Source organism: Pseudomonas sp. GW822-FHT02E03 (assembly GCF_058802325.1).
The window spans coordinates 338,890-387,170 of sequence record NZ_JBXAOA010000001.1 but is presented as its reverse complement, the minus strand read 5'-3'; the positions used below and the strand labels follow the sequence as shown (position 1 = coordinate 387,170).

At 58.6% G+C, this 48,281-nt stretch carries 44 protein-coding genes, 2 tRNA genes and 1 pseudogene (1 of these 47 running past the window's edge); 29 read left to right on the top strand and 18 right to left on the bottom strand.

What is annotated here, in order from left to right; genetic code table 11:
- Positions 1–93: 93 nt before the first annotated feature.
- Positions 94–531, bottom strand: coding sequence for a universal stress protein (locus AC1RQB_RS01850; RefSeq protein WP_007907790.1), 438 nt, complete (start codon positions 529–531; stop codon positions 94–96).
- A 104-nt stretch (positions 532–635) separates the two neighbouring features.
- Here AC1RQB_RS01850 and AC1RQB_RS01845 point away from each other — a divergent pair, with 104 nt between their 5' ends.
- From AC1RQB_RS01845 to AC1RQB_RS01815, 7 genes are all read left to right on the top strand, one after another.
- Positions 636–1,073 carry a hypothetical protein gene (locus AC1RQB_RS01845; RefSeq protein ID WP_063343045.1) on the top strand — a complete coding sequence of 146 codons (438 nt, stop codon included), beginning with the start codon at positions 636–638 and terminating at the stop codon, positions 1,071–1,073.
- A gap of 649 nt (positions 1,074–1,722) precedes the next feature.
- Positions 1,723–3,870, top strand: a complete 2,148-nt coding sequence (fadB, locus tag AC1RQB_RS01840) for a fatty acid oxidation complex subunit alpha FadB (RefSeq protein WP_008073062.1) — start codon at positions 1,723–1,725, stop codon at positions 3,868–3,870.
- Positions 3,871–3,900: 30 nt separating this feature from the next.
- The gene (fadA, locus tag AC1RQB_RS01835) at positions 3,901–5,076 is read left to right on the top strand and encodes an acetyl-CoA C-acyltransferase FadA (RefSeq protein WP_008007076.1); all 1,176 of its coding nucleotides are present in this window, start codon (positions 3,901–3,903) and stop codon (positions 5,074–5,076) included.
- Between the two features lie 98 nt (positions 5,077–5,174).
- Positions 5,175–5,411, top strand: a complete 237-nt coding sequence (locus AC1RQB_RS01830) for a DUF1653 domain-containing protein (RefSeq protein WP_007907781.1) — start codon at positions 5,175–5,177, stop codon at positions 5,409–5,411.
- Between the two features lie 114 nt (positions 5,412–5,525).
- Entirely contained in the window at positions 5,526–8,153 is a 2,628-nt protein-coding gene (gene topA, locus AC1RQB_RS01825) for a type I DNA topoisomerase (RefSeq protein WP_063343046.1), read from the top strand.
- 138 nt (positions 8,154–8,291) lie between these two features.
- Positions 8,292–8,816, top strand: coding sequence for a DUF6586 family protein (locus tag AC1RQB_RS01820; RefSeq protein WP_008073064.1), 525 nt, complete (start codon positions 8,292–8,294; stop codon positions 8,814–8,816).
- A gap of 141 nt (positions 8,817–8,957) precedes the next feature.
- Positions 8,958–9,191 (top strand): hypothetical protein, encoded by a 234-nt coding sequence (locus AC1RQB_RS01815; protein ID WP_007907774.1) that lies wholly within the window; start codon positions 8,958–8,960, stop codon positions 9,189–9,191.
- A 93-nt stretch (positions 9,192–9,284) separates the two neighbouring features.
- Here AC1RQB_RS01815 and sulA read toward each other — a convergent pair whose 3' ends face one another.
- Together sulA and lexA are read right to left on the bottom strand one after the other, a co-directional pair.
- A complete protein-coding gene (gene sulA, locus AC1RQB_RS01810; RefSeq protein ID WP_063343047.1) occupies positions 9,285–9,758 on the bottom strand; it encodes an SOS-induced cell division inhibitor SulA in 474 nt (157 codons plus the stop codon).
- A 10-nt stretch (positions 9,759–9,768) separates the two neighbouring features.
- Entirely contained in the window at positions 9,769–10,377 is a 609-nt protein-coding gene (gene lexA / locus AC1RQB_RS01805; protein ID WP_007907770.1) for a transcriptional repressor LexA, read from the bottom strand.
- Between the two features lie 229 nt (positions 10,378–10,606).
- Here lexA and AC1RQB_RS01800 point away from each other — a divergent pair, with 229 nt between their 5' ends.
- From AC1RQB_RS01800 to AC1RQB_RS01785, 4 genes and pseudogenes are all read left to right on the top strand, one after another.
- Entirely contained in the window at positions 10,607–11,314 is a 708-nt protein-coding gene (locus tag AC1RQB_RS01800; protein WP_007907768.1) for a TetR/AcrR family transcriptional regulator, read from the top strand.
- A gap of 170 nt (positions 11,315–11,484) precedes the next feature.
- Positions 11,485–12,483, top strand: coding sequence for a beta-N-acetylhexosaminidase (gene nagZ / locus AC1RQB_RS01795; RefSeq protein ID WP_198537247.1), 999 nt, complete (start codon positions 11,485–11,487; stop codon positions 12,481–12,483).
- 12 nt (positions 12,484–12,495) lie between these two features.
- Positions 12,496–12,621 (top strand): annotated as a pseudogene (locus AC1RQB_RS01790) (S-methyl-5'-thioinosine phosphorylase); the annotation flags it as partial.
- Positions 12,622–12,752: 131 nt separating this feature from the next.
- Positions 12,753–16,058: a DEAD/DEAH box helicase gene (locus AC1RQB_RS01785; protein WP_081235298.1), complete on the top strand. Its 3,306-nt coding sequence runs from the start codon at positions 12,753–12,755 to the stop codon at positions 16,056–16,058.
- 144 nt (positions 16,059–16,202) lie between these two features.
- Here AC1RQB_RS01785 and AC1RQB_RS01780 read toward each other — a convergent pair whose 3' ends face one another.
- The 3 genes from AC1RQB_RS01780 to mfd are packed head-to-tail and all read right to left on the bottom strand — an operon-like array spanning position 16,203 to position 22,934.
- Complete coding sequence (locus AC1RQB_RS01780; protein ID WP_063343050.1) at positions 16,203–18,893, bottom strand: DEAD/DEAH box helicase; 2,691 nt, start codon at positions 18,891–18,893, stop codon at positions 16,203–16,205.
- Positions 18,894–18,898: 5 nt separating this feature from the next.
- Entirely contained in the window at positions 18,899–19,474 is a 576-nt protein-coding gene (locus AC1RQB_RS01775; protein WP_063343051.1) for a CsiV family protein, read from the bottom strand.
- Between the two features lie 10 nt (positions 19,475–19,484).
- Positions 19,485–22,934: a transcription-repair coupling factor gene (gene mfd / locus AC1RQB_RS01770; RefSeq protein ID WP_008073071.1), complete on the bottom strand. Its 3,450-nt coding sequence runs from the start codon at positions 22,932–22,934 to the stop codon at positions 19,485–19,487.
- Positions 22,935–23,288: 354 nt separating this feature from the next.
- Here mfd and AC1RQB_RS01765 point away from each other — a divergent pair, with 354 nt between their 5' ends.
- The 3 genes from AC1RQB_RS01765 (at position 23,289) to sthA (ending at position 27,554) form a co-directional block, all read left to right on the top strand.
- Entirely contained in the window at positions 23,289–24,752 is a 1,464-nt protein-coding gene (locus tag AC1RQB_RS01765) for a glyceraldehyde-3-phosphate dehydrogenase (RefSeq protein WP_008073072.1), read from the top strand.
- A gap of 256 nt (positions 24,753–25,008) precedes the next feature.
- A complete protein-coding gene (locus AC1RQB_RS01760; protein ID WP_241824507.1) occupies positions 25,009–25,953 on the top strand; it encodes an FAD:protein FMN transferase in 945 nt (314 codons plus the stop codon).
- A 206-nt stretch (positions 25,954–26,159) separates the two neighbouring features.
- A complete protein-coding gene (sthA, locus tag AC1RQB_RS01755) occupies positions 26,160–27,554 on the top strand; it encodes a Si-specific NAD(P)(+) transhydrogenase (RefSeq protein ID WP_008073074.1) in 1,395 nt (464 codons plus the stop codon).
- A gap of 42 nt (positions 27,555–27,596) precedes the next feature.
- Here sthA and AC1RQB_RS01750 read toward each other — a convergent pair whose 3' ends face one another.
- Positions 27,597–28,319, bottom strand: coding sequence for a glycerophosphodiester phosphodiesterase (locus AC1RQB_RS01750; protein ID WP_008073075.1), 723 nt, complete (start codon positions 28,317–28,319; stop codon positions 27,597–27,599).
- Between the two features lie 14 nt (positions 28,320–28,333).
- Positions 28,334–28,915: a PilZ domain-containing protein gene (locus tag AC1RQB_RS01745; protein WP_008073076.1), complete on the bottom strand. Its 582-nt coding sequence runs from the start codon at positions 28,913–28,915 to the stop codon at positions 28,334–28,336.
- Positions 28,916–29,009: 94 nt separating this feature from the next.
- On the opposite strand from AC1RQB_RS01745, the gene AC1RQB_RS01740 reads away from it, so the two are divergent.
- The 3 genes from AC1RQB_RS01740 (at position 29,010) to AC1RQB_RS01730 (ending at position 32,260) form a co-directional block, all read left to right on the top strand.
- Positions 29,010–30,260: a lipoprotein-releasing ABC transporter permease subunit gene (locus AC1RQB_RS01740; RefSeq protein WP_063343053.1), complete on the top strand. Its 1,251-nt coding sequence runs from the start codon at positions 29,010–29,012 to the stop codon at positions 30,258–30,260.
- A 7-nt stretch (positions 30,261–30,267) separates the two neighbouring features.
- A complete protein-coding gene (gene lolD, locus AC1RQB_RS01735) occupies positions 30,268–30,951 on the top strand; it encodes a lipoprotein-releasing ABC transporter ATP-binding protein LolD (RefSeq protein WP_020700644.1) in 684 nt (227 codons plus the stop codon).
- Positions 30,952–31,015: 64 nt separating this feature from the next.
- Complete coding sequence (locus AC1RQB_RS01730) at positions 31,016–32,260, top strand: lipoprotein-releasing ABC transporter permease subunit (RefSeq protein WP_063343054.1); 1,245 nt, start codon at positions 31,016–31,018, stop codon at positions 32,258–32,260.
- Between the two features lie 61 nt (positions 32,261–32,321).
- On the opposite strand, the gene trhP is transcribed toward AC1RQB_RS01730, so the two are convergent.
- Positions 32,322–33,659 (bottom strand): prephenate-dependent tRNA uridine(34) hydroxylase TrhP, encoded by a 1,338-nt coding sequence (gene trhP / locus AC1RQB_RS01725; RefSeq protein WP_198537214.1) that lies wholly within the window; start codon positions 33,657–33,659, stop codon positions 32,322–32,324.
- A gap of 162 nt (positions 33,660–33,821) precedes the next feature.
- Between trhP and AC1RQB_RS01720 the strand changes: the two genes are divergently transcribed.
- Entirely contained in the window at positions 33,822–34,883 is a 1,062-nt protein-coding gene (locus tag AC1RQB_RS01720) for an AI-2E family transporter (protein ID WP_008073079.1), read from the top strand.
- Here AC1RQB_RS01720 and AC1RQB_RS01715 read toward each other — a convergent pair.
- The 3 genes from AC1RQB_RS01715 to AC1RQB_RS01705 all read right to left on the bottom strand — a co-directional run bounded on the left by AC1RQB_RS01715 (position 34,880) and on the right by AC1RQB_RS01705 (position 35,926).
- Positions 34,880–35,062, bottom strand: coding sequence for a hypothetical protein (locus AC1RQB_RS01715; RefSeq protein ID WP_007901757.1), 183 nt, complete (start codon positions 35,060–35,062; stop codon positions 34,880–34,882). The genes AC1RQB_RS01720 and AC1RQB_RS01715 overlap by 4 nt on opposite strands.
- 100 nt (positions 35,063–35,162) lie before the next feature.
- Complete coding sequence (locus AC1RQB_RS01710) at positions 35,163–35,357, bottom strand: hypothetical protein (protein WP_007901759.1); 195 nt, start codon at positions 35,355–35,357, stop codon at positions 35,163–35,165.
- Positions 35,358–35,551: 194 nt separating this feature from the next.
- A complete protein-coding gene (locus tag AC1RQB_RS01705) occupies positions 35,552–35,926 on the bottom strand; it encodes a hypothetical protein (protein ID WP_063343055.1) in 375 nt (124 codons plus the stop codon).
- A 239-nt stretch (positions 35,927–36,165) separates the two neighbouring features.
- Between AC1RQB_RS01705 and AC1RQB_RS01700 the strand changes: the two genes are divergently transcribed.
- Together AC1RQB_RS01700 and AC1RQB_RS01695 are read left to right on the top strand one after the other, a co-directional pair.
- Positions 36,166–36,984, top strand: coding sequence for a shikimate 5-dehydrogenase (locus AC1RQB_RS01700; RefSeq protein WP_007901770.1), 819 nt, complete (start codon positions 36,166–36,168; stop codon positions 36,982–36,984).
- Positions 36,985–37,178: 194 nt separating this feature from the next.
- Positions 37,179–37,697 carry a cupin domain-containing protein gene (locus AC1RQB_RS01695; RefSeq protein WP_007901772.1) on the top strand — a complete coding sequence of 173 codons (519 nt, stop codon included), beginning with the start codon at positions 37,179–37,181 and terminating at the stop codon, positions 37,695–37,697.
- A 169-nt stretch (positions 37,698–37,866) separates the two neighbouring features.
- On the opposite strand, the gene AC1RQB_RS01690 is transcribed toward AC1RQB_RS01695, so the two are convergent.
- Complete coding sequence (locus AC1RQB_RS01690) at positions 37,867–38,514, bottom strand: YceH family protein (protein ID WP_063343056.1); 648 nt, start codon at positions 38,512–38,514, stop codon at positions 37,867–37,869.
- A 140-nt stretch (positions 38,515–38,654) separates the two neighbouring features.
- Here AC1RQB_RS01690 and AC1RQB_RS01685 point away from each other — a divergent pair, with 140 nt between their 5' ends.
- Positions 38,655–39,164 carry a DUF1993 domain-containing protein gene (locus AC1RQB_RS01685; RefSeq protein WP_007901777.1) on the top strand — a complete coding sequence of 170 codons (510 nt, stop codon included), beginning with the start codon at positions 38,655–38,657 and terminating at the stop codon, positions 39,162–39,164.
- A gap of 103 nt (positions 39,165–39,267) precedes the next feature.
- On the opposite strand, the gene sstT is transcribed toward AC1RQB_RS01685, so the two are convergent.
- Positions 39,268–40,500, bottom strand: coding sequence for a serine/threonine transporter SstT (gene sstT, locus AC1RQB_RS01680; protein ID WP_007901778.1), 1,233 nt, complete (start codon positions 40,498–40,500; stop codon positions 39,268–39,270).
- Between the two features lie 335 nt (positions 40,501–40,835).
- Here sstT and AC1RQB_RS01675 point away from each other — a divergent pair, with 335 nt between their 5' ends.
- The gene (locus AC1RQB_RS01675) at positions 40,836–41,990 is read left to right on the top strand and encodes an MFS transporter (RefSeq protein ID WP_008073084.1); all 1,155 of its coding nucleotides are present in this window, start codon (positions 40,836–40,838) and stop codon (positions 41,988–41,990) included.
- A gap of 3 nt (positions 41,991–41,993) precedes the next feature.
- Here the strand turns inward: AC1RQB_RS01675 and nhaR are convergent, their stop codons facing one another.
- Positions 41,994–42,893: a transcriptional activator NhaR gene (gene nhaR, locus AC1RQB_RS01670; protein WP_008073085.1), complete on the bottom strand. Its 900-nt coding sequence runs from the start codon at positions 42,891–42,893 to the stop codon at positions 41,994–41,996.
- A 181-nt stretch (positions 42,894–43,074) separates the two neighbouring features.
- On the opposite strand from nhaR, the gene AC1RQB_RS01665 reads away from it, so the two are divergent.
- The gene (locus tag AC1RQB_RS01665; RefSeq protein WP_008073086.1) at positions 43,075–43,317 is read left to right on the top strand and encodes a hypothetical protein; all 243 of its coding nucleotides are present in this window, start codon (positions 43,075–43,077) and stop codon (positions 43,315–43,317) included.
- Between the two features lie 28 nt (positions 43,318–43,345).
- On the top strand, positions 43,346–44,095 hold the full coding sequence (locus tag AC1RQB_RS01660; RefSeq protein WP_008073087.1) for a TerC family protein: 750 nt from the start codon (positions 43,346–43,348) through the stop codon (positions 44,093–44,095).
- Positions 44,096–44,174: 79 nt separating this feature from the next.
- On the opposite strand, the gene AC1RQB_RS01655 is transcribed toward AC1RQB_RS01660, so the two are convergent.
- Complete coding sequence (locus AC1RQB_RS01655) at positions 44,175–44,345, bottom strand: hypothetical protein (protein WP_177319493.1); 171 nt, start codon at positions 44,343–44,345, stop codon at positions 44,175–44,177.
- Positions 44,346–44,516: 171 nt separating this feature from the next.
- Here AC1RQB_RS01655 and AC1RQB_RS01650 point away from each other — a divergent pair, with 171 nt between their 5' ends.
- From AC1RQB_RS01650 to AC1RQB_RS01640, 3 genes are all read left to right on the top strand, one after another.
- Positions 44,517–45,245, top strand: coding sequence for a cysteine peptidase family C39 domain-containing protein (locus AC1RQB_RS01650; protein WP_063343057.1), 729 nt, complete (start codon positions 44,517–44,519; stop codon positions 45,243–45,245).
- A gap of 94 nt (positions 45,246–45,339) precedes the next feature.
- Positions 45,340–45,558 (top strand): DUF6021 family protein, encoded by a 219-nt coding sequence (locus AC1RQB_RS01645; RefSeq protein WP_007901788.1) that lies wholly within the window; start codon positions 45,340–45,342, stop codon positions 45,556–45,558.
- Positions 45,559–45,565: 7 nt separating this feature from the next.
- Complete coding sequence (locus AC1RQB_RS01640; RefSeq protein WP_008073090.1) at positions 45,566–45,790, top strand: hypothetical protein; 225 nt, start codon at positions 45,566–45,568, stop codon at positions 45,788–45,790.
- Between the two features lie 53 nt (positions 45,791–45,843).
- On the opposite strand, the gene pbpG is transcribed toward AC1RQB_RS01640, so the two are convergent.
- Both pbpG and folD read right to left on the bottom strand, forming a co-directional pair.
- Positions 45,844–46,782 (bottom strand): D-alanyl-D-alanine endopeptidase, encoded by a 939-nt coding sequence (gene pbpG, locus AC1RQB_RS01635; RefSeq protein ID WP_008073091.1) that lies wholly within the window; start codon positions 46,780–46,782, stop codon positions 45,844–45,846.
- Between the two features lie 238 nt (positions 46,783–47,020).
- The gene (gene folD / locus AC1RQB_RS01630; protein ID WP_063343058.1) at positions 47,021–47,875 is read right to left on the bottom strand and encodes a bifunctional methylenetetrahydrofolate dehydrogenase/methenyltetrahydrofolate cyclohydrolase FolD; all 855 of its coding nucleotides are present in this window, start codon (positions 47,873–47,875) and stop codon (positions 47,021–47,023) included.
- Positions 47,876–48,150: 275 nt separating this feature from the next.
- Between folD and AC1RQB_RS01625 the strand changes: the two genes are divergently transcribed.
- Together AC1RQB_RS01625 and AC1RQB_RS01620 are read left to right on the top strand one after the other, a co-directional pair.
- Positions 48,151–48,227 (top strand) — tRNA-Arg (locus AC1RQB_RS01625).
- Positions 48,228–48,259: 32 nt separating this feature from the next.
- Positions 48,260–48,281, top strand: a tRNA-His gene (locus tag AC1RQB_RS01620); it runs 154 nt beyond the window's last position.

Sequence of the window (48,281 nt, the reverse complement as noted above, 5' to 3'; positions counted from 1 at the left end):
GGCTTGCTCGCGAAAGCTGCTTAACATTCAATAAAGATTTCGACTGTCACGCCGCTTTCGCGAGCAAGCCCGCTCCCACATTGTTCCGTGTTGTCAGCTTTTGATCAGGCGCACCGCCAGCACATCGCAAGGCGCGCCGTGCAGTACGTCATTGGCGGTGGAGCCGAGCAATAGCGCCAAGCCGTGTCGGCCATGACTGCCCACCACGATCAGGTCGCACGTTTGCTCCTTGGCGAGGTGGTGAATCTCCTGGCGCGGCTGGCCGTAGGTCAAGTGACTGTATTCCTTGGAGAGTTCCGGGTATTTCACGATCAATCGCTCAAGGCGCTCTTTGGCCTGATCGAATTGTTGCTGTTGCAACTGGGAAAGATCCATCGGCACGTCGCCGCCAAAGGCCATCGCCATCGGTTCGACAATATGCACCAGGGACAGCTTTGCGCCATTGCTCACCGAGAGCTCGCGAGCCCGGTGGATGACAGGATCGCACTCTTCCGTTAGGTCTACAGCGACCAGAATGTGGTTGTAGGGCATGAGGTGCTCCTCCTGAGGATTGCAATATTGGTAAGTATGGCTGGTTTCAAGCGCATTGGTTTCAAAGTGACTCAATGGGCTCATCAAGAATCGGGAGTACAGATATGACGGTCTGGATAGTGGTGTCAATCCTGCTGGTGGTCTTGAGCCCGCTGGCCTGGTTGCGACCCTCTCGTACTCAGAGCGGGCGCATGGCCCTGCGCATGGAGGCGCGGCGCATTGGCCTGGCCATGCAGCTGGCGCCCCAGGAATGGCCGCACTGGCTGAGCGAGGAGCCGCCGAGCCCTTGCGCGCAGTACCATCGGCCGCGCCGTGGCACGCGACCGGCGTGCTGGAGTTACTGGCAGAAGGCGCCGGGCATGTGGGTCAATCAGTGGCAGGAGGTCTGTGAGGATGGGATGCTGCTGAATCATTTCGAAAAATTGCCTGCCAACGTCTACAAGGTCGAAGCAGACAAGCAAATGATTGCCCTGTATTGGGGCGAGAAGGGCGAGGCCGAGGTTTTGCAGCAGATCGATGCCACGCTCAAAGCACTCGCCTGAAACCCGATCTGTAGCAGCTGCCGAGCCTGCGAGGCTGCGTTCGGCGACGAAGTCGTCGTAAACACTGAGGACGCAATCAGCCTGATGTACCGCGGTGTCTGATTTACGACTGCTTCGCAGCCGAACGCAGCCTCGCAGGCTCGGCAGCTGCTACAGCAGGCAATAAAAAGCCCGACATCATCATCGGGCTGAGGTTGGCCAGGCAGGCCGGTAATTCTGTGTGGCTGATCTTACGCTGGACATTCGTCAAAGCGTTCAAATTTTTTCTTCAGGGTCCCGCCAGCGTAGCTTGTTAAACACAGGCTGCCGGTAATTAGGGCGACTTTTCTAACTATTGATTCTATGAATGGCCTCACATGCATGAGCGTGTTGCAGGGCTTCGTGGTACGGAAGTGACCGGAAAGTCGCGTTTCAACCAGTATTTTGGGCGATTGACAATTGCCGGAAATTCCGTGAAGGTGACATACCCAAATCAAACGGGCGTATGAATTGAGCGTTTGTATTACAGATCGCTCCTACAGAATCCCGACTATCGCGTTGGCGGGTGTGCCGGGTGAATTGGCGTAGCATCGACGATAAACGTCCTTGCCGAGCCAGTCGCCTGCGTCCGACGTGTACTGTTCAGCTTCCATATCGTGGAGATCAGTTGATGATTTACGAAGGTAAAGCCATCACGGTTAAGGCTCTTGAAAGTGGCATCGTCGAATTGAAATTCGACCTCAAGGGTGAGTCCGTCAACAAGTTCAACCGTCTTACCCTGAACGAACTGCGTCAGGCCGTAGACACCATCAAGGCAGATGCTTCGATCAAGGGTGTGATCGTCAGCAGTGGCAAGGACGTATTCATCGTCGGCGCCGACATCACCGAATTCGTCGACAACTTCAAGCTGCCGGATGCAGAGCTTGTCGCTGGTAACCTCGAAGCCAACAAGATTTTCAGCGATTTCGAAGACCTCAACGTCCCGACTGTCGCCGCTATCAATGGCATCGCACTGGGTGGCGGTCTGGAGATGTGCCTGGCGGCAGATTTCCGCGTCATGGCCAATACCGCCAAAATCGGTCTGCCGGAAGTCAAGCTGGGCATCTACCCAGGCTTCGGCGGTACTGTGCGTTTGCCGCGCATCATTGGTGCCGACAACGCCATCGAGTGGATTGCCGCGGGTAAGGAAAACCGCGCTGAAGACGCATTGAAGGTCGGTGCCGTCGACGCCGTGGTCGCTCCGGAGAAATTGCAGGAAGCGGCTCTGAACCTGCTCAAGGGCGCCATCTCTGGCGAATTTGACTACAAGGCCAAGCGTCAGCCGAAGCTCGAAAAGCTCAAGCTCAACGCCATCGAACAAATGATGTCGTTCGAAACCGCCAAAGGTTTCGTGGCCGGTCAAGCAGGCCCGAACTATCCGGCACCGGTCGAAGCGATCAAGACCATCCAGAAAGCCGCGAACTTCGGTCGCGACAAGGCACTGGAAGTCGAAGCCGCCGGTTTCGTCAAACTGGCCAAGACCTCTGCCGCGCAGAGCTTGATCGGTCTGTTCCTGAACGATCAGGAGCTGAAGAAAAAGGCCAAGGCCTACGACGAAATCGCCAAAGACGTGAAGCAGGCCGCCGTATTGGGCGCCGGCATCATGGGTGGCGGTATCGCTTATCAGTCGGCCTCCAAAGGTACGCCGATCCTGATGAAAGACATCAACGAGCACGGCATCGAGCAAGGTCTGGCCGAAGCCGCCAAGCTGCTGGTGGGCCGCGTTGATAAAGGTCGCATGACGCCGGCGAAAATGGCCGAAGTGCTCAATGGCATTCGTCCGACCCTGTCCTACGGCGATTTCGGTCACGTCGACCTGGTCGTCGAAGCCGTTGTCGAGAACCCGAAGGTCAAGCAAGCCGTTCTGGCCGAAGTTGAAGACAAGGTCAAAGAGGACACTATCCTCGCGTCCAACACTTCGACCATTTCCATCACCTTGCTGGCCAAAGCCCTCAAGCGTCCGGAAAACTTCGTCGGCATGCATTTCTTCAACCCGGTACACATGATGCCGCTGGTTGAAGTGATCCGTGGCGAGAAGTCCAGCGAAGTGGCCGTTGCCACCACCGTTGCCTACGCCAAGAAAATGGGCAAGAACCCGATCGTCGTCAATGACTGCCCGGGCTTCCTGGTCAACCGCGTACTGTTCCCGTACTTCGGCGGTTTCGCCAAACTGGTCAGCGCCGGCGTGGACTTCGTCCGCATCGACAAGGTCATGGAAAAATTCGGCTGGCCGATGGGCCCGGCCTACCTGATGGACGTGGTCGGCATCGACACCGGTCACCACGGTCGTGACGTTATGGCTGAAGGCTTCCCGGATCGCATGAAAGACGATCGCCGTTCGGCCGTCGACGTGCTCTATGAAGCCAAGCGCCTGGGCCAGAAGAATGGCAAAGGCTTCTACGCCTATGAGACCGACAAGCGCGGCAAGCAGAAGAAAGTCGCCGATCCTTCGGTACTGGAAGTGCTCAAGCCAATCGTGTTCGAACAGCGCGAAGTCACTGACGAAGACATCATCAACTGGATGATGATCCCGCTGTGCCTGGAAACCGTGCGTTGCCTGGAAGACGGCATCGTCGAAACCGCCGCCGAAGCCGACATGGGCCTGGTCTACGGTATTGGTTTCCCTCCATTCCGTGGCGGTGCGCTGCGCTACATCGATTCGATCGGTGTTGCAGAGTTCGTTGCCCTGGCTGACCAGTACGCTGATTTGGGCGCGCTGTACCACCCGACCGCGAAGCTGCGTGCAATGGCCAAAAACGGTCAGAGCTTCTTCGGTTAAGCGCCCACACTAGAGCGAGAGTGAAAGTATATGAGCTTGAATCCTAGAGACGTCGTGATTGTCGACTTCGGTCGTACGCCGATGGGCCGCTCCAAGGGCGGCATGCACCGCAACACCCGTGCCGAAGACATGTCGGCGCACCTGATCAGCAAATTGCTGGAACGCAACGTCAAGGTCGACCCGAGCGAAGTTGAAGACGTGATCTGGGGCTGTGTGAACCAGACCCTGGAACAGGGCTGGAACATCGCCCGCATGGCGTCCCTGATGACGCAGATCCCGCACACCGCGGCCGGCCAGACCGTCAGCCGTCTGTGTGGCTCGTCGATGAGTGCTCTGCACACCGCTGCGCAAGCGATCATGACCGGTAACGGTGACGTGTTCGTGGTTGGTGGCGTCGAGCATATGGGGCACGTGAGCATGATGCACGGTGTCGATCCTAACCCGCACATGTCCCTGTATGCGGCGAAAGCCTCGGGCATGATGGGCCTGACCGCGGAAATGCTCGGCAAAATGCACGGCATTACTCGCGAACAACAGGACGCCTTTGGCGTGCGCTCCCACCAGCTCGCCCACAAGGCGACTCTGGAAGGCAAGTTCAAAGACGAAATCATCCCGATGCAGGGCTACGACGAGAACGGTTTCCTGAAACTGTTCGACTACGACGAAACCATTCGTCCGGAAACCACCCTGGAAAGCCTGGCAGCTCTGAAGCCAGCGTTTAACCCGAAGGGCGGCACCGTGACAGCCGGTACTTCGTCGCAGATCACCGACGGTGCTTCGTGCATGATCGTGATGTCGGCGCAGCGTGCCCAAGACCTGGGCATCCAGCCAATGGCGGTGATTCGTTCGATGGCAGTGGCAGGTGTGGACCCGGCGATCATGGGCTATGGTCCAGTACCGGCAACGCAGAAAGCACTGAAGCGCGCGGGTCTTGGTATCAACGATATCGACTTCTTCGAGCTCAACGAAGCTTTCGCCGCACAGGCGTTGCCAGTGCTGAAAGATTTGAAAGTGCTCGACAAGATGAACGAGAAGGTTAACCTGCACGGCGGCGCGATCGCCCTGGGTCACCCGTTCGGTTGCTCCGGTGCCCGTATCTCCGGCACTTTGCTGAACGTGATGAAGCAGAATGGCGGCACCTTCGGGGTAGCCACCATGTGCATTGGTCTTGGCCAAGGCATCTCCACCGTCTTCGAACGCGTTTAAGCGTTTCGCTGATGGAAGCCGGGGCCAAGTGCCCCGGTTTTTGTTTTTCCGGATTTATTTTGTTTTTATTTTGAAAAAATTTCAGTGAGGGCCAAAGCATGCCGATACAACCTGGGCTCTACGAACATTACAAAGGTCCGCAGTACCGTGTATTCGCTGTTGCGCGGCATTCGGAAACCGAAGAGGAAGTGGTCTTCTACCAAGCCCTGTATGGCGATTACGGCTTTTGGGTGCGCCCCTTGAGCATGTTCCTGGAGTCGGTCGAGGTTGACGGCGAACAGGTGCCACGCTTTGCTTTGGTGCAAGCCGAACCGAGCGTTTTTCCGCAGCCATAAGGGGAGTGCGCGCAGAACCCTGCGCTTGACCTCACCTTGTAGCCACTATATATAGCGGTGCCGCGTCAGGCGCCAACCGCCTTTCACTTCTAGAATTCAGGAATTTTCTGATCCATGGGCAAATCGCTGGTCATTGTGGAATCCCCGGCTAAGGCCAAGACCATCAACAAGTATCTGGGTAACCAATACGTGGTGAAGTCGAGTATCGGCCATATCCGAGACCTGCCCACCAGCGGTTCGGCTAGCGCCAGCAAAGAGCCTGCCGCCAAGCGCGGCAAGGCCGCCGCAGGTGAAGGTCCGGTGCTCACGCCGAAAGAGAAAGCGCGCAAGCAGCTGGTCTCGCGCATGGGTGTCGATCCCGATCATGGCTGGAAAGCCAAGTACGAGATTCTCCCGGGCAAGGAAAAAGTCATCGAAGAGCTGCGCCGGCTCGCCAAAGATGCTGACACCATCTATCTCGCAACCGACTTGGATCGCGAGGGGGAAGCCATTGCCTGGCACCTGCGCGAAGCCATCGGTGGTGACGACAGCCGCTACAAGCGCGTGGTGTTCAACGAAATCACCAAGAAGGCCATCCAGGAAGCCTTCTCCAAACCGGGCGAGCTGGACATCGATCGAGTAAATGCCCAGCAGGCGCGTCGCTTCCTCGACCGCGTGGTGGGTTACATGGTTTCGCCGCTGCTGTGGGCCAAGGTCGCCCGTGGCCTGTCCGCCGGTCGCGTGCAATCGGTTGCCGTGAAGCTGGTGGTCGAGCGTGAGCGTGAAATTCGCGCGTTCAACCCGGAAGAGTACTGGGAAGTCCACGCTGACCTCGGCACCGCCAAGGGCGCGACCGTGCGTTTCGACGTAGCCCGCGAGAAAGGCGAAGCCTTCAAGCCGCTCAACGAAGCCCAGGCCATGGCCGCGCTGGAAAAGCTCAAGGCTTCCAGCTACAGCATCGTCAAGCGCGAAGACAAACCGACCAGCAGCAAGCCGTCGGCACCGTTCATCACTTCCACCCTGCAGCAGGCCGCGAGTAACCGCCTGGGCTTTGGTGTGAAAAAAACCATGATGATGGCCCAGCGTTTGTACGAAGCCGGCTACATCACGTATATGCGTACCGACTCCACCAACCTCTCGGCCGATGCCGTGGCGATGGCGCGTACTTATATTGAAGGCGAGTTCGGCAAGAAGTACCTGCCGGAAAACCCGAACGTCTACAGCAGCAAGGAAGGCGCACAAGAGGCTCACGAAGCGATTCGTCCGTCCGACGCCAATACCGAGCCAAGCAAGCTATCGGGCATGGAACGTGATGCAGAACGGCTCTACGAGCTGATCTGGCGCCAGTTCCTCGCTTGCCAGATGCTGCCGGCGCAATACCTGTCGACCACGGTCACCGTCGGTGCCGGCGACTTCGAGTTGCGTGCCAAGGGCCGCATCCTGAAGTTTGACGGTTACACCCGCGTCATGCCGCAAATTGCCAAGCCTGGCGATGATGATGTGCTGCCGGACATGGCCCAGGGCGACGCGATGAAGCTGATCAAGCTTGATCCGACCCAGCACTTCACCAAGCCACCAGCGCGTTACTCGGAAGCGAGCCTGGTTAAAGAAATGGAAAAACGCGGTATCGGTCGTCCTTCGACCTATGCCGCGATCATTTCGACCATCCAGGATCGCGGCTACGTGGCGCTGCACAACCGTCGTTTCTATTCGGAAAAGATGGGCGACATCGTCACCGAGCGTCTGGCCGAGAGCTTCTCCAATCTCATGGACTACGGCTTCACCGCCGGCATGGAAGAGAACCTTGATGACGTGGCTCAGGGCGAACGCGACTGGAAAAACGTGCTCGACGAGTTCTATGGCGACTTCAAGAAGAAACTCGAAGTAGCCGAAAGTCCCGAAGGTGGCATGCGCGCCAACCAGCCGGTGATGACTGACATTCCGTGCCTGTTGTGCGGTCGTCCGATGCAGATCCGTACTGCTTCGACGGGCGTGTTCCTCGGTTGTTCGGGCTACAGCCTGCCACCGAAAGAGCGCTGCAAAGCCACCGTCAACCTGGTACCGGGCGATGAAATCGCCGCGGACGACGAGGGTGAGTCCGAATCGCTGGTCCTGCGTGGCAAGCATCGCTGCCCGATCTGCAGCACGGCCATGGACGCTTACCTGCTCGACGAGAAGCGCAAGCTGCACATCTGCGGTAACAACCCGGATTGCTCTGGCTACGAGATCGAAGAGGGCACCTATCGCATTAAAGGCTATGAAGGTCCGAGCCTGGAGTGCGACAAGTGCGGCAGCGAGATGCAGCTCAAGACCGGTCGTTTCGGTAAGTTCTTCGGTTGCACCAACGCCACCTGCAAGAACACTCGCAAGCTGCTGAAAAGCGGTGATGCGGCGCCGCCGAAGATGGACCCGGTGAAGATGCCTGAGCTCAAATGCGAAAAGGTCAACGACACCTACATCCTTCGCGACGGTGCTTCCGGCCTGTTCCTGGCGGCCAGCCAGTTCCCGAAAAACCGCGAGACCCGTGCTCCATTGGTCATGGAGATCGTGCCGCACAAGGATGAGATCGATCCGAAGTACCATTTCCTCTGTGAAGCGCCGAAGAAAGATCCGGACGGCCTTCCTTCGGTAATTCGTTACAGTCGCAAGACCAAAGAGCAATACGTGCAGACTGAGGTTGACGGTAAACCGACTGGCTGGAAGGCGTATTACGACGGCGGCAAGTGGACGGTTGAAGACAAGCGTCCATCAGCCAAGGCTTAAAAGGCTGTACGCAAAAGGCCGCATGACAACCCGCGGGTTTTCATGCGGCCTTTTGTTTTGGGCTTGCGGGAAGCTCAGGTGATCCACGACACTGTCTGACCTGCGTGAAGCAATTATTTCGTTGTGGAGGCTGCCGTCATGGCCCACGAACTCTATACCCGTACCAACCAGAAGATTTATTTCGCCGGCCTGTCGCTGGAAGCGCTTGCCAAAGCCGAAGAGGGGCGGGCGATGAACTCCCTCGCGCTGATTCAGGCCGGGCGTGAATCGGCGTTGTTTCACCTGTACGGTGCGCTGTTGGGACTGTGCCATGAAATCGCCGGTTTCTATCGCCTGCCTCAGGCCAATGCGCCGCGGGCAGAGATGCTGCTGACCCGCGAAGTGCTCGAAACCATCGCTATTCCGGAAATGGCCGAGATGGTCGAACTGGCCCAAAACCCTGAAACCTGGCTGGCCAAATTGCTGTCGGCTCATGCCGCACTGTTCCAGCCGCCTCGCGCTCCGCACAAGCCCAAGGGTGATGTGACGCAGCCGCTAATCCAGGCTGTTAATCTGGATGAAGAAGAGGCGCCGGAAGAGCTGAGTCGGGAAGAGCTGGAGAGCTGGCGTCAGAACCTTAAAGGTCTGGCGATTCGGTTTCGCGAAGGGTTGAACGAGTGCTGAAAGATTGAGTGTTTAGGGACGGGTCCGCTCAAGGAAGCGTGATGTCAGAAATTTCTCTTCGTGATGGCATTTGGTCAAGATCCCGAGCGAAGCTTGGCTGATGCCTATATAATCCCCGCCTTTCGTGGAGAACAGACCTTTATGCCAACGTCCTTTCTAGAAATTGTCGAGTTACCAGACGGCCGAATCGAGCTGCGCAGGGCTGAGGACGAGGGTTCTCTGGTTACTTTGGATTTCTCCGAGGATGCCAAGGTTTTCCTGCAAGGCCAGCATGTGGAAGTCGCCAAGGCGATGTTGAGTGTCGGTGTTCAGATGGCAGGACGCCTGGTGGAAGGCGAATTTGATAAGGAAGAGGGGCCACGGGTTCTTCATTGATCCCGCCTGTCGGATTCTTCGAATACCTCTACAGATCGGCTTCTCTATCCTTGGAGAAGCCCCGCGCTGTTCAGCGCGCACAGTGTTTGTCAGTTAACCCAGTCGAATATTCAGACTTTGCGCATCCCCGATACGGGCAGCGCTGATCAACTGTTGCCGCGACGTAGTGCTCAGCGGGTTAAGCCAGCTGACGACCGTATGGCTGCGGCCAAGTCGCAAGGCTTCGCAGGTCAACTGCTGAGCGCTCTGAGTGCCGCGCGGTTGCAGGAGCAAAATGCGCTCACGGTTCAGGCCGGCGTCCCGTAACCAGGCTTGTGTCAGGCTGGCGGGTGGGGCGATGAGTGTCAGCCAGCGTGCATCCTGATCCTGGCTCAGTTCCCGGAGAATCGGTGCCAGAAGGTTCAGGCAGTTCCCGGCCGCGCCGCGCAGTGACAGCTCGCTGAAGACTTCGGGCTCGGTGCTCCAGGGCGATTCGACCACGTCTTTCAGGATCGGCGCCAATGGCTGCGCCATGAACGCCTCGAACAACGGCAATTGGGCTTGCTGTGAAGTATGTGGGAACTGCATAAAGCCTCCTTTAGCGGCGAATCACGCCAACACTCAAGCCTTCGATGACCAGTTCCTGATCTTTCAGGTTGACTTCGATAGGGGCGAATTCAGGGTTTTCGGCAATCAACCAGACCTTGCTGCCGTCGCGCTTGAAGCGCTTGACGGTTACTTCGTCACCGATTCGCGCCACTACGATCTGGCCGTTGCGGGCTTCGCGGGTGGTATGGACGGCCAACAGGTCACCGTCAAAAATGCCGACGTCCTTCATGCTCATGCCATGGACCCGCAGCAGATAGTCAGCGCGGGGATGGAAGAACGAGGGGTTGATGTTGCAGGATTCCTCGATGTGCTGCTGGGCGAGGATCGGCGCACCGGCAGCCACCCGGCCAATGATCGGCAAGCTGGACTCGTCGGCCTTGGCTTCGAAGCCTGGGATGCGGATGCCGCGGGAGGCGCCCGGGGTCATCTCGATCGCCCCCTTGCGAGCCAGCGCCTTGAGGTGTTCTTCCGCCGCATTGGGCGACTTGAAACCCAGTTCCTGAGCGATTTCCGCGCGGGTCGGCGGGTAGCCGTTGTCTTCAAGGCAACGTTTGATGAAGGCCAGAATCTCTGCTTGGCGTGGCGTCAGCTTTAGCATATTGATCGCTCTGTCTTTTTATACAGTGACTGGGATTATATACAGTGAACCGGTCTTGGCAATGCCCCTTTTTTCGCCGGGCGCTGGACGGTCATTTTGCTCGCTGATTGATGCGCTGCTGTTGTATGGTTAAATAGCTGACCGACCATTCCCAAAACGAACCGCCAGACTTGACAAGGCCAAGGCTGAAACGTATGTTTCAAACAAGTGTTTGTCAGGCGGAGTAGCCATGGCCCAGTCGGAAACCGTTGAACGCATTCTCGATGCTGCCGAGCAGTTGTTCGCGGAAAAAGGTTTTGCTGAAACCTCATTGCGTCTGATCACCAGCAAGGCCGGTGTCAATCTGGCGGCGGTGAATTATCACTTCGGCTCGAAGAAGGCGCTGATCCAGGCGGTCTTCTCGCGTTTTCTCGGGCCATTCTGCCTCAGTCTCGATAAAGAGCTGGAGCGCCGTCAGGCCAAGCCCGAGAACAAGCCGACCCTTGAAGAGTTGCTGGAGATTCTGGTCGAGCAAGCTCTGGTGGTGCAGCCACGCAGCGGCAACGACCTGTCCATCTTCATGCGTTTGCTTGGGCTGGCGTTCAGTCAGAGCCAAGGGCACTTGCGTCGTTATCTGGAAGATATGTACGGCAAGGTGTTCCGCCGCTACATGATGCTGGTCAACGAGGCCGCGCCGCGCATTCCCCCGATCGAACTGTTCTGGCGTGTGCACTTCATGCTGGGTGCCGCGGCGTTCAGCATGTCGGGGATCAAGGCCTTGCGTGCGATTGCCGAGACCGACTTCGGCGTCAACACCTCTATCGAACAAGTGATGCGTCTGATGGTGCCGTTCCTGGCCGCTGGCATGCGGGCCGAAACCGGCGTCACCGACACAGCCATGGCCACCGCGCAGTTGCGTCCGCGCAGCAAATCGGCCCCGGTCGCCGCCAAGGTTTAACCGCACACGGGTGGGCGCGGCAGCTGACATCCGCTAAGCTAGCCGCCCATGCCGACTCTCGTTCTGAACCCGCTCCTCATTGAAATCGCCGCCCCGCAGGGCACAGCCCATGGCGGCGAATTCGTGCGAGCCGGGTTTATTGTAATCAAGGAATCTCTATGACTGCTGGCCTGCAAGGCTCGTTGATGGTGGACGTCGCCGGTACCTGGCTGACGGCTGAAGATCGCCAATTGTTGCGCCAGCCCGAAGTGGGCGGCCTGATCATTTTTGCCCGCAACATCGAGCATCCGCGTCAAGTGCGCGAATTGAGCGCTTCGATCCGCGCCATTCGTCCCGATCTGCTGCTGGCGGTGGATCAAGAGGGCGGTCGGGTTCAACGGCTTCGTCAGGGCTTCGTGCGGTTGCCAGCCATGCGCGCCATCGCCGATAACCCGAATGCCGAAGACCTGGCCGAGCAGTGTGGCTGGATCATGGCGACCGAAGTGCTCGCAGTCGGTCTCGACCTGAGCTTCGCCCCCGTGCTGGACCTGGATTACCAGCGCAGTGCGGTGGTTGGCACTCGTTCGTTCGAAGGTGATCCCGAGCGTGCAGCCTTGCTCGCCGGTGCATTTATTCGTGGCATGAATAGCGCGGGAATGGCCGCCACCGGCAAGCATTTCCCGGGTCATGGCTGGGCCGAAGCCGATTCCCACGTCGCGATTCCCAACGATGAGCGCAGCCTCGACGAAATCCGCGCCAACGATCTTGTGCCGTTTGCGCGATTGAGCAAACAACTGGCTGCCGTCATGCCAGCCCACGTTATTTATCCACAAGTCGATTCCCAGCCTGCAGGTTTCTCCCGTCGCTGGTTGCAGGACATCCTGCGCGGCGAGCTGCAGTTCGATGGGGTGATCTTCAGTGATGACCTGTCGATGGCCGGTGCTCACGTGGTTGGCGATGCTGCCAGTCGCATCGAAGCGGCATTGACCGCCGGTTGTGACATGGGCCTGGTGTGCAACGATCGCGCAGCTGCCGAGCTGGCCTTGAGCGCCGCCCAGCGTTTGAAGGTCAAACCTTCGACGCGCATTGCGCGGATGCGCGGGCAGGCGTACGCCAGCACCGAATACCGTCAAGACCCACGCTGGCTGGCGGCCATCGGCGCGCTCAGAGAAGCTCAGTTGATTGATTAAGGACTTCTCGTCATGACGGTTTACGCGATTATCGGTGGCACCGGCCTGACGAAGGCTTGAGCGATTCGTCAGTCATTGGCGGTGGACACGCCTTATGGCGCGCCGTCAGCCGACGTACAGATCGGTGAATATGCCGGGATGGGCACCCGGCCGAAATCGAACAGGCATTGCATGACGGGATGGGCAAGGTGAAGTCGACATTGGCGCGGGTGTTGAAAGTCTAAGACGAAACCCTCCGTAATCCAGTCATTATCAGAAGCGTTGAATTTATGCCGACAATCATTGAGCAACTTCATCAGATGCCGTGGACGGCGGCATTCAGCAATCGTGCGCTGGATAAGGCGCTCAGATACGCCAAAGAGAATCGGGTCAAGATCATCGACTTTGATGATCTGACGGTTAGCGCGACTTGCAAAGGCTCCCAAGGGAATATCTACGAACAGTCCATCGAACTCATTGAATATGATGACGGTGTGTTCATGCTGAATTGCGCCTGCTCATGTCCCGTATTGATGGATTGCAAGCACTGTGCAACGGTCATTTATCATCTGCAAGACCTTCCTGTCGAGTCTAGCGAGAGCGATGCCCCGGTTCGCCTGAACCGTGATCTGGAACGCTGGCTCAATGATATTCCCCGTGAGACGCCAGATCGCGATGGGGCTGTGCAGAGCACCGGCACGTGCTGGGTGTACAAACTCAAAGCCACGTCCACCACAGGCAAGTGGTTACTGGAAATTTGCAAGGCTCGTCAGCTCAAGGATGGCCGATTGCAGGACATCAAATCTGTGTTTTCGCCGTCAGATGCGCTGATGCGAGAGCCGGGCTATCTGACGGAGCTTGACCTGCGCATCGCCAGATTGCTGGTCGCGGTCCACTCCTCCCATTCTTATTACAGCGGATATCCCTTGCAAGGCAGTAGCGGGGCCGAAGTCCTTCAGTTGGCGTTGAAAACTTCGCGCTTGTTTCTCGATTTCGACCAATTGCAGCCCTTGGCACCTGGAGGGGAGAGGTTTGCGCAGTTTGCCTGGGCTGAACAAGGAAACGGCAGTTTCCGTCCGCAGTGGCGTAGTGATGACGCCCCTGAGGAAACGATTCTGGCGCTGGAACCTTTGCATTACCTGGATCGCGAACGGATGGAGGTCGGGCCGCTGCTGAGTGAGCTGGACAACAAACTGGCCAGACACTTGTCATTGGTCCCCGACATCCCGGCGCGGCAGGCAATGCAGTTCAGTCATCGGATGAATGCCGTGACTCGAATAGCACCGCCGCCACACACGTTGACCGAGCGGATCATCGATGATATCGAGCCCCAGGCTTTCCTGACCCTCGCAACAACCAAGCGTTATACAAGCTGGAAATACGAACTGGAGCACCGCGCAGCGCTGGCCTTCACTTACGACGGTCATATGGCCACGGACAAAAAATCCACGGAAGTATCGGTGCTCTCAGGTACCGAAACCCAGCGCATTCAGCGTAAGCTGGCTGCCGAAAAAGTCCTGCGTCAGGCGTTGCAAAAGCAAGGCTTCAAAAAGGCCACGCGAAAAAGTAATGCATTACCCGATAGCGCAGGCGAAATGTTCGACTTGCCGGATGAATCGGCATGGCTCGCTTTTGTGCAGTCCGGAGTACCGGCGCTCAGAGAGGCCAGTTGGCAAGTCAGTATCACTGACGGCTTTCATTTCAATGTGCAGCCCGTAGAGCAATGGTATGCCGATATTGAGGAATCGCCGGGCCGCGAATGGTTCGATCTGCAATTGGGGATTGTAGTCAATGGCGAGCGCCACAGCTTGTTGCCGATTCTGCTGCATTTGTTGCGCAGTCAGCCACAGTTGATGAACCCGGCCGAGCTAGCCCGTCGCGACGATAACGATCAGGTCTTGATCGATCTCAACAGTGGGCAGTTCACCGCGAAACCAGGCACGAAAGTCGCACTGCCTCTCGCACGGGTCAAGCCTTTGATGGCCACGCTCGGCGAGTTGTATTTGAACGTGAACAGCGGCGACTCGTTGCGCTTGAGTGCTCCTGATGCGGCGCGGTTGAGTGAGCTCGAAAGCTTGCCGCTGGTCTGGCAGGGCGGCGAGCGTTTGCGAAGTTTTGCGAAGCGATTGCGCGAGTCCACCCATGCGCATGTTGGTGCTCCGGCAGGCCTCAACGCATCGTTGCGACCTTATCAATTGGAAGGTCTGAACTGGATGCAGGCGCTTCGAGAGCTGGAAGTGGGCGGTATCCTCGGTGACGATATGGGGTTGGGCAAGACCCTGCAAACCCTGAGCCATTTGCTTTGTGAAAAACAGGCGGGACGTCTCGACTGTCCGGCGCTTGCTGTGATGCCCACCAGTCTTATCCCTAACTGGCTCGACGAGGCGGCACGCTTTACCCCGCAACTTAAAGTCCTGGCGCTCCATGGGTCTACGCGACGAAACGATTTTGCAAACCTCGCTGAATACGATCTGGTGTTGACGACTTACGCCCTGCTGCCGCGCGATCTGGAAGTTTTGCAGCCTCAAGTCTGGAGCGTGCTGATTCTCGATGAGGCACAAAACATCAAGAACCCGACGAGTAAAGCCGCTCAGGCGGCCCGGCAATTAGAGGCTCGGCAACGTTTGTGTCTGTCCGGCACCCCGCTGGAAAACCACTTGGGCGAACTGTGGTCGCTGTTTCACTTTTTGCTGCCTGGTTGGCTCGGTGACAGTAAAACCTTCAATCGCGACTATCGCACCCCGATCGAGAAACACGGCAATAGCGAGCGGATGCAACACCTGACAGCTCGGATAAAGCCCTTTCTGCTACGCCGCAAGAAAGAGCAGGTGGCTAGCGAATTGCCGCCCAAAACCGAGATCGTCCATTGGGTCGACCTTAGCGATGGGCAACGAGATGTGTATGAAACCGTGCGCGTGGCGATGGACAAGAAGGTCCGTGATGAAATTGCCCGCAGCGGCGTCGGACGCAGTCAGATCATCATCCTCGACGCTTTGCTCAAATTGCGTCAGGTGTGCTGCGATCTGCGACTGATCAAAATCGCTCTGACGGCAAAAGCCCTTCGCTCTGGTAGTGGAAAACTGGTCAGCTTGATGGAGATGCTCGAAGAGTTGCTCAGTGAGGGGCGCAAGATATTGCTGTTCTCGCAGTTCACCTCGATGCTTGCGTTAATTGAGCGGGAGCTGCAGCAGCGCGGTTTCGGCTATTCGTTGTTGACCGGCGACACCACGGATCGGCGTACGCCGGTAAAAGACTTCCAGAGTGGCAAGGTGCCGTTGTTCCTGATCAGCCTGAAGGCTGGAGGAACCGGCCTCAACCTGACGGCGGCGGATACGGTGATTCACTTCGATCCGTGGTGGAATCCTGCGGTGGAAAACCAGGCGACCGACCGAGCCTACAGAATTGGTCAAGACAAGCCGGTATTCGTCTACAAGATGATTGCCCGCGGTACGGTCGAAGAAAAAATACAGGCACTGCAACAGGAAAAGGCTGCATTGACCGGGGCTGTACTCGAAGGTGGAGCGAGTGGGGGATGGAAGCTCGAGCAGAGTGATATTGAGGCGCTGTTTGCGCCATTGCCTGATCCCAAATCCTGATAGCTGATCTCTTCAGTGGGGCCCGCCGTGATGCCTTCGCGGGCAAGCCTCGCTCCTACACATTTTATGTTGATCACACCATTGTGACCGCACACATTTCTGTAGGAGCGAGGCTTGCCCGCGAAGGCGATCTACCTATCGCTGCTACTTATCAATTTTTTCCGGCAACGGCGCAAACAGCGCCTCGATATCATCGCTCTGCAACTTCCAGTCCCCGGTCTTGCGCCCATCCAGCACGCCTGCGGCCAGATCGGATTTTTCCTTCTGCAGATGCTGAATTTTCTCTTCCACCGTGCCCCTGGCGATCATCTTGTAGACGAATACCGGCTTCTCCTGACCAATGCGATACGCACGATCAGTCGCCTGATTTTCCGTCGCCGGGTTCCACCAGGGATCGTAGTGAATCACCGTATCGGCTTCGGTCAGGTTCAGCCCCACACCGCCGGCCTTCAAGCTGATCAGAAAGATCTGACGTTTGCCGCTCTGGAATTCCTTCACTGGCGTGCGTCGGTCGCGGGTCTGGCCGGTCAGGATTACATAAGCCACGCCACGTTTTTTCAGCTCATCCTCGATCAGCGACAGCATTGAGGTGAACTGCGAAAACAGCAGAATCCGCCGACCTTCTTCGAACAACTCCTCCAGCATTTCCATCAGGCTATCGAGCTTGCCGGAGGTGCTACCGCGCGAGGGCAGGGCAGCATCGTTGACCAGGCGTAAATCGCAGCACACCTGACGCAGCTTCAGCAGGGCTTCAAGAATGATGATCTGGCTGCGCGCCACGCCCTTGCGGGTGATCTCGTCGCGGACTTTCTTGTCCATGGCCAGGCGCATGGTTTCGTATACGTCGCGCTGGGCTTCGTTGAGTTCGACCCAATGGATGATCTCGGTTTTCGGCGGCAGTTCGGTGGCCACCTGTTCCTTGGTCCTGCGCAGCAGGAACGGTTTTATCCGACCGTTGAGGTGCTGAAGTCTTACGTCGCTGGCACGCTTTTCTATCGGTACGCGGTAATCGCGGTTGAAGCTTTTCACGTCACCGAGCCAGCCGGGCAGCAGGAAGTGGAACAGCGACCACAGCTCACCGAGGTGATTTTCCAGTGGCGTGCCACTCAGGCACAGGCGCTGGCGAGCATTCAGCTCGCGGGCGGCGTGGGCGGCCTTGCTGTTGGGGTTCTTGATGTACTGTGCTTCATCCAGCACCAATACGTGCAACGGCTGCGCGGCGAGGCGTTCGACGTCCTTGGGCAGCAGCGCATAAGTGGTCAGAATCAGGTCGTAGTCGGCCAGGTCGCCGAAGTGCTTCTTGCGACTGGCGCCGTACAGCGCCAGCACTTTGAGCTGAGGCGTGAAATGCGCGGCTTCGTCGAGCCAGTTGGGGATCAGGCTGGTGGGCATGACTACCATGCACGGCCGATCGAGGCGCCCGGCATTCTTCTCGCTGAGAATGTGTGCCAGGGTCTGTAGGGTTTTGCCCAGCCCCATGTCATCCGCGAGAATCCCGCCGACTTCCAGTTGCCGCAACGACCGCATCCAGCTCAGGCCTTCCAGCTGATACGGGCGCAAGGTGGCATTCAACCCTTCGGGTGCCACTGCGGTGTGGTCTTTGATGTCGCGCAGGCGCTGGGCAAAGGTGCGGATCTGCTCGCCACCTTCCCAGAGCAGCGGCAGGCCTTCCAGCGGATTCAGGCGCGTGGCGTCGGCCTTGCTCAGGCGCAGCGTGGTTTCGCCGGGCTCTTGCAGGTAAAACTCGCCGAGAGTGGCCAGCACCGGTTTCAAGCGGCCGAAGGGCAGGGCGACCTGCAGCGGGCCTTGGTCGGTGCTGCGGCGCTGCGGGATGTTCACCAGAATCAATTCGTCGTCGCGGCGTCGGGCGAGGCGTTCCGGGTTGAGAAGCTCGGTATGGGAGCGCATCAGGTTTAACAGGATCGGCAACAGGCTCAGCCGTTCGCCGTTGACGATGATCCCCAATTCCAGGTCGAACCAGTCGCGCTCCGGTGCCTGCTCGACGGTGGCGTACCAGTCTTCAACTGCGGTCAGGTCGAAGCCGAAGTCCTCGTCGATCTGCAGCTCCCAGCCCTGGGTGCGCAGCTTCGGCAGCTCGTTGAGGGTGAAGGTCAGCCAGGCGCTGTCGTTGACCATCTCATAGAGTTCGCCGGCACTTTCGGGCAAGGCCTTGCTTTGTCGGGTGGCGATCTTGAAACCGAGGATTCGCAGCTGTTCCCTGTAGGCCTGTTCGACTTCCGGGTGACGTTTTATCCGCAGCGTCTGCGTCTCCTGGCGGATCAGGATGTCAGTGTTTTTCTGTCCGCTGACGTATTCATCCAGATAGCTGAAGGACAGCGCCGCGCGATGCTGGATGTAACGCTGCATCTTGCCGTTGCGTGGTTCAAAGGCACTGAACTCGATACTTGCCAGCCACAGGCGCGGCACCGGTTGCACGTTGTCCACCAACACTTGCGGCGGCGCTTTCGGGCTACGGTTTTCCAGTACGGCCTGAAGTTTTTCCAGCAGTTCGGCGTCTTTGGCAGCCGCTGGGTAGGCGAGGGTTTCCTGCACTTGCAGCAACACCGCCGCGCAATGTTTGCAGTTGCTATGAACCGGGCAGGTGCACGTGGCGTCGATCATCAGCAAGGTGCCTTTGGCCGACTCGCGCAGGCGAATGGTCTGACGGTAAACGTTGCCGCCAGAGCCTTCGCAACTGGCGGTGATGGTGGCGTCGCCGACTTCGACGATCCTGACGCGGTTTTCCAGCGCGTAGCGGCGGCCACGCTCCAGGCTCTGTTCCTTGAATCGGCTGACCCAGGATGTTGCCAGGGGTTTGCTCAGGGTCGGGGGCACGTCAATTAGTCCGGAACGACTTCTGGAGCTTCCCGTGGTGCGGGGGCTGTCAGCGAGGTGATCTTGATCAGCAGGCCGAGGTGGCCGTTGTCGAGGAAGTTCAACTGGCCGTTCTTGGTGTGGCTTTCCTGCTTCAGGCGTTCGCTGGCGGTGACCAGGCCGTTGGCGTCAATCTGATTGACCCAGAAGTCGGCGTCGACGTCGGTGAAGCGCCCCAGTTTCAGGCTCAGAGTGCCTTCGATCGGGAACTGGCCAAACTGTTCCTTGCCCTCGCTGATCGCCACTTTGCTGGCTTCTTCACCCAGGTGCTGTTGCCAGGCCTTGTGCAGCAACACCGTGTAGTTGTTGCTGGCGCTGAGCTTTTCCACTTCGGCGTTCAGGCTTGGTGTGCGAAAGCTGTCGGGGCTGATGCGTTGGGCGCCGGCATCCCAGTCTTCCGGCGCGGCGCGGCTGACGATGGCGGGCACGGCGTTTTGCCGCACCAGAATCATTTCAACCTGATACAGATCATCGGCAAACGCCGTCGAGGCGAACGGCGAAAACAACGATATCAACAAGGTCAGTGAGCGAAACAGGCGCATGCGGCGTCCTTCAAGCAGTGGTCGGAATGAGGCGCTCGAATAGCGCCTCTACAGTATTAAAACGTTCTTCCGGGCGCTCCATCGGTACCTGGAATTTGAACATCGTGGCGCCTTCGAATTTGTAGCGTTTGGGCTGGCTCTGGATCAGTTTGATCAGCGTCAGCGGGTCGACCGGAGTCTGGGTCGCGAACTCGATACGACCGCCTTGCGGGCCGCCGTCGACTTTCTTGATGCCCAGCTGTTCGGCCTGCAATTTCAACGCCGTAATCCGCACCAGGTTCTTGGTCGGCTCCGGCAGCAGGCCGAAACGGTCGATCATCTCCACTTGCAGGTCCTTGAGGCCTTCCTCGTCGGTGGCCGAGGCAATGCGTTTGTAGAGAATCAGTCGCGCGTGAACATCCGGCAGATAGTCCTCGGGAATCAGTGCCGGTACACGCAGATTGACTTCCGGACCGCCGCCCAGCGGTTGGTCGAGGTTCGGCTGTTCGCCCTTGCGGATCGACTTCACCGCGCGCTCGAGCATTTCCATGTACAGCGTGAAACCGACGGCCTGGATCTGCCCGCTCTGACCGTCGCCCAGCAGTTCGCCGGCACCGCGGATTTCCAGATCGTTGGTCGCGAGCACGAAGCCCGCGCCGAGGTCTTGGGTGTTGGCGATCGCTTCCAGGCGCTTTTCTGCGTCGGGAGTGATCTGCTGGCGCGGCGGTGTCAGCAGGTAAGCATACGCCTGGTGGTGGCTGCGACCGACGCGGCCACGCAACTGGTGCAACTGCGCCAGGCCGAACTTGTCGGCACGCTCGATGATGATGGTGTTGGCGCTCGGCACGTCAATGCCGGTCTCGATGATGGTCGAGGCGATCAGCACGTTGAAGCGCTTGTGGTAGAAGTCGCTCATCACTTGTTCGAGATCGCGTTCACGCATCTGCCCGTGGCCGATGCCGATTCGTGCTTCGGGCACCAGTTCGGCGAGGTCGGCGGCGCATTTTTCGATGGTCTTCACGTCGTTGTGCAGGTAGTAGACCTGGCCGCCACGCAGCAACTCGCGGAGCAGGGCTTCCTTGACCGTGCTCTTGTTCTGCTCCATGACGAAGGTACGCACCGACAGGCGACGAGCCGGCGGCGTGGCGATGATCGACAGGTCGCGCATGCCCGACACCGCCATGTTCAACGTGCGCGGAATCGGCGTGGCGGTCAGCGTCAGGATGTCGACTTCACTGCGCAGCGCCTTGAGCTGTTCTTTCTGACGGACACCGAAACGGTGTTCTTCGTCGATGATCACCAGCCCGAGGTTTTTGATCTTCACGTCGTCTTGCAGCAGCTTGTGTGTGCCGATGACGATGTCGATCTTGCCTTCGGCCAGGTCCGCGACCGCGGCGTTGACTTCCTTGGCCGACTTGAAGCGGCTCATCACTTCCACGCTCACCGGCCAGTCGGCGAAGCGGTCGCGGAAGCTGTTGTAATGTTGCTGGGCGAGCAGGGTGGTCGGCACCAGAATCGCCACCTGACGACCGCCATGTACCGCAATGAACGCCGCGCGCATCGCCACTTCGGTCTTGCCGAAACCGACGTCGCCGCAGACCAGGCGATCCATCGGTTTTGGGGCGAGCATGTCGGCGCGCACCGCTTCGATGGTGGTTTGCTGGTCCGGGGTTTCTTCGAACGGGAAACCGGCGCTGAAGGTCGCGTAATCGGCTTTCGGGTCGGCGAAGGCATAACCTTCGCGAGCGGCGCGGCGGGCATAGATGTCGAGCAACTCGGCGGCCACATCGCGCACCTGTTCGGCGGCTTTGCGCTTGGCTTTCTGCCAGGTCTCGGAGCCGAGGCGGTGCAGCGGCGCCAGGGCATCGTCGCTGCCGGTGTAGCGGGCGATCAAGTGCAGGTTGGCTACCGGGACGTACAGCTTGGCGTTCTCGGCATATTCAAGGGTCAGGAATTCGGCGGCTTGATTGTCGATTTCCAGGATCGTCAGCCCCAGATAGCGGCCGACACCATGATCGATGTGCACCACCGGCGCGCCTTCGCGTAGTTCGGTGAGGTTTTTGATCACTGCATCGTTGTTGGCGTCAGCGCGTTTCTCGCGACGGCGACGCTGCATCACGCGCTGACCGAACAACGGGCTTTCAGCGACCAGGGCCAGGGCTGGATCGTCCAGCAACAGACCTTCGTCGAGCGGTGCGATGGTGATCGCCAAGCGCTCCTTGCTGGCGACAAAGTCTGGCCAGCTGTCGACGGTTTTCGGCCGCAGCTTCAGGCGTTCCAGCAATTCCAGCAGCACTTCACGACGGCCCGCGGACTCGGCGGTAAACAGCACGCGGCCAGGGAATTCGTCAAGGAAACCGGCCAGCGCCGCCAACGGCTGAGTGGCCTTGGCTTCGATGGCCAGGTTCGGCAGTGGCTGAGCCGGGAAGCGTTCGCGACCGACACCGGTTTCCACGTCCTGTTGACTGGCAACCACACGAGGCCAGCTCTTCAGGCGGGCAAAGCAATCTTCCACGGGCAAGAACAGCTCGGCCGGTGGCAACAAAGGACGGGATGGGTCGACGCGGCGCTCTTCGTAACGATTACGCACGTCGTTCCAGAAATTCTCCGCCGCCTGTTCGATGCCCGGCAAAGAGAACACTTGCGTGTCCTGAGGCAGGTAATCGAACAGGGTGGAGGTTTCGTCGAAGAACAACGGCAAGTAGTACTCGATACCCGCCGGTGTAATCCCGCTGCTCAAATCCTGAAAGATCGGGCAGCGACGGAAGTCGACATCGAAGCGCTCGCGAAAGCGCGCCTTGAAACGGGTGACCGCGTCCTTTTGCAGCGGGAACTCCCGCGCCGGCAGCAGGCGAACAGTGTCCACCTTGTCGATTGAGCGCTGGTTTTCCGGATCGAAGGTACGCAGGGTTTCGATTTCGTCGTCGAACAGATCGATGCGGAAGGGCAGTTTGCTGCCCATCGGGAACAGATCGATCAGCGAGCCGCGCACGGTGAATTCGCCGTGCTCATAAACTGTATCGACGTAACGATAGCCGCTGGCCTCAAGCCGGGTGCGCATTTGCTCGACGTCGAGCTTCTGGCCGACGTCCAGCACCAGGCTGCTGCCCAGCAAAAATTTGGTCGGCGCCAGGCGGTGCAGGGCCGTGGTGATCGGCACGACCAGCACGCCATGCTCCAGCTCCGGCAACCGATAAAGGCTGGAGATGCGCTGAGAGATGATGTCCTGATGTGGCGAGAACAGATCGTAGGGCAGGGTTTCCCAGTCGGGGAAATGCAGAACAGGCAAATCCGGGGCGAAGAAACTCAGCTCCTGTTCCAGCCGTTCGGCACTCTGGCTGTCGGCGGTCAGTAGCAGGGTAAAGCGCTTGGCAGCGCTGGCGGCCTCGGCAATGGCCAGGCTCAGGGCGGCACCGGGCAGGTTGCCCCAGTGCTGTTTACCTGCCGCGGCAGGGAGAAGCGGTAGACGCAGAACGGGCACGGAAGGTTGAGCTCCAAGCGTTGCGACAAAGTCGACAATTGTAACGGCCTCAGGTGCCGGCTGTCAGTTGCAGACTGTGTCTATATGCACAAGCTGGGTGAAATGTAGTGGTAATGACAAAAACTGGCGGTTTGACACTGAAAATGTAGTGCCAAAACCGCTCAGTGTTACGGAGGGTTACGGACACGGCAATGTTGTCGTCGGAAAATTGACTGTGCTGAAAGCCCCGGTTTTACTGGGCTGGCGCGGGGCGTAATTTTTTTGAACAGGATTTTGTTACCGCTTGTGCGACAGGCGCGCATTGCTACGGGAGGCACTCGGCGGCATAATGTAGCCCCTTTTTTCTGCCCCTACATGTGGAAGGTTACCGTGACTCAGAAGCCCGACCAGTGTCTTGGTGAATGGATCGACCGTGAAGCACTCGCAGAAGCGATGATTCCGCTTATCGGTCAGCTCTACCGCAATAACAACGTGGTGAGCTCGATCTATGGCCGCAGTCTGATCAACCAGTCTGTCATCGCGATTCTCAAAGCTCACCGCTTTGCTCGCCATCGCCAGTCCGATGACAGCGAATTGTCCGTCCACGAAACATTCCCTCTGCTCAAGGCAATGAGCGAGCTCAAGCTCGGCGCTGCTTCGGTAGATCTGGGCAAGCTGGCTGTCAAATTCAAAGCCGAAGGTAATGGCCGTACCGCCGAAGCGTTCGTCCGTGACGAGCTGGCCGATGTGGTCGGCAAGCAGAATGGTTCCGGCCGTACCGGCACCGACGTTGTCCTGTATGGCTTCGGTCGTATCGGTCGTCTGCTGGCGCGCATCCTGATCGAGAAAACCGGTGGTGGCGATGGCCTGCGTCTGCGCGCCATCGTTGTCCGCAAGGGCGCCGAGAACGATCTGGTCAAGCGTGCCAGCCTGCTGCGTCGCGACTCGGTGCATGGTTCGTTCAATGGCACCATCACCATTGATGAAGCCAATAACACCATCACCGCCAACGGCAACCTGATCCAGGTTATCTACGCGAAGAACCCGACTGAAGTGGACTACACCCAGTACGGCATCAAAAACGCGCTGCTGGTGGACAACACCGGTGTATGGCGTGACGCCGATGGCCTGGGTCAGCACCTGTCTTGCCCGGGTATCGACCGCGTTGTTCTGACCGCGCCTGGCAAAGGCAAGCTGAAGAACATCGTTCACGGCATCAACCACGGTGAAATCACCGCTGACGACAAGATCGTGTCCGCCGCTTCCTGCACCACCAACGCCATCGTGCCGGTGCTGAAAGCTGTGAATGACAAGTTCGGCATCATCAACGGTCACGTCGAAACTGTTCACTCGTACACCAACGACCAGAACCTGATCGACAACTTCCACAAGGGTGATCGCCGTGGTCGTAGCGCCGCGCTGAACATGGTTATCACCGAGACTGGTGCTGCCACCGCTGCTGCCAAGGCGCTGCCTGAGCTGGCCGGCAAGCTGACCGGTAACGCGATCCGTGTTCCGACGCCGAACGTGTCGATGGCCATTCTCAACCTGAACCTTGAGAAAGCCGCCACCCGTGAAGAGATGAACGAGTACCTGCGCTACATGGCGCTGCACTCCGATCTGCACAAGCAAATCGACTACGTCAATTCGCAGGAAGTGGTTTCCACCGACTTCGTTGGCTCGCGCCACGCAGGTGTTGTGGACGCTGAAGCGACCATCGTTCAGGACAACCGCGTTGTTCTGTACGTCTGGTACGACAACGAGTTCGGTTACAGTTGCCAGGTCGTTCGCGTGATGGAAGACATGGCCGGTGTAAACCCGCCAGCGTTCCCGCGCTAAGCCTTAGCCGCACATGAAAGCGCCCCGACTTTGGTCGGGGCGTTTTTGTTTGTGGGTGATCCGGTAGGAGCGAGGCTTGCCCGCGAAGGCGATTTGCCTGGCACATTGCTTTCGCGGGCAAGCCTCGCTTCTACAAGGGGTGCATAATGGCCAGTCTTGGCGTGGTTTCAAGGAGGGGCTGGGTTTGTTGACATGGCGATGGTGCAGTGTTGTTGTCCTGATAGGCGCCTTGACCGGCTGCGGCAATGGCGATTCGATGGAGAGTTTCGGCGGCCCGACCATGGGCAGCAGCTATTCGATCAAGTACGTGCGCCGTGCCCATCTTCCCGCTCCGGCAGAAGTCCGCATCCAGGTTGAAAAAATCCTCGCTGAAGTCGATCAGCAACTGTCGACCTATCGCAGCGACTCCGACATTGAACGCTTCAATAATTTGCCCGCTAACCACTGTCAGACAATGCCCGCGCCAATCCTCGAACTGGTCCGCGTCGGCGAGCGACTGTCTTCGCTAAGTGAAGGCTCCTTCGACCTGACGGTGGAGCCGCTGCTCAACCTCTGGGGGTTCGGGCCGCAAGCGCGAGAGGAAAAAGTGCCGAGTGCCGAGGCGCTCGCCGAGGTGCAGCAACGCGTCGGCCACAACCATTTGCGCATCGACGGTGATCAGTTGTGCAAGGACGTGGCAGTCGAGCTCGACTTCAACAGCATCGCGGCCGGTTACGCGGTCGATACGATTGCCGCGAAACTCGAAGCAATGGGTATCCACAGTTACCTGACTGAAGTCACTGGCGAGCTAAAGGCCGCCGGCAAAAAACTCGATGGCTCGCCTTGGCGCATCGCCCTGGAAGAACCCCGAGACGATCAGCAAGTCGTGCAAAAAATCATCGCCATCGACGGCTATGGCGTGTCCACCTCCGGTGACTACCGTAATTATTTCGAGCAGGGTGGCCAGCGCTATTCCCACACCTTCGATGCCCGCAGCGGTGCACCCGTCCTGCACACCCTGGCGTCAGTCACAGTCATTCATCCTTCAGCGTTAATGGCCGATGGCCTATCGACGCTGTTGCTGATTCTCGGTCCTGAACGGGGTTGGGACTATGCCCAAACTCATGACATAGGTGCATTCTTTGTGATTCGTGCCGATACAGGTTTCGTCACACGCACCAGTCAGGCTTTTGAGCGCCTGGTGGGTGAGAAAACCAAGTGATTGCGGCATCAAAAGTGTTTTTGATGGTGTTGTAGTGCAGGCAAAACTAGCCTACGACGCGACCAAGGGTTAATGTGCCCGGCGTTGACGCTTCTATAGACTGTGTCCGGGTTCTGCACTGGCCCCAAATTGTTCCTTCACGCCGCAGATCGGCGTGATTTAGCCGCAGGTGCCGAGGGCGCCGCGGCCTGTTCTGAGGAGTATGCATGGCTGTCTACAACTACGACGTGGTGGTGTTGGGTTCCGGCCCGGCCGGAGAAGGCGCGGCAATGAATGCCGCCAAAGCAGGGCGCAAGGTGGCGATGGTCGATAGCCGTCGCCAGGTCGGCGGCAACTGCACCCACCTGGGCACCATCCCGTCCAAGGCCTTGCGTCACTCGGTCCGGCAGATCATGCAGTTCAACACCAACCCGATGTTCCGGGCCATTGGTGAGCCGCGCTGGTTCTCGTTCCCGGACGTTTTGAAAAGCGCCGAAAAAGTCATCTCCAAACAAGTCGCCTCGCGCACCGGCTACTACGCCCGTAACCGCGTCGACGTGTTCTTCGGCACCGGCAGCTTCGCTGACGAGCAAACCATCGAAGTGGTCTGCGCCAATGGCGTGGTCGAAAAACTGGTGGCCAAGCACATTATCATCGCCACCGGTTCGCGCCCGTATCGCCCGGCGGACATCGATTTCCATCACCCGCGTATCTACGATAGCGACACCATCCTCAGCCTCGGCCATACCCCGCGTAAACTCATCGTTTACGGCGCTGGCGTGATTGGTTGCGAATACGCCTCGATCTTCAGTGGTCTGGGTGTGCTGGTCGAGCTGGTGGACAACCGCGGTCAGTTGCTGAGCTTCCTCGACTCGGAAATTTCCCAGGCGCTGAGTTACCACTTCAGCAATAACAACATCACGGTTCGCCACAACGAAGACTACGACCGCGTCGAAGGCGTGGACAACGGTGTGATCCTGCACCTGAAGTCCGGCAAGAAGATCAAGGCCGATGCCTTGCTCTGGTGCAACGGTCGTACCGGCAACACCGATCAGCTGGGTCTGGAAAATATCGGCGTGAAGGTCAACAGCCGTGGCCAGATCGAAGTCGACGAAAACTACCGCACCTGCGTGCCAAATATTTATGGCGCCGGTGATGTGATCGGTTGGCCGAGCCTGGCCAGTGCCGCGCACGACCAGGGGCGTTCGGCCGCTGGCAGCATTGTCGATAATGGCAGCTGGCGCTTCGTCAACGATGTGCCAACCGGCATCTACACCATTCCGGAGATCAGCTCGATAGGCAAGAACGAGCAGGAGCTGACTCAGGCCAAGGTGCCGTATGAAGTGGGCAAGGCGTTCTTCAAAGGCATGGCGCGTGCGCAGATTGCCGGCGAACCGCAAGGCATGCTGAAGATCCTGTTCCACCGCGATACCCTGGAAGTGCTGGGCGTTCACTGCTTCGGTTATCAGGCGTCGGAGATCGTGCACATCGGTCAGGCGATCATGAGCCAGCCGGGCGAACAGAACACCCTGAAGTACTTCGTCAACACGACGTTCAACTACCCGACCATGGCTGAAGCCTATCGGGTAGCGGCGTACGATGGCCTCAACCGGCTTTTTTGAGCGGCTCCGGCCGGTGGCCTGAGCCGGCCGGGGAGACCGATTTCAGCAATTCTCGAGCGTGGCAGTGGCCAAACCGGGAAAGTCTGTAATCAGGCTGTCAACGCCGAAGTCGGCGAGTCTGCGCATCAGCGCGGGCTCGTTGACTGTCCACACCGACACATGCAGCCCTTGACGCTGCGCCTTCTGCAGGCGCTCTGGCGTACACAGGGTCCAGTTCAGTGCCAGAATCTCACAGCCATAGTTTTGCGCGACCTTCAACGGGTCGAGCCAGGCGTACTCGGCCACCAAACCGCGAGACACGTCCGGCACCAGGTCCAGCGCGGCTTTCAACACTTCGCGTGAACTCGAGGTAATCGTGATCTTGTCCCGCATACCGAAACGCTGTGCCATTTCGCGAATCGCCAGCACGGTGGTCGCGGCGCGGGTGCGTGAAGCGCTTTTGACTTCCAGTTGCCAGTGATCGAAATCACATTTCTCGAACAATTCTTCCAGCGTTGGAATCGGGCAGGGTTTGATCCAGCCCGGGCCGCCCTTGCGCGCGTCGTAGGTCACCAGTTCCGCGGCGGTATGTTCGACTACTTTGCCGCGACGCTCGGTGGTGCGTTTGAGGGTCGGGTCATGGATCACCATCAACTCGCCATCCTTGGACAGGTGCAAGTCCAGTTCGCAACGGCGTACGCCGTGCTTGAGGCATTCCTGAAAGCTGGTCAGGGTGTTTTCCGGTGCTTCGCCCTTGGCGCCGCGATGGCCGTAGATAAGGGTCACGGTTCTTCCTTAAATTAAATGCCTGATTCGTTTTGTTCGCGGGCCAGGCGTCGTTCTTGTGCCTGTCGCTGCAAGATGTAACGGGCCAGCAATTGTCGCTGGGCATCGGACAGGTATTCGAACTCGGTGCCGACATCGTAGCCTTCGCCCTTGCGGTCGCAATGGGTGACGCGGGCCCGCAGCAACAGGCCAAGGGCTTGCGGCATCAGCACCAGTTTCACCGACAGGTGCGCGCCAGTGGCGATGGGCGTCGGATGCTGGAAGTCGATACCTCCTTCGGAGAGGATGACAGGCTGCGGTTCGCCGATCTGTCCGAGCACAGTCAGGGCGACCACCTGGCTCAGCAGGTCGATGCGTTTGTTCTGGGATTTCAGGAACGCGGCGATGGTCCGGTCGCGTTCGCTGATCTGTCGCAGCAGGTGTTGCGACTCGAATTCGCTCAGGTGCAGTTCGCTGAGCAGGTTGAACAGTGGGGAAGCATCCTGCAACACTTCCTGGCCTGCGGCTTCGGGAGCAGACAGGGGCCGAATTTCCAGTGCGATCGCGTCCTCGATACGGTAGTATTCGCGGCGATCTTCTTCATCTAATGTCGACATGGCGAACCCATGGTAGCGGCGGTGGTCTGAGTGTAAAGCTGGTTATCGACCCCCGCCACAAGGACGTTCCTTTTCCCTCCGAACAAGCCCCGACATGTTCAGACCTCTCTTCGTATTTATTGGCACGCGTTATACCCGTGCAAAGCGTCGCAATCATTTTGTGTCATTCATTTCCCTGACCTCAATGATCGGACTCGCCCTCGGCGTGGTCGTGATGATCGTTGTGCTGTCGGTCATGAACGGCTTCGATCATGAGATGCGCACCCGCGTGCTGGGCATGGTGCCCCACGCGACCATCGAGTCCGGTGAGCCGATCAGCGACTGGCAAAGCCTGGCCGCCAAGGTCAAGCAGAACCCGCAGGTGGCGGCGGTTGCGCCCTTCGTCCAGATGCAAGGGTTGCTGACCAACAACGGCAAGGTCTCCAAGGTGCTGCTCAATGCCATCGACCCTGTGCAGGAACGGCAGGTGTCGATCATTGATAACTTCATGCAGCAGGGCAAACTCGATGACCTGGCGCCGGGCAGTTTCGGCATCGTCATCGGCGACAAGGCCGCGGCCAAGCTCGGCGTGGCGGTCGGCGACAAGCTGACGTTTGTCGCGCCGGAAGTCACCGTGACCCCGGCCGGGATGTTCCCGCGCATGAAACGCTTTACCGTGGTCGGCATCTTTCATGTCGGCGCCGGTGAGATCGACGGCTATCTGGGCATCACCAATTTGCAGGATCTGGCGAAGCTGCACCGCTGGCAGCCGGATCAGGTCCAGGGCTTGCGCTTGAAGTTCGACGATCTGTTCCAGGCACCACGCATGGCGTGGACCATCGCTCAGCAACTCGGCGAAGACACGTATTACGCCCGCGACTGGACCCGCACCCACGGCAATCTGTATCAAGCGATCCGCATGGAAAAAGCCATGATCGGCCTGCTGTTGCTGCTGATCGTCGCCGTTGCGGCGTTCAACATCATTTCCACGCTGGTAATGGTGGTGAACGACAAGAAGGGCGACATCGCGATCCTGCGCACCCTGGGTTCTACGCCGGGGCAGATCATGGCGATCTTCATGGTTCAGGGCACGGTCATTGGCGTGGTCGGTACGCTGATCGGCGCGGTGGTCGGGATCTTCGCCGCGCTGAACGTCAGCGCCGCGATCTCCGCCCTTGAAGGGCTGATCGGCCACAAATTCCTGAACGCCGACGTGTATTTCATCGATTACCTGCCGTCGCAAGTGCAAAGCCAGGACGTGTTGATGGTCTGCGCCGCCGCGTTGGTTCTGAGTTTCCTCGCCACCCTGTATCCAGCCTGGCGTGCCGCGCGCACCCAGCCTGCGGAGGCGCTACGTTATGAGTGAGTCGGGCATGAGTGATAAAGCAATCTTGAGCTGCCGCAACCTGGGCAAATCCTACGTGGAAGGCCCGGAATCGGTAGAGGTTCTGGCGGGTCTGCAACTGGAGTTGCACCCAGGTGAGCGCGTGGCGATCGTCGGTACCTCGGGTTCGGGCAAAAGTACCTTGCTCAACCTGCTGGGCGGCCTCGATACGCCGACCAAGGGCAGCGTCTGGCTGGCCGGTGAAGAGCTCTCGGCGCTGAACGAAAAGGCCCGTGGCCTGCTGCGCAATCGGTCGCTGGGTTTCGTTTACCAGTTCCACCACTTGCTGCCTGAGTTCACCGCGCTGGAAAACGTCTGCATGCCGCTGCTGATCGGTAAAACCGCGATCCCTGAAGCACGTCAGCGTGCGACGGCGTTGCTGGAGCGGGTAGGGCTGGGCCATCGTCTGGAGCACAAACCGGCGGAATTGTCCGGTGGCGAACGCCAGCGTGTGGCCATTGCCCGTGCCCTGGTGAACAAGCCAGGCCTGGTGATGCTCGACGAGCCGACCGGCAACCTCGACTCCCACACCGCCCAGGGCATTCAGGATTTGATGCTGGAACTCAGCACCTCGATGCGCACCGCGTTCCTGGTGGTGACCCACGACATGAACCTGGCCCGCCAGATGGATCGCGTCCTGCATTTGCAGGAAGGTTACCTGACACCCATCTGATTGACCGAAACCCGACGTACTGAACAGTACGTCGGGTCTTTTATTTTTATACGGTGCCCAGCGAATGTTCAGACCGTTATCGATCTTTATCGGCGCGCGCTATACCCGCGCCAAGCGCCGCAATCGCTTTGTTTCCTTCATCTCGATGACCTCGATGATCGGCCTCGCCCTGGGCGTGCTGGCGATGATCGTGGTGTTGTCGGTAATGAACGGCTTCCAGCGCGAAATGAGCTCGCGCATCCTCGGCATGGTGCCCCACGCGACCATCGTCGGTGTGAACCCGATCGACGATTGGCAGCCGGTGGCCGCCGCGGCGATGAAAAATCCTGAAGTAACGGCGGCGGTGCCGTTCACCGAGATGGAAGGCATGCTGTCCTATAAGGGCACGATGCAGCCGATCCAGGTCAGCGGTGTCGACCCGGCGCTGGAAGGCAAGGTGTCGATCGTTGCCAAGCACATTGTTCAGGGGCGTCTCGACGCCTTGAAGCCCGGCGAGTTTGGCGTGGTGATCGGTGAGATCACCGCACGACGCTTTCGCTTGAGCGTCGGCGACAAGATAACCCTGATCGTGCCGGAAATCAGCACCGCACCGGGCGGGATTACCCCGCGCATGCAACGACTGAACGTGGTGGGCGTGTTCAAGGTTGGCGCCGAGCTGGATGGCTCCATGGCGCTGATCCACCTCGCTGATGCCGCGCAGATGCAACACTGGCAGCCCAATCAAGTGCAGAGCGTGCGCCTGGCGGTGAAGGATCTGTACGCCGCGCCGCAAGTGTCGAGCGACATCGCGACAGGCCTGGGCGCTGCCTACAAGGCTGACGACTGGACCCACACCCAGGGCAGTCTGTTCAGCGCGATGAAGATGGAAAAAACCATGATCGGCCTGCTGTTGCTGATGATCGTCGCGGTGGCGGCGTTCAACATCATCGCCACCCTGATCATGGTGGTGAACGACAAGGGCGCGGACATCGCGATCCTGCGCACCATCGGCGCGACACCTCGGCAGATCATGGCGATCTTCATGGTGCAGGGCACGGTGATCGGGGTTGTCGGCACCTTGATTGGCGGCGTGCTGGGCGTGATTGCAGCGCTGAACGTCAGTGAACTGGTGGGCTGGATGGAGCGGGTCAGCGGGCAGCACATCTTCAGTTCCGACGTGTACTTTGTCAGTAACTTGCCGTCGGAACTGCAGGGGGCTGATGTGTTGTTGATCTGTTCCGCCGGTTTCATCATGAGCTTTTTGGCGACGGTGTATCCAGCGTGGCGGGCGGCGAAAGTCGAGCCGGCTACGGCGTTGCGGTATTCGTAAGTCATTACATCGCTTTCGCGGGCAAGCCTCGCTCCTACAGGAGGCTTGTCGCTCAAATTTCTTAACTCATGCTGACATCGCGCATTAACAACCCAAAGCGTAAATCCACCGCGTCCGGTATCGGCAAATACACCGTGTGCCCATCCCCCGGCGCCACTTCAACGGCCTCGCCTTTGACGTTCTGCAACTGATGCAAGTCGAAGTGGAAATTACCCTTGGGCGTCATCAGTTCCATGTGATCGCCCAGACCAAAGCGATTCTTTACCCGCACCTCGGCCAGCCGATCCCGGCGTTCGCCAGTCAGCTCGCCCACGAACTGCTGACGCTCTGAAACCGAGCTGCCGTTCTGGTAATTCTGATATTCGTCATGCACATGTCGACGCAGAAAACCTTCGGTATAGCCACGTTGGGCCAGGGATTCCAGGTCGGTCATCAAGCTGCGATCAAACGCTCGGCCAGCCACCGCATCATCGATTGCGCGGCGATACACTTGGGTGGTGCGCGCGCAATAGAAGTGCGATTTGGTTCGGCCTTCGATCTTCAATGAATGCACGCCCATCTGCGTCAGGCGCTCGACATGCTGCACGGCGCGCAGGTCCTTGGCGTTCATGATGTAGGTGCCGTGTTCATCCTCGAATGCCGGCATCAGTTCGTCAGGGCGATTGGCTTCTTGCAGCAGGAACACTTGATCGGTCGGTGCGCCGATGCCCAGGGTCGGTTCGGGACGGAACTGTTGAACGATTTCACCGAGCTGATTTTCGCTGGCCGGTGTTGCCGAGTATTTCCAGCGACAGGCGTTGGTGCAACTGCCCTGATTGGCGTCGCGCTTGTTCATATAGCCCGACAACAGACAGCGCCCGGAATAGGCCATGCACAACGCGCCGTGGACGAACACTTCCAGCGCCATCGCCGGGACCTGCTGACGGATTTCGGCGATTTCTTCCAGCGACAGTTCGCGGGACAGGATGATCCGGCTCAAACCCTGTTGCTGCCAGAACTCGACGCTGGCCCAGTTCACCGTGTTGGCCTGCACTGACAAGTGGATCGGCATCTGCGGGAAGTGCCGGCGCACCAGCATGATCAGGCCCGGGTCGGACATGATCAGCGCGTCCGGCGCCATGGCGATCACCGGTTCCAGGTCCTTCAAGAATGTTTTGAGCTTGGCGTTGTGCGGGGCGATGTTCACCACCACATAGAAACGCTTGCCCTGAGCCTGGGCCTCGGCGATGCCGAGCGCGAGGTTGGCGTGATCGAATTCGTTGTTACGCACCCGCAGGCTGTAGCGCGGCTGGCCGGCGTACACCGCGTCGGCGCCATAGGCGAAGGCATAACGCATGTTTTTCAGGGTGCCGGCGGGGGCGAGCAGTTCCGGGGGCGTGAGCGTTATGGCGCTGGTCATGGCAGTGTCGATCGCAAAAGCCGGCAAGGGTAAGCGGCTTGCCCGCGGGGTTTATTGATCTGGATCTATGCTTGATGAAAAACGGATGGCACTCGCGCGAGCCGTGGCGGACTAAACATCAAGACGCGCGTTGGCGCCCCTGTGCACTGACATGGATCGGACATGAACGAAACGAAGCTGCAAAACACCTCGCTGATGGTTTTGCTGACGCTGGTGAGCATCGCCTTCATCTGGATTCTGCTGCCGTTTTACGGCGCGGTGTTCTGGGCAGTCATTCTCGGTATTCTGTTTGCGCCCTTGCAGCATCAGCTGCAACGCAAGTTCGGCTGGCCCCGCAATCTCACGGCCCTGTGCACCTTGATTCTCTGTGTGCTGATCGCGATCTTGCCGGTGATCACCATCAGTACCTTGCTGGTTCAAGAAGGCGCGGCGCTCTACAACAGAATCGAAAGCGGTGAATTGGACATTGCCGGGTATGTGTCGCAGTTCAAGCAAAGCCTGCCGCCGTACATTCAGTACTTGCTTGATCGTTTCGGCATGGGCGAGCTGAGCGGGCTACGGGAAAAAATCATCAAGAGCACGATGCAAGGCAGCCAGTTTGTCGCGACCAAGGCGTTCAGTTTTGGGCAGGGGACTTTTCAATTCGTGGTGAGTTTTTTCGTCATGCTGTACTTGCTGTTTTTCTTCCTGCGAGACGGGTCCGAACTGGCGCGCAAAGTACGCGCGGCGATACCCCTGGAAGATACCCAGAAGCGCCGTTTGCAACTCAAGTTCAATCGCGTGGTGCGGGCCACGGTGAAGGGCAACGTGGTGGTGGCGATCACGCAAGGGGCATTGGGTGGTTTTATTTTCTGGTTTCTGGACATCCCGAGCGTGCTGCTCTGGGCGGTGTTGATGGCGTTTCTGTCGCTGTTGCCGGCGGTGGGCGCGGGGATCGTCTGGATACCGGTGGCGGCATATTTCCTGTTCAGCGGAGCGATGTGGCAGGCCACGGTGCTCATCTTGTTCGGCGTGTTCGTGATCGGCCTGGTGGACAACGTCCTGCGACCGATCCTGGTGGGCAAGGACACTAAAATGCCGGACTACCTGATCCTCATCTCGACCCTGGGTGGCCTGGCGCTTTTTGGCCTGAACGGTTTTGTCATCGGGCCGTTGATCGCGGCGTTGTTCGTGTCGAGCTGGGCGATTTTCATCGATTCCAAGCCCAAGGTTCAGCTGCCTTAAGCGCTGAGCTGGCCTGAGTCGATACGTTGCGACAGGGCTTGGGCGGCGGGAAGCGAGGTGAGCGGGCCGCTGATCGGTTCGCCGTCCTGCACCAGATACCAACAGGCAAGCAATCCTCGCGCTCTGAGTTGTGCGGGAACGGCGCTGCCGATAACGGACATGATCTGAACCTGGGCCATAAGTACCTCCATTAATCTATGGAGCTACCTTACGGATCGGACGCTTGAACGGACAATCAACGCTTTCGATAGTCGTCATTGATGCCAATGAGTTCTGCGGTCAATCCACCACTAGATCGAGCATATGCACCACTTCCTGCTCATTGAGCAGGCCTTTGCGCACCAGGTTTTCTGCCAGCAGCGAAAGAAATTTTGCGCTGCGATGGCCTTCCAGGTGTTTGAGTTCGGTCAGTGCGTTGTACACCTTGCCGGAAGTGCACAAGCCGACAATGCGATGCGGGTTTTGTGTGGGCATGAAGGTCGTCCTTGTTTTTATCAACCTGTTGTTTACGGACAGATCCAAGCTTGCGGATCGGACATGACATAAATATGACCAACTTTACCTGCCGGTACTGTCCCGACAGCGACCTTGACGAGATTTATTCAGACTTCGTCCGGCCAGTGGTCACAAAAAAGGCCCCGCTTTTAAAGCGGGGCCTGATGAGCGTGTTACCAGCGGTCGCCACGATAATAACCATGGGGAGGGCCGTAATAGCCGCGTGGTGGACCATACCCGCGTGGCGGACCGTAATAGATCGGTGCCGGGCGGTAGTACATCGGTTGTTGAACGTAGACCGGCGCCGGTTGGTAATAAACAGGCGGTGGCTGTACGTACACCGGCTGTGGCTGAACGTAGACCGGTTGCTCCACATACACTGGACGGTCGCGGCTGATTATTGCTGAGCCAATGATTGCCGAGCCGACGATCGCACCAAACACAGCCGGACCTTCCCAGCCGCCATGACCACGACCACCTGCTTCTGCCTGCCCTGCGATAGCGAGAGCACCGATCAGCAAGGCTACTGTGGGGATTTTACGGATCATGATAAGTCCTCGGTTCTTCGACCCGGCGCTCGCGTCTGCAATAGACACAAGTTGTCGCGGGGATACTTCTAAGACAGCATTTTTTTGAAAATCAGCACAGCCGTTGGGTAAATTTTGTGTAAGGTCTGTACCGGCTTCTTTACGGCTGTGTGCCAAGTGCAGACTGGCTTTTATGATCAATCAGAACCGGTGAAGTGGCTAATCCCGTCCATCCGAAAGTGCTATTGAAGGAGATTCCAATGCAGATGAACCCCAACAGAGACACTCAGCTGTGCATGTCACTCTCGGGGCGCCCCGGCAATTTCGGCCTGCGGTTTCATAACCATCTGTACGAACAACTGGGCCTGAATTTTTACTACAAAGCCTTCAGCAGCCAGGACTTGCCGGGCGCCGTGGGCGGCATCCGCGCCTTGGGCATCCGGGGTTGCGGGGTGTCGATGCCGTTCAAGGAAGCTTGTATTGCGTTGGTCGATGAGCTGGATGCATCGGCTGAGGCCATCCAATCGATCAACACTATCGTCAACACCAACGGTCACCTCAAGGCCTACAACACCGATTACATTGCCATCGCCCAGTTGCTTGAAACCCATCAGGTGCCCAAGGATTCGACCTTTGCCCTGCGTGGCAGTGGCGGCATGGCCAAGGCTGTGGCCAGTGCCTTGCGCGATGGCGGCTACAAAAACGGCCTGATCGTGGCTCGTAACGAGCGTGCCGGACGTGCCTTGGCTGAATCGTTGGGTTATCACTGGCAGGCGGAGTTGGGCGCTCAACGCCCGCAGATGCTGATCAACGTCACGCCCATCGGCATGACCGGCGGGCCGGAGGCCGATCAACTGGCGTTTGAGCCTGACGCTATCGCTGCGGCGGAAACTGTCTTCGATGTGGTGGCGATCCCCTCGGAAACACCGCTGATCGTGCGCGGTCGTGCCGAAGGCAAACGGGTGATCACCGGGCTGGAAGTGATTGCGATCCAGGCACTGGAACAGTTCGTGTTGTACACCGGCGTGCGGCCGACCGATGAGCAGTTCCAGAAAGCCGTGGCGTTTGCCCGCAGCTGACAGTTGACTGTACTGGCCCAATCGCGGGCAAGCCCGCTCCCACAGGTCCAGCGCTGTCCTTGTGGGAGCGGGCTTGCCCGCGATTGCCGCGACTCGGTCTTCAGTCTGCCCCGGTCATTTACCCGCGAATCCCCGCCTATACTGCTCGCCAGCAAGCGAAGACTTGCTTTCCAGCCACCGTGACCGAGGTTTTCATGCATCCCGCCATTCTCAACCTGGATCAGGCCGAACTTTTACCGCTGCCCGAAGAGTTTGCTCCCACTGGAGACGCTGCCGGCCGCTATCAGCAACGCCTGGCACGCATCGGCCAGCAACTGGGCGCGCAAAAGCTGGGTTATCGGTTGTATGCCCTGGAGCCAGGCATGCGTGGCAGTCCTTTTCATAACCATCGGGTTAATGAAGAGATGTTCTACATCGTGGCCGGGGAGGGGGAGATTCGCCTGGGTGCCGAACGCTTTCCGATCCGCGCTGGTGATGTGATTGCCTGCCCGGCGGGAGGTCCTGAAGCCGCGCACCAGATCATCAACACCAGCAACGGCGAATTGCGCTATCTGGCGGTCAGCAGTCAGCAATCACCGGACATTTGCGAATACCCGGATTCCGGCAAATACGTGGTGATGGACGACTTCAAGGTCGATGCCCAGGGCAATGCTTCGGGCTTCGTCGCCGTCGCCAGGCAGGCCGATGGCGTGGATTATTGGGACGGGGAGTAGCAGTTCAGAGTTGAGCGCGAACCCTGTGGTGAGGGAGCTTGCTCCCGTTCGGCTGCGAAGCAGTCGCAAGGCAGGCAAACCCGGTGAGCCAGACGTAATGCGTTGACAGGTTTGGGGCCGCTTCGCGACCCAGCGGGAGCAAGCTCCCTCGCCACAAGGACCTCAGTGATTATTCGAGGCGTGCCAGCCGTTCTTCCAGCGCCGCAATCCGCGCTTCAAGCTCTTCGATTCGCTCAACCGACACACCGCCACTGGTGCCACGCTCCACAGGATTTTGCCGGGCAGCCAGGATCACTTCGATATCCGCCGGATCGCCCAGTGCATGCATGTAACGGTCTTCGCGCTGGCCGGCCTGGCGCGGGATCAACAGCGCCAGACCCCTGGCGATCAAGCGCTCCAGTTGATGCACCACCTGCTCGGCATCTTCGAAGTCATGCATGCGGCCGCTGCGGGTCAGCAGTTCGTTGACCGTCTGCGGGCCGCGCAGAAACAACAACCCCGTTAAAATCACCTGCGCTGGCACCAGTTCCAGCGCCTTGTCGACCCGATGCTCCCAGCGGTCGGCACGGCTGCCCATTACCAGTCTTGTGAAGCCGCGACCTTCCAGAACGCGCAGGCTCTGGCCGACCTGGCCCTGGCTGAGGTTCATTACCGGTTCGCGGCTGGTTTTCTGGTTGCAGGCAATCACCAGCGCATTAAGCGTCAGCGGATAGGTTTCCGGGCTGGTGGCCTGTTTCTCGATCAACGAGCCCAGAATGCGGATTTCCGTGCTGTTGAGCCGCGGTTCGTCGGAGGTCGTTTCTTGCTCAGTGCTCATCGCGCTTTTCCCTATGCAGTCGAAGCATGCAGTCGAAGCCGCCTAGCCTAATCCTTGCAGGATAAAAGACAAGCCGCAGGGCGGTCGGGCATGGCTATAATCGCTCCACGTTTTTACTCCTGTCACCACACGAGACCATCATGACTATTTCCCTGTACGCCGCTTCCGTTCCGGTTTTCCAGCAAATGCTCAATGCCCTGAGCAACAACCTGAGCAAGGCCGAAGCCCACGCTACCGCGAAAAACATCGACCCGAACGCGTTCCTGCAAGCCCGTCTGTACCCGGACATGTTCCCGCTGGTGCGTCAGGTGCAGATCGCTGTTGATTTCGCCAAAGGCGTTTCGGCGCGTCTGGCTGAAGTCGAACTGCCGAAATATGACGACACCGAAACCACCTTCGCCGAACTGCAAGCGTTGATCGCCAAGGTCCTGGCTTTCATCGGCGAGATCAAACCCGAGCAGATCGACGGCAAGGAAGGCATCGAGATCGTTACCCGTCCAGGCACGCCTAAAGAGAAGCGCTTCACTGGCCAGGCTTACCTGCTGAGCTATGGTTTGCCGCAGTTCTTCTTCCACGTGACCACCGCTTACGCACTGCTGCGTCACAACGGCGTGGAAGTGGGCAAGCGCGATTACATGGGCGCGTTCTAAGCCGCCCAGATACAAAAAAGCCCGCCAAGGTGTAAGCCTTGGCGGGCTTTTTCATTTTGCCTTCTGTAGGTTCCGCGGCAAGCCTGGCTCCTACAGGTGCGTTTTACGCCAAACGCTGGGCTTTCAGCTCTTCACGCTGGCACGCCGCCGCGGTGAACAGCACGTCGGTGGAGGAGTTCAGCGCAGTTTCCGCCGAGTCCTGCAACACACCGATGATGAAGCCGACTGCCACCACCTGCATGGCGATTTCGCTCGGGATGCCGAAGAGGCTGCACGCCAGTGGAATCAGCAACAGCGAACCTCCGGCCACGCCCGAGGCGCCACAGGCACAGATCGCCGCGACAATGCTGAGCAAGATGGCTGTCGGAATGTCCACGGCGATGCCCAGGGTATGCACGGCGGCCAGGGTCAACACGGTGATGGTGATCGCAGCGCCGGCCATGTTGATGGTGGCGCCGAGCGGGATCGACACCGAGTAAGTGTCTTCGTGCAGGCCCAGGCGCTTGCTCAACTCCAGGTTGACCGGAATATTCGCCGCCGAACTACGGGTGAAGAAGGCGGTGATGCCGCTCTCGCGCAGGCAGGTGAGTACCAGCGGATACGGGTTGCGACGCAGCTTCCAGAACACAATGGCCGGGTTCATCACCAGCGCCACGAACAGCATGCAGCCCAACAACACAGCCAGCAGATGCATGTAACCGATCAAGGCACCGAAACCGGAGGTGGCGAGGGTCGAGGCCACCAGGCCGAAGATCCCCAATGGCGCAAAGCGAATCACCAGACGCACGATCAAGGTCACGCCATTGGACAGATCGCCCAGTACTTCGCGCGTCGTCTCGCCGGCATGGCGAATCGCAACGCCCATGCCGATTGCCCACGCCAGAATGCCGATGAAATTGGCATTCATCAGCGCGCTGACCGGGTTGTCGACCACACTGAGCAACAGACTCTGCAACACTTCGCTGATGCCACCCGGTGCGGTCACCGCTACGTCTTGGGTCGACAGCACCAGGCTCGACGGAAACAGCGTACTGGCGATCACCGCCACCACGGCCGCCGCGAAGGTGCCCAGCAGGTACAGAAACAGAATCGGCCGGATGTGGGTTTCCTGGCCGTGCTTATGGTTGGCAATAGAGGCCATGACCAGCACGAACACCAGGATCGGCGCGACAGCCTTGAGCGCCGAGACGAACACTTTGCCGATGAAGGCGGTGGACTTGGCCAACTCAGGCGCGAACAGCGCCAGGGTAATCCCGGCGATCAGGCCGATGATGATTTGCGTGACCAGGCTGCTGTGTTTCAGGCGTTGCAAGAGAGAAGGGGATGAAGCGGTCATAACGGCATCTCTGATTTTATTAGGGTGCAGGGTTCTTTGGCTCATGCAGCAAAAAGCCGGGCAGGCCACATGGAGGGAACCGAAAGGGTCGCTACATCAATGCCAGTGAATGGCCGATGAGCAAAGTGTAAGTACCGCAGGGTCGCGGACTTTATCACAGCGTAGCCGTGATCCTTCAGACCTGTGACGATCTGCCACCCGATTGCGCAACGCGATTTGCAGGTTCGTGCAACCTCGTCCGGAAACACTCTGTTAAGCTTCGCCATCCTCATTTTCAAGTTATGCCAGTGAGCCTTCGGGCTGTCGCTGGTGTCGTCGTTTTCCTGGAGTTCTGCATGCTGTTGCCCATTCTTCTGTTGTCCGCCGCCGGTTTTACGGTGCTGACCACGGAATTCATCATCGTCGGCCTGTTGCCGGCAATCGCCCGTGATCTGGACGTCAGCATCCCTCAAGCGGGTTTGCTGGTGACTCTGTTCGCCTTTACCGTGGCCGCTTTCGGGCCATTCCTGACCGCCTACTTTGCAAGGTTTGAACGGCGCAAACTGTTTATCAGCGTGCTGATCATGTTCGGCCTGGCCAACACGCTGGCGGCACTGGCGCCGAACATCGGGGTGATGGCCGTTGCGCGATTGATTCCGGCGTTGGGGCTGCCGGTGTTCTGGGCATTGGCCAGTGAAACTGCAGTGGACATCGTCGGGCCGGACTACGCTGGGCGGGCCATCGCCAAGATCGGTTTCGGCATTGTCTGCGCCACAGTGTTCGGTATTCCGGTGGGTACGCTGATTTCCGATGCGTTCGGCTGGCGCAGTGCTTTCGGCATTCTGGCGGTGATCGCGTTTGCCAAGGCGTTGCTGCTGTTTATTTACCTGCCGAAAACCAACCTGCACCAGCATCAGGTGAGTTTTCGCTCGCAGTTCAAAATTCTGCGCAGCCCGTTGATGCTGGGGCATGTGCTGTTATCGATCCTGGTGTTCAGCGGCATGTTCACCGCGTACACCTACCTGGCGGACATTCTTGAGCGGCTGGCCGGTTTCGACGGCACGGTGGTCGGCTGGTGCCTGATGGGCTTTGGTGCGGTCGGCTTGATCGGCAATTCGCTGGGCGGCCGTGCGGTGGATCGGCATCCGCTGATCGCTTCTGTGACGTTTTGTGCGTTCATGATTGCCGGCATGGTGGCCTTGGTGCCGAACATTCATTCACCCCTTGGTCTGGCGGCAGCGATGGGTATTTGGGGCGTGACTCAGGCCGCACTGTTCCTGGTCAGTCACGTGCGCCTGATGAAGGCTGCGCCTGAAGCGCCGGCCTTTGCTGCGTCGTTGAACATTGCCGGGGCCAATCTCGGGATCGGTCTGGGCGCGATGGTCGGTGGGCGAGTGATCGACAGTGTGGGCCTGGGCGGCCTGGGTTTCGCGGCGGCCGGTTTTATCCTGGTCTCGATCCTGTTGGCGATGGCGCTGATGACCTTCAAACCTCGCGAAATCTGCGCCTGACACTCACATCGCGGTGAACAACTCGCGTCGGGCACCTTCGGTAATCGCGACAATGCCCGGGTGCTTGATCTTGCGTTCCACCGAGATGGCGTAGAACGACTCGCTCACCGCATCGGTCTGGCCGATCAGTTCCACGCCACATTGGCGTTTCACTTCGTCGGCAATCACGCTCGGGCCGATGAATATCCCGCTGCCGGATTGGCCGAAGGCCTGCATCAAGGCGCTGTCGTCGAACTCGCCGACGATCTGCGGCTGGATCTGCTGTTCGGCAAACCAGCGTTGCAAGCGACTGCGCACCACGGTTTCCGGCCCGGGAATCAACAGCGGGGCGCCGTGCAGGCTGCGCGGGAAGTCCTGGCCATACCGCGCCGCCAATTCTGCGGTGGCAAAGAAGCTGATGCCGCATTCGCCGAGTTTCTGGCTGTAACCCTTGATGTCCAGATGCGAGGGCATCGGGCTGTCGGAAATCACCAGATCAAGGCGCTGAATCGCCAGGTCGGCAAGCAAGCGTTCCAGTTTGTCTTCGCGACAGGTGATACGCAGGGGCTCGCTCAACTCCATGGTTGGCGCAATCAGGCGATAAACGATGGATTTGGGCACCACATCGGCGACGCCCACCCGAAACAGAATCTGCTGCTCATTGGGCTGCGCCCGCAGCATCAACTCTAGCTCGCCACCGAGTTGAAACATCTGCTCGGCGTAGGGCAGGGTCTGGCGCCCGGCTTCGGTGAGTTCCAGCTGCCGGCCGACCCGGCGAAACAACTCGATGCCATAGGTTTGCTCGAGCAGGGAAATCTGCCCGCTGATGGTCTGTGGCGTCAGATTCAGCTGCTCACAAGCGCGCACGATGCTGCCGGTCTTGGCCACCACCCAGAAGTAATGCAGCTGCCGATAATTCAACATGTTGGTGAAATCCCGTTGTTCACATCATCCGTAAGGCATACGCCATACGCTGTCTGGATTCGTTAAAACCGAAGTATAGCCGCTGAAAATACGAATTTTCCTGAAGTGTTTGCTTCCTTAGAATGCCTCGCTATCGACGGATCGCCTTTTCGGTTCTGTCTGTTCTATCGAGGAAAGCATCATGAAGCTTAAAACCACGGCACTGCTGATTGCGTCTTTACTGGTGTTGGCCGGTTGCGACCAGGCCGAGAAAAGCGCTCAGCAATTGATGGGCAAGGCCGCCGAAACCGCCAAACAGGCGATTGACGATACCCACAAAGCCGCCGAGCAAGCGTTGAGCGATGCCACTGGCGGCTTGATCAGCAAGAAAGAGCAACCGGCCAAAGAGACGGACAAATCCGAATCTTCGTCCCAGGAAATCTAAACCGTCTACAACGAGTCAGGACTGACCCATGGAATACCTTTTAGAACTTGCTGCAAGCCCCACTGCCTGGGTCGCCCTGGCCACGCTGGTGGTGATGGAAATCGTGCTCGGCATCGATAACCTGATCTTCATCTCGATCCTTACCAACAAGCTGCCCGAACAGCATCGCCAGAAAGCGCGACGTATCGGTATCGGCATGGCGTTGATCCTGCGCCTGGCGCTGTTGAGCACCATCGCGTTCATCGTCCAGTTGACGGAGCCGGTGATCGATATTCTCGGCCATGCGTTCTCCTGGAAGGACATGATCCTGATTGCCGGTGGCCTGTTCCTGTTGTGGAAGGCGACCACCGAGATCCATCACAGCATGGACCCGGCGCCGGATGATCCGACCTCGGCCACCTCGACCGTGACCTTGGGTTTTGCTGCTGCGATCGGTCAGATCCTGATGCTGGACATGGTGTTCTCCATCGACAGCATCATTACCGCCGTCGGCATGACCGAGCATTTGCCGATCATGATCATTGCGGTGGTGGTGTCGGTACTGGTGATGTTGCTGGCCGCTGACCCTCTGGCCAAGTTCATCAACGACAACCCGACGGTGGTGATGCTGGCACTGGGCTTCCTGATCATGATCGGCATGACGCTGATCGCCGAAGGTTTTGGCGCCCACGTACCGAAAGGCTACGTCTACGCGGCCATGGCGTTCTCGGCCACGATCGAAGGCTTGAACATGCTGTCGCGTCGGGCCAGGCAGAAGCGCATCGCCGCTCAAGCGTAACCTGCGTTAAACGAAGCGGCCGCCTGAACTCGAAAGAGTCCAGGCGGCCGTTTTTGTTTGGGCGACCGAAAAGCGCTGGTCAGTGCGCGGTGGCGGGGTGTGCAGCGGCTTTATCGGTTTTCGCCACAGGTGCCGATTGAACCGGGTGGTGATGGTGCCGGCGGGTAATACGCAAAACGCCCCACAGCATGGCGGTGGCCACGGCCAGCCAGCCGGAGATCAACATTACAATGGTCATTGTCAGGCTCATCAGTGCCTCCTCTTTGCCCTGCATCGGGCGCACACTCGTCCTTGGTAAATGACAGTCTAGCCGCTGCTGTATTTCAGGCTATTGACCAAAGGTCGTCTGTCACCAACCAGTTCGCTCTATCGAATGCAATCAACTGCCGGTTAAGGCTATACCGCTGTCGCGCGGCATCCTATGATCGACGGCCAAGCCGGCTGTGCGATTGCCTGGCGTCTGAACAAGAGAGTGATGATGGTGCGGGTATTTTCTCGAATTCGATCTTTGGTACTGATCGTTGGCTGTGTTGCCGGCCTGGCTGGCTGTGCGGGGAGCGTGGCGCCTGAGATCAAGCGTCTGCCGGAGCGGGTCGAACTCAGCGGTACATTCTACCGTGGGCAAAGTTATCAAAGCGGGCCTCAGGTGCTGGCTAGTCTGCTGTCCCAGCAGGGCATCGTGATAACCCCAGGGTTGCTCGACAAACCTCTGCATTTGCCGGGTGCCGAAGATCGATTGCAGCAGAACATGCAGAATCTTGCTCGTGAGTACGGGATGGTGGTCTATCCCCTTGACAGCCATTTGCCGGCGCTGCTGGCTCAGGTTGCGGCCGGTTACCCGGTGATGGTGCGCTTTACTGAAGGCTCGGCGTTCTGGGCGGAGCCGCGATACGCCATTCTCGCTGGTTACAACCGTCAGAAGCAGACGGTGTTGCTGCGCGCCGGGATGGATCGTCGGTTGCTGATGGGGTTCAGCTCCTTTGAATCAGCATTCGAGAATGCCGGCGGTTGGGCCGTATTGATCCAGAAGCCGGACCAGATTCCAGCCAATGTCGATCAGTCGCGCTGGCTGAAAGCGGCGAGCGATCTTGCCCAGTCAGGTCAGGAACAGGCGGCAGCCCGGGCGAAGAAGGCGCTGACCGCGCAGTAAGTTTCCACTCGTCATCAGCATGGCACCGCCACGCTATGCTGAAGTCTCAAGTAGAGGGTCCGGTTTTTTCCGGGACCATGAACAGGAGGCGTCCATGGCACAGTCCAATACCCCCACCGGCCCACACTCGTCTGAGCATTCGTCTGATAATGAGTTGGGGTTCGACCCCGATTCTCCAGACCTCGCCGATCCTCAGGTCGACCCCATCGGGCCCGCCAAGGCGCCCAGGGATATAAAACCGGGTGAGGAGGGCAAGAAGGCACCCGCGAAGCCTTACGACCCACTCGGTAATCTGAAACCCAAGTCTCAGTGAGGTGCGTATGTCTACCGATTCGAGCTTTGACGACAAACGTCCAGACCCTCCAGAAAGTGTTCCGACAACCCCTGAAGCGGACCTGGACCCGGTGATGGATCCGGACAGCCCGTTAAGGGACCCCTTGGCCAGGCCGACAGTGGTGCCGACCAAACATCCACAGGGCTGGAGAGACCCGAGTGCCGGGGATGGCATTCCGGATGACGATCAGATGCCGTTGCCCAATGATTGATGCTGGACGAAAAAAGCCCCGAATATTCGGGGCTTTCATTTACCGGCTCGACCTTATTTCGATGCTTCAACCACACCGCTCTGGCGATGCTTGAGGTTCTTGTCGGACTTGTATTGCAGGGCGACGGAGGGCACGTTGGCGCTCTTGCCGGTTTCGACCCAGCTGCGAATCCGGCTGGCATCGGCAAAGTGCGTGTACTTGCCGAAAGCATCGAGAATCACCAGCGCCATCGGCCGATCTGACATGTGGGTCACCAGCACCAGGCAGTGACCGGCCGCGTTGGTAAAGCCGGTTTTGGTCAGTTTGATGTCCCAGTTAGGCTTGTTGACCAAATGGTCGGTGTTGCGGAAACCCAAGCTGTAGTTGGGTTTGCGGAACGAAACGGTTTTTTCCTTGGTGGTGCTCAATTGAGTCAATAGTGGGTGCTTGTGTGCAGCGATCAGCAGTTTGCTCAAATCGCGGGCGGTGGACACATTGCGAGGAGAGAGGCCCGTCGGTTCGACAAAGTGGGTGCTGGTCATTCCCAGCGCTTTGGCTTTGGCGTTCATGGCGGCAATGAACGCGACATAGCCGCCCGGATAGTGATGGGCCAGACTCGCAGCGGCACGGTTTTCCGACGACATCAGGGCAATCAGCAGCATTTCCCGGCGAGGCAATTCGCTTTTGAGTTTGACTCGGGAAAACACGCCTTTCATTTCCGGGGTGTCGCTGATGTTGACGGAAAGGTATTCGTCCATGTTTTGCCGGGCTTCTACCACCACCAGGCCAGTCATCAGTTTGCTGACGGATGCGATTGGCACTACGACGTCAGGGTTGCTGGCATAGATCACTTTGTTGGTTTGCATATCCATCAGCAAGACACTGCCGGAAGCGATCTTCAGTTGTGAAGTGTCTCGGGGTGCGGCAGTGGTTTCTGCGGCGTTGATCGTTGGCGTGGTGAAAGTCCCTGTGAATGCAAAAAACAGGCTCAGGATTGAAAGACGGATTTTCACGCTGGCGGACTCATAAAGGGTGGATATACCGTTTTGTAACGGGCTGTTTCTTTAAAAAGCGACGCATTTTAGGAGTATGGCTGAAGAACTGTCGATGGTTGTTCGATGTTCAGATGAAATGCCTGGGCGCCTGATAAAAACAGGCTTTTCCGGCGGATGGTCGAGCTTTTTTCTGCAGGCAAAAAGAACCCCGCGACTGGCGGGGTTCCTTTAGGCGGTGCTGCAAGCCAGCATGAACTCAGCCGTGCAGTGTTTCCGCCGCGTACAGCGTGTTTTCCAGCAGACAGGCGCGGGTCATCGGGCCAACGCCACCCGGTACCGGAGTGATCCAGCCAGCGCGGGGCAGGGCGGTTTCGTAGATCACGTCACCGACCAGCTTGCCATCTTCCTGGCGATTGATGCCGACGTCGATCACGATCGCGCCTTCCTTGATCCACTCACCTTTGACCAGGCCCGGCTTGCCGGCGGCAACCACCACCAGATCGGCGCGACCGACATGGCCTGCCAAATCCTTGGTGAAGCGGTGGGTCACGGTCACAGTGCAACCGGCCAACAGCAGTTCCATCGCCATCGGGCGACCAACAATGTTGGAAGCCCCGACAATCACCGCGTCCATCCCATACAGATCGGCACCGGTGCTTTCCAGCAACGTCATGATGCCTTTAGGTGTGCATGGACGCAGTAGCGGAATACGCTGGGCCAGACGCCCGACGTTATAAGGGTGGAAGCCGTCGACGTCTTTGTCGGGACGAATGCGCTCCAGCAATTTGGAGGCGTCCAGGTGTTCAGGTAAAGGCAGCTGGAGCAGAACACCGTCAATTGCCGGGTCGTCGTTCAGGCGATCGATCAGATCGGTCAGCGCTTGCTGAGTGGTGTCGGCAGGCAGGTCGTAGGCTTGGGAAAGGAAGCCGACCTCTTCACAGTCTTTACGCTTGTGCGAGACATAAACCTGAGAGGCAGGATCGCTGCCGACCAGGATCACCGCGAGGCCGGGCGTGCGCAGGCCTTGCTGGCGACGCTCGGCGACTCGTTTGGCGATCTGCTGGCGCAGGCTGGCGGCGATCGATTTGCCGTCGATTAGTTGTGCAGTCATTGCGCGTGATTAACCATCGAGAGGGGAAAAAAAGAGAGCGCATTCTCGCATGTCATGAGGTGAGGGCAAAGGCGCTTGGTCTGCAAATTGCCCTAACTCCTTTAATTAAATGAATTTTTTTTAAAAAGGATTTGACGACCTCTGGGGGGCTCTATACTATTCGTCGCACTTGTCGGGCACAGCCTAGCACTGGTTGAGAAGGTCGAGCGGAGTTACGCTTCCGCAAGGCTGAAAAGCACTTAGTTTGTAGTCCTTCAAGGGTACAGATTAACAAGGCGCCCGTAGCTCAGCTGGATAGAGCATCCGCCTTCTAAGCGGATGGTCGCAGGTTCGAGTCCTGCCGGGTGCGCCATTAGGCAACTTTGGCACAAGTAACGCGATATGGTGGGCGTAGCTCAGTTGGTAG

What these genes read in the sequence shown, in the direction of transcription:
- AC1RQB_RS01850 (WP_007907790.1), bottom strand. Translation starts at nt 531, where the DNA reads ATGCCCTACAACCACATTCTGGTCGCTGTAGACCTAACGGAAGAGTGC.
- AC1RQB_RS01845 (WP_063343045.1), top strand. Translation starts at nt 636, where the DNA reads ATGACGGTCTGGATAGTGGTGTCAATCCTGCTGGTGGTCTTGAGCCCG.
- fadB (WP_008073062.1), top strand. Translation starts at nt 1,723, where the DNA reads ATGATTTACGAAGGTAAAGCCATCACGGTTAAGGCTCTTGAAAGTGGC.
- fadA (WP_008007076.1), top strand. Translation starts at nt 3,901, where the DNA reads ATGAGCTTGAATCCTAGAGACGTCGTGATTGTCGACTTCGGTCGTACG.
- AC1RQB_RS01830 (WP_007907781.1), top strand. Translation starts at nt 5,175, where the DNA reads ATGCCGATACAACCTGGGCTCTACGAACATTACAAAGGTCCGCAGTAC.
- topA (WP_063343046.1), top strand. Translation starts at nt 5,526, where the DNA reads ATGGGCAAATCGCTGGTCATTGTGGAATCCCCGGCTAAGGCCAAGACC.
- AC1RQB_RS01820 (WP_008073064.1), top strand. Translation starts at nt 8,292, where the DNA reads ATGGCCCACGAACTCTATACCCGTACCAACCAGAAGATTTATTTCGCC.
- AC1RQB_RS01815 (WP_007907774.1), top strand. Translation starts at nt 8,958, where the DNA reads ATGCCAACGTCCTTTCTAGAAATTGTCGAGTTACCAGACGGCCGAATC.
- sulA (WP_063343047.1), bottom strand. Translation starts at nt 9,758, where the DNA reads ATGCAGTTCCCACATACTTCACAGCAAGCCCAATTGCCGTTGTTCGAG.
- lexA (WP_007907770.1), bottom strand. Translation starts at nt 10,377, where the DNA reads ATGCTAAAGCTGACGCCACGCCAAGCAGAGATTCTGGCCTTCATCAAA.
- AC1RQB_RS01800 (WP_007907768.1), top strand. Translation starts at nt 10,607, where the DNA reads ATGGCCCAGTCGGAAACCGTTGAACGCATTCTCGATGCTGCCGAGCAG.
- AC1RQB_RS01785 (WP_081235298.1), top strand. Translation starts at nt 12,753, where the DNA reads ATGCCGACAATCATTGAGCAACTTCATCAGATGCCGTGGACGGCGGCA.
- AC1RQB_RS01775 (WP_063343051.1), bottom strand. Translation starts at nt 19,474, where the DNA reads ATGCGCCTGTTTCGCTCACTGACCTTGTTGATATCGTTGTTTTCGCCG.
- AC1RQB_RS01765 (WP_008073072.1), top strand. Translation starts at nt 23,289, where the DNA reads ATGTGGAAGGTTACCGTGACTCAGAAGCCCGACCAGTGTCTTGGTGAA.
- AC1RQB_RS01760 (WP_241824507.1), top strand. Translation starts at nt 25,009, where the DNA reads ATGGAGAGTTTCGGCGGCCCGACCATGGGCAGCAGCTATTCGATCAAG.
- sthA (WP_008073074.1), top strand. Translation starts at nt 26,160, where the DNA reads ATGGCTGTCTACAACTACGACGTGGTGGTGTTGGGTTCCGGCCCGGCC.
- AC1RQB_RS01745 (WP_008073076.1), bottom strand. Translation starts at nt 28,915, where the DNA reads ATGTCGACATTAGATGAAGAAGATCGCCGCGAATACTACCGTATCGAG.
- AC1RQB_RS01740 (WP_063343053.1), top strand. Translation starts at nt 29,010, where the DNA reads ATGTTCAGACCTCTCTTCGTATTTATTGGCACGCGTTATACCCGTGCA.
- lolD (WP_020700644.1), top strand. Translation starts at nt 30,268, where the DNA reads ATGAGTGATAAAGCAATCTTGAGCTGCCGCAACCTGGGCAAATCCTAC.
- AC1RQB_RS01730 (WP_063343054.1), top strand. Translation starts at nt 31,016, where the DNA reads ATGTTCAGACCGTTATCGATCTTTATCGGCGCGCGCTATACCCGCGCC.
- trhP (WP_198537214.1), bottom strand. Translation starts at nt 33,659, where the DNA reads ATGACCAGCGCCATAACGCTCACGCCCCCGGAACTGCTCGCCCCCGCC.
- AC1RQB_RS01720 (WP_008073079.1), top strand. Translation starts at nt 33,822, where the DNA reads ATGAACGAAACGAAGCTGCAAAACACCTCGCTGATGGTTTTGCTGACG.
- AC1RQB_RS01715 (WP_007901757.1), bottom strand. Translation starts at nt 35,062, where the DNA reads ATGGCCCAGGTTCAGATCATGTCCGTTATCGGCAGCGCCGTTCCCGCA.
- AC1RQB_RS01710 (WP_007901759.1), bottom strand. Translation starts at nt 35,357, where the DNA reads ATGCCCACACAAAACCCGCATCGCATTGTCGGCTTGTGCACTTCCGGC.
- AC1RQB_RS01705 (WP_063343055.1), bottom strand. Translation starts at nt 35,926, where the DNA reads ATGATCCGTAAAATCCCCACAGTAGCCTTGCTGATCGGTGCTCTCGCT.
- AC1RQB_RS01700 (WP_007901770.1), top strand. Translation starts at nt 36,166, where the DNA reads ATGCAGATGAACCCCAACAGAGACACTCAGCTGTGCATGTCACTCTCG.
- AC1RQB_RS01695 (WP_007901772.1), top strand. Translation starts at nt 37,179, where the DNA reads ATGCATCCCGCCATTCTCAACCTGGATCAGGCCGAACTTTTACCGCTG.
- AC1RQB_RS01690 (WP_063343056.1), bottom strand. Translation starts at nt 38,514, where the DNA reads ATGAGCACTGAGCAAGAAACGACCTCCGACGAACCGCGGCTCAACAGC.
- AC1RQB_RS01685 (WP_007901777.1), top strand. Translation starts at nt 38,655, where the DNA reads ATGACTATTTCCCTGTACGCCGCTTCCGTTCCGGTTTTCCAGCAAATG.
- sstT (WP_007901778.1), bottom strand. Translation starts at nt 40,500, where the DNA reads ATGACCGCTTCATCCCCTTCTCTCTTGCAACGCCTGAAACACAGCAGC.
- AC1RQB_RS01675 (WP_008073084.1), top strand. Translation starts at nt 40,836, where the DNA reads ATGCTGTTGCCCATTCTTCTGTTGTCCGCCGCCGGTTTTACGGTGCTG.
- nhaR (WP_008073085.1), bottom strand. Translation starts at nt 42,893, where the DNA reads ATGTTGAATTATCGGCAGCTGCATTACTTCTGGGTGGTGGCCAAGACC.
- AC1RQB_RS01665 (WP_008073086.1), top strand. Translation starts at nt 43,075, where the DNA reads ATGAAGCTTAAAACCACGGCACTGCTGATTGCGTCTTTACTGGTGTTG.
- AC1RQB_RS01660 (WP_008073087.1), top strand. Translation starts at nt 43,346, where the DNA reads ATGGAATACCTTTTAGAACTTGCTGCAAGCCCCACTGCCTGGGTCGCC.
- AC1RQB_RS01655 (WP_177319493.1), bottom strand. Translation starts at nt 44,345, where the DNA reads ATGAGCCTGACAATGACCATTGTAATGTTGATCTCCGGCTGGCTGGCC.
- AC1RQB_RS01650 (WP_063343057.1), top strand. Translation starts at nt 44,517, where the DNA reads ATGATCGACGGCCAAGCCGGCTGTGCGATTGCCTGGCGTCTGAACAAG.
- AC1RQB_RS01645 (WP_007901788.1), top strand. Translation starts at nt 45,340, where the DNA reads ATGGCACAGTCCAATACCCCCACCGGCCCACACTCGTCTGAGCATTCG.
- AC1RQB_RS01640 (WP_008073090.1), top strand. Translation starts at nt 45,566, where the DNA reads ATGTCTACCGATTCGAGCTTTGACGACAAACGTCCAGACCCTCCAGAA.
- folD (WP_063343058.1), bottom strand. Translation starts at nt 47,875, where the DNA reads ATGACTGCACAACTAATCGACGGCAAATCGATCGCCGCCAGCCTGCGC.